Origin of the sequence: Pseudomonas sp. PDM18, assembly GCF_014852585.1 — a bacterium.
In the GTDB taxonomy this organism is placed as follows: domain Bacteria; phylum Pseudomonadota; class Gammaproteobacteria; order Pseudomonadales; family Pseudomonadaceae; genus Pseudomonas.
Window position 1 is genome coordinate 227,309 of record NZ_JACVBX010000010.1, and the last position, 43,295, is coordinate 270,603.

Here is a 43,295-nt window from a genome sequence, read left to right on the forward strand (position 1 = left end):
TTTGTTATAGACGATGAGCGTGACATTGCGTGGACATGGATCAAGGTTCGGCAATCATGTCCCAGTCGTTCTGAATGATCTTGGCTCTGTGGGGTGGGGCATTGCACCACTAGAGTGGCGACATGTCCCAGCCGCCCGATTCGAGGTCCCCATGTGCATGAAAGTCTTCTTCGCCGGAGCCAGCGGTGCCATCGGCCAGCGCCTGCTGCCGATGCTGCTGGAGCGTGGTTATCAGGTGCTGGCAATCAGTCGCTGCGCGCAGCGAGCCGCCGCTCTGGAGGCCGCGGGAGCGCGGGCGCTGGTGCTGGATGTCTATGACGCGCAAGCCCTGAGTGCCGCCATGCGGCAGTTCCAGCCGCGCTGGGTGATCCACCAGCTCACCGACCTGCCCGCCGGCCTCGACCCTGCCCTGATGCCCGCCGCCCAACCGCGCAACGCGCGGGTTCGCCGCGAAGGTACTGCCAACCTCGTGGCAGCAGCTCGCGCCGCTGGCGTCGAGCGCATGGTGGCGCAGAGCATCGCCTGGGCCTACGTGCCGGGCGAGTTGCCGTTGCATGAGGAACAACCGCTGGACCTGGGCGCCGAAGGCCCGCGCGCCATCAGTGTCGGCGGCGTCGCCGCGCTCGAAGAGGCGGTGCTCGGTGCGCGGCCGATGGAGGGCATCGTCTTGCGTTACGGCCGACTCTACGGGCCGGGTACGGGAGCCGATGCGGCAGACCCGAGGCTGGCCGTGCATGTGGACGATGCCGCCCGCGCCGCCCTGCTGGCGCTGGAGTGGGGCGCGCACGGCGCCTACAACATCGCCGAACAGGACATCGAAGTCAGCTCGGCCAAGGCGCGACATCGCCTGGGCTGGCAGCCGGGCTTCCGCCTGGCGGGGGTGCCGGCATGAGCCTCGTCTCGGGGCATGAGGCCCGGGCCGGTCTGGTGCTGGTCATTGCCCTCAGTGCCGGCGCATTGCTCTGGCAGCCCTGGTCGCGGCCGCTGGTGAGCCTGGCGCAAAGCCATGCCGGGGCTTCAGCTGGCGCGCGGCCGAGCACTCAGGTGAAGCGCCTGTCCTGCGAGCCGCTGGCCGACATGCCCGGCAAGGTCGTGACCACGCTGCAGGTGGACTTCCCGCCCAACGGCTACACCCCGGCGCACCGCCATCCCGGCGCGGTGACTGCCATCGTGCTCAGTGGTCAGGTGCGCTCGCAGATGCAGGGCCTGCCGGCGCAGACTTACCGCGCGGGCCAGACCTGGTTCGAGCCCAGCCGCGAGCTGCACCTGTTCGCCGAGAACCCCAGCGCCAGCGAGCCTGCGCGCCTGCTGGCAGTGATTGTCAGCGACGAGCACTGCGGCCCGCTGGTGATCCCCGAACCGACCGCCGCCCACCGCCATTGATGCTTCGCGAAAGGAGATTCGCATGACCCCACTCACCCCCTTCAGCGCTGCCCAGCTCGACGCGACCCTGGCCCGCCTCGGCCTGTCGCCGGAGCGCCCAGCGCCGACGCTGGAAAACCTCGACCGGCTGATCGTCGCCGCGCTGCATCACCTGCCTTTCGAGAACCTCGACGTGCTGCTGGACCAGCCCATCCTGATCGAGCCGGAGGCGGTGTTCGCCAAGGTCGTCGAGCGCCAGCGCGGCGGTTACTGCTTCGAGTTGAACAGCCTGTTCGCCCGCCTGCTGGCCAGCCTGGATTACCGTGTGACCCTGCTGGTGGCGCGGGTGCGCTGGGGCCTTCCGGCGGATGCGCCGCTGACGCCGCAGACGCACCTGCTGCTGCGCATCGATCTGGCCGAAGGGCCGCACCTGGTGGATATCGGCTTCGGCGGCCCTGCTTCGCCCAAAGCCCTGCCGCTGCGGGTGAACGAAGAGCTGCCAGGAGGCTGGCGTGTCAGTGGTTCGGCGGATGAGGAACTGGAGATGGCAACGCGCTCGGCATCCGGCTGGCAGACGCTGTACCGCTTCACCCTCGAGCCGCAGCATTGGGCCGACTACGGCATGCGCAACTGGTACACCTCGACCTACCCGCAGAGCGTGTTCCGCCACTCCCTGCGCGTGGCGCTCAGCGACGGCGGCGCGCGGCTGTCGCTGTTCAACGGGCAATTCAGCCGGCGTGGTGCGGACGGCGAAGTCGAGCAGCGCTCGATCGAGCATGCCGACGAATTGCTGGACGTCCTGCGCGAGCGTTTCCACCTGCAACCGGCGGCGCCGGACCTGCCGGCCCTGCGCCGTCGGCTGGCTCAGTTGCTGGAGTCGGCCGTCAGCGCCTGAGTGCCGCGAGGCTCGGCGGAGGCGGCAATGTCCGGCGCCACGCCGATGGCCAGCCGGACGATGCGGCCGGGCAGTTCGTCGCGCAGTAGTTCGCCGCCGGGCCTGCCGGCGAGCCAGTTGCCGTCGATGTCCGAGGCACGGCACTGCAGCTGGCGTTCGCCGTCGGGTGAGTCCGGCAACAGCCAGCGGCAGCGCCCGTCGAAGATGCGCACGCCCTTTTTCGGCATTCCGGCGCTGCCGGCGGAGAGCTGGCTGCGGACAGCCAGGTTGGCGAAGCTGATATCGGGTTGCACGGCGTCCAGGGGGTGGGTGGCCGATTCGCCGTCCATTTCGATGAGGATGTGCCGGAGCTCGCGCCTGCAACCGTCGCTGCTCAGGCTCAGCGGCACCTGGTAACTGACCCGGTAGGGGCGTTCACCGTGGCCGGGCGTGGCGAAGAGGCGTTGCGTGAGGTCGTCTTGCGCCGGGGAATTGCAGTGGCTGCCCTCGGGTGGCGAATAGCGCGCATTACCCACCAGGCTGAAATCGCCCGGCAGGTCGGCTTCGAAAGTGAATTCGTCGCTCGCGCAGCCGCTCAGGACGAGGGCTGCCAGCGAGGGGAGCCACCGCCACAGTGGGCGGCTGGAGGGGCGGGAAGGCATGGGGAGGTCCTGCGGCAGTCGAAGCTGCGCAGGAGCATCCACGGATCAGCGGAGCGACTGTATCGGATTGCTCGGTACTGGTTGTAGGAAAGCGGCCAGTCAGTCCGGCGGCTCAGCCGATCATCCCAAAACCACGCGCCATCAGGGTCGCCAGCAGCGGCAGGATCAGCAGCGCCAGCAGCTCCACGCGGATGGTCATGATCACCAGCTTCGCCTGGCGCTCGCTGGGCACTGGAACGCGGCCAGCCTTGAGCTCGTTGCGCCAGTTGAGGAAGGTCATGGTCGGCAGGATCGACAGCAGCGCCACCAGCACGAAGAGGCCGATCTTGGCGTGGAACAGACTGTTGTGCAGATAGTAATCCGTGCCCTTGGCGAACCAGACGACACGTGCCGCGCCGGTCAGCAGTACCACGCCGGCACAGGCGCCGTAGGCCAGGTCGACTATCACCAGGCTGCGCGCCCGCGACAGGTCCAGCGGCAGGCGGAACAGCTGGTGCTCCAGCACCAGCAGGGCGAACAGGATGAAGATCGACAGGTAGTGCAGGTACGCGGCGATGGCTTGGGCCATGAGTGGGTCCTCTGCTGGGGCCTTGCTTCTGATCAGGCTGAGGCCGGCGGCGCGCTGAAGTTCACCCGGTTGCGCCCGGCCTGCTTGGCACTGTAAAGCGCGCCGTCGGCGCGTTCCAGCGCCTGGTCGACAGGCTCTTCACCTGCCAGCAGGGTGCAGCCAATGCTCAGGCTGACCGGCAGCGGCCCGCAGGGGAGTTGCACCGGCTCGTGGCCGATCAGCTCGCGCACGCGCTCGGCGACGCGCTGCAGTTCCTCGCCGTCCTTCACCTTGAGCAGGGCGACGAACTCCTCGCCGCCCTGGCGCACCAGCAGGTCGTCCGGCCGTAGCGCGGCGCGCAGGCGGCGGGCGCATTCGCAGAGCACCTGATCGCCGGCGGCGTGGCCGTGCTGGTCGTTGATCGCCTTGAAGTGGTCGAGGTCGGCGTAGATCACGCCCAGCTGCACGTGGTTTTGCCGCGCCAGGCGGCACTCGCGGTCCTGGAAGGCGAGCAGGCCACCGCGGTTCCACAACTGGGTCAGTGGGTCGAGCAGGGCCTTGCGCTGCTCGCGGTCCATTTCCACGCGCAGGTCGCGGTTGCTCTGGATCAGTGTGCGCAATTGCAGGTAGCCCTCGGCGAGGGTGGCAAGGTCGCGGAAGTTGGCCTGCTGCGCCTCGGTCATGCTGCGCGGCCGCGGGTCGACCATGCACAGGGTGCCGATGGCCTGGCCATTGCCGGCGCGCAGCGGGCGACCGGCGTAGAAACGGATGTAGGGCGGGCCGAGCACCAGCGGGTTGTCGGCGAAGCGTTCGTCGAGGGTGGCATCGGGCACCAGCAGGGTGTCCTCGCCGAGGATCGCGTAGCCGCAGAAGGACACGTCGCGCGTGGTCTCGGTGGCGTCCAGGCCGACGCGGGCCTTGAACCACTGGCGATCCTGGTCGATCAGGCTGATCAGCACGGTGTCTACCTTCACCAGGTCCTGGGTCAGCTGGACGAGGGTATCCAGGTAGTGCTCGGCCGGGGTGTCGAGCAGGTTCATCTCATCCAGGGTCTGCTGACGCAGGGTTTCGTCAACGGGAATGGGACAAGCCGGCATGGCGTCTCCTCAACAGGTCAGGGGCTGGCAGGCGCCTGCCAGGCGTCTTGGCGTGTCAGCTTCCACGCGTAGCCGGCTAGGACCAGCGCACGCAGCAACATGAAGCATAGGAAGGTTAGCCACAATCCGTGATTTCCCCAGCCCTGCAGGGCGAATCCCAGCGGCAGACTGGCGGCGCAGGCCAGCAGCATGGCGTTGCGCATCTCGCGGGCGCGGGTGGCGCCGATGAACAGGCCGTCGAGCAGGTAGCTCCACATGCCGATGAGTGGCAGGCAGGCGAGGTAGGGCAGGTACTGGTCGGCGGTGGCGCGCACCTCCGGGATGTCGCTCTGCAGGGCGATGAACAGGTGCCCGAAGAAGGTGAAGAAGACGACGAACAGCAGGCTGGCGATCAGCGACCAGCCGCAGGCGACCACCAGCGAGCGGCGCAGCGCGGTGCGGTCGCGGCCGCCGATGGCATGGCCGCACAGCGCCTCCACGGCGTGGGCGAGGCCGTCGAGGGCGTAGGCAGTGACCATCAGGCCGTTGAGCAGCAGCGCGTTGGCCGCCACCGTGGCGTCGCCCAGGCGCGTGCCCTGCACCGTGAGCAGGAAGAACACGCCCTGCAGCGCCAGGCTGCGGATGAAAATGTCGCGGTTGACCATCAGCAGCGGCCGCCAGCTGGCCCAGGCGCGCAGGCGTGACCAGTCCGGCAGGCCGGGAAAGCGCCTGAGCGCACCACGGGTCAACGCCAGGCCGAGCAGCGCGCCGCCCCATTCCGCGGTTACCGCGGCCTTTGCCGCGCCGGCCACGCCCCAGCCCAGGCCCAGCACGAACCACAGGCTGAGGACGATATTGATGAGGTTGGTGGTCAGCAGGATCGCCAACGGTGCGCGGGCGTTCTGCGTGCCGAGGAACCAGCCGACCAGCGCATAGGTGGCCAGTGCCGCCGGCAGGCCGAACAGGCGGATGTGGAAGAACTCGCGGGCCAGCACATCCAGCTCCGGGGACGGGCGCATCAGCGCAAGCGCGGGGCCGGTCAGCGGCACCGCCAGCAGGCTGAGCAGCAGGGCGAGGCCCAGCGCCAGCAGCAGGCCCTGGCCGAGAATCCGCCGCAAGGCTCCGCCGTCTTCACGCCCGGCCGCCTGGGCGGCGAAGCCGGTGGTGCCCATGCGCAGGAAGCCCAGCACGCCGACCAGCAGGGTATAGAGCCCGCCGCCAACCGCGACGGCGCCCAACTGGTGCGCATGCGGCAGGTGGCCGATGACCGCGCTGTCCACCAGGGTGACCAGCGGCACGGAAACGTTGGAGAGGATCATCGGCGCGGCGAGCGCCCAGACACGACGATGGGTCGGCGAATGTCGCCAGGCTTCGAGCAGGGAATTCATGAGGGGCTCCTGAGCTGGCGCGCAGTATAGCGAGCCGGGAGCCCCGTGCTTTCAGCCGGCCGTGATCAGGCCGTCTTCTTGCGGTAGGCGCAGTAGCCGGGGCGCGGGCCGACCTGCGGGTGGTTGCGGCAGGTGTCCGGGCGCTTGGCGTAGACGCTACAGAGGCGCGTCTTGCGGTCGAGGAAGTAGCAGTCGCCGTTGCTGGTGCGGGTCAGGGTGAAGATGCCGCTCTTCTGGTTGAAACGCTCGACGACGCCTTCCTTGAGCAGTCGCTTGGCGATGTTCTTCGCCGGTTCGTCGCGCTCGAATTCGTCGACCACGCCGATCCGGATCAGGTCGTTGACGTTCACTTCCGCCGGCATGGTGCAGCAGGTGGCGTTGCAGTCCTTGCACAGGCCCGAGGTGTACTTCGCCCAGGTTTCCAGGCGGTCCAGTTCGGCGTTGGCAATCAGCGGTGGTTTTCTCATGGCGGCAAGTCGGTAGCGGTGGCGCGAAGGCGCGCATCATAGTGGTCGGCGCGCAGATTTGCTTGGCCTTTCGACGAACAGAGCGGCGTTCTACAGAGCGTCGATTCCGCCGTTATCGCGCAGATAGTCCCTGAAGGTCGGGTAGCAGATGAGGAACCAGGGCGTGAAACGCTCCGGGTGCGCGGCCATCTCGGCTTCCAGATCGGGCAGGGCGACGTAGCGGAAGTCGTCGGCCTCCTGTGGATCGGGGTGCGGTGGCTGCTCATCGACGGCACCGAACAGGTGGCCGTACTCGTGCTCGGTCATGCCGTTGGCCAACGCCAGGCGATAGCTGAACTCGAACAGCTTGCGCAGCTCGACCTGTACGCCCATCTCCTCGCGCAGCCGGCGTTCGGCAGCGTGCTTCGCGGACTCATCGGGGTAAGGGTGGCCGCAGCAGGTATTGCTCCACAGTCCGCCACAGTGATACTTGCCCGCCGCGCGGCGCTGCAGCAGCAGTTCACCGGCGCGGTTGAACACGTAGACCGAAATGGCACGGTGGCGCAGCCCGAGATGATGGGCCTGGTGTTTTTCCATCGTGCCGGTCGGGTTGTCGTGTTCGTCGACCAGGATCACCTGGATATCGGTCATGGAAATCTCCTGCGGGCGAGCCATCCGTGCTCAGAGTAGACGGATGGTTTTCAGCCCTTGCGGATCATCCAGATGCCCACCGCGATGGCGGCCATGCCGGCGATCTTCAGGGTGCTCACCGGCGCTTCCTTGAAACCGGCCCAGCCGAAGTGGTCCAGCGCCAGTGCCATGCCCAGCTGGCCGGCGAGCACCAGCACCATGAACATCAGCGCGCCGACGCGCGGTGCGGCGAAGGCGGCGATGAAGATGAAGAACATCCCCAGGAAGCCGCCGCACCACTGCCACCAGGGCATCCCGCGCATCGCTGCGAGGCTGGGGAATTCGCGGTTGGCCAGGGTCAGCGCGAGCAGGCCGAGCATGCCGACGAAGAAGGAAATCAGCGCGGCGGCCAGCACGCTGGATACCTGCTTGGCCAGTTGGCCGTTGATGCCGGCCTGAAGGGGCAGGCAGGCGCCGGCGATCAGCGGAAGGACGAACAACCACCAGGGTGGCGTAGGCATGGGAAACTCCGGAAAGGGTCGCAAAGCTGGGCAGCGAAGGGCTGGCCAGCGGTCGATCGAGAATAGTCAGCCGCGTAGTATGCACCAGACTGGAGCATCGCTCCCGCCCCGATGGAGGTCCCGACCATGGCCACCCGTGCTTCCCGCGTGCTGAGCGTCCGCATCGAGCGGCCGCGCGACACCGCCTACGAGTTCCTCGCCGACCCGACGAACTTCCCTTACTGGGCTTCAGGCTTGTGCAGCTCCATCGAGCCGCTGGAAGGTGATCTCTGGCTGGCGCAGACACCCCAGGGCCCCCTGCGCGTGCGCTTCACGCCGCGCAACGCGTTCGGCGTGCTCGACCATGACGTGCTGCCCGAGCAGGCGCCGGCCATCCACATCCCGTTGCGACTGATCGCCAATGCCGAAGGCTGCGAGCTGCAACTCACGCTGTTGCGCCAGCCACAGATGGACGACGCCACCTTCGAGCGCGACGCGCAGTGGGTGGAGCGTGACCTGCAGGCGATCAAGGTGTTGCTGGAGGGGTGATATCGCACTTCTCCTGTAGGAACGGGTCATGGCCGTGATCGCGGGCATACAGGTTTACAGAGGAATCAACCCTGTAGGGCGAGCTCGCGAACCGCCACACACCGAAGCCGCAGGCTGACTCGTTCGCGAGCAAGCTCGCTCCTACAAAAAAGCCTCACAATCGGACGGCGAGTTCGGCGCCCTCGCGGATCGCCCGCTTGGCATCCAGCTCCCGCGCCACGCTGGCGCCGCCGATGATGTGGTAGCGCAGGTTCTGCGCCGCCAGCGTCGGCTGCAGGTCCAGCAGCGGTTCCTGGCCGGCGCAGATCACCACGTTGTCCACCGCCAGGCATTGCTCCTGGCCGTCGATGCGCAGGTGCAGGCCGTCGTCGTCGATGCGCAGGTACTCCACGCCACCGAGCATGCGCACGCCGTGATGCTTGAGGTGCGCGCGGTGTACCCAGCCGCTGGTCTTGCCCAGCCCGGCGCCGGGTTGGCCGGCCTTGCGTTGCAGCAGCCAGAGCTGCCGGCGGGGAGCGGCGTCGACCGGCGGGATCAGCCCGCCGCCGGTGGCGTTGTCCAGGTCGATGCCCCACTGGCCCAGCCACTCGCCCAGCGGCTGCGGGCCGTCGCGTTCGCTCAGCAGGAAGCTGGCGATGTCGAAGCCGATGCCGCCGGCGCCGATCAGCGCGACCTTCTCGCCGACCGCAACGCCGCGCAGTACATCGAGGTAGCTGAGCACCTTGGCGTGGCCGATGCCCGGAATCGACGGCGTGCGCGGCTGGATGCCGGTGGCGACTATCACCTCGTCGTACTCGCCGCTGAGTTCGCCGCGCCGGATGCGCCGGCCCAACTGAACCTCGACGCCCAGTTCGCCCAGGCGCACGGCGAAGTAGCGCAGCGTCTCGTGGAATTCTTCCTTGCCCGGCACGCGCTTGGCCAGGTTGAACTGCCCGCCGATCTCCCCGGCGGCTTCGAACAGCGTCACCCGGTGGCCGCGCTCGGCGGCGACGCAGGCGGCGGACAGCCCGGCCGGCCCGGCACCGATTACCGCGATGCGCTTGTGGACGCGTGCCTTGCGGTAGCGCAGCTCGGTCTCGAACGCCGCACGCGGGTTGACCAGGCAGCTGGCGCGGCGGTTGGCGAAGGCGTGGTCCAGGCAGGCCTGGTTGCAGGCGATGCAGGTATTGATCGAAGCAGCGCGGCCGGCGGCGGCCTTTTCCACGAACTGCGGATCGGCCAGCAGCGGCCGGGCCATGGACACGAGGTCGGCGTGGCCTTCGGCGAGCAATCGCTCGGCGACTTCTGGCGTGTTGATGCGGTTGCTGGCAATCACCGGTACCCGCAGCTCGAGGCGCAGGCGTGCGGTGACGTCGGCGAAGGCGGCGCGCGGCACCGAGGTGACGATGGTCGGCACTCGTGACTCGTGCCAGCCGACGCCGGTGTTGAGCAGGTCGATGCCGGCGCCTTCGAGGGCTCGCGCCACGGTGCGCACCTCGTCCCAGGTGTTGCCGCCTTCCACCAGGTCGAGCAGCGACAGGCGGTAGCTGATGACGAAGCGTTCGCCCAGCGCGCGGCGAGTACGGCGGACGATTTCCAGCGGCAGGCGCATGCGGTTGCCCAGGTCGCCTCCCCAACGGTCTTCGCGCTGGTTGGTGCGCGGGCAGAGGAACTGGTTCAGCAGGTAGCCTTCGCTGCCCATGATCTCCACGCCGTCGTAGCCGGCGGCGTGGGCGAGCTTCGCGCAGCGTACGAAGGCGGCGATGGTGCGCAGGATGCCGCGCTCGGACAGCGCGCGCGGGGCGAACCAGCTGATCGGCGATTTCACCGGCGAGGCCGAGACCACCAGCGGGTGATAGCCGTAGCGCCCGGCGTGGAGAATCTGCAGCAGGATACGCCCGCCCTCGCGGTGCACCGCCTGGGTCAGGCGCCGGTGCGCCGGCACCTGCAGGCCGCTGGTGAGGCTGCTGCCCAGCGGCAGCAGCCAGCCTTCGCGGTTGGGCGCAAAGCCGCCGGTGATGATCAGCCCGACACCGCCGCGCGCCCGCTCGCGGTAATAGGCGGCGAGCTTGCCGAAGTCCCACAGGCGGTCTTCCAGGCCGGTGTGCATCGAGCCCATCACCACGCGGTTGCGCAGTTGAATCGGGCCCAGGTCGAGCGGGGCGAGCAGGTGAGGGTAGGGCGAGGCGGCGGACGACATGGAGGCGCTCTTGGGCTATCAGGTCCTACCACCCTACTGGGCCGGATAGGCGCCGGTTAACGGCCCGGCTGCCGTGCCGTTCGGGCATTTCGGTCAAGCGTTGCGGTTGACAGCTGCGTTACAGGTTCCAGACTGACTCTCATGGCAGGGCCTCGTGCCCCGAACGCTGGCTGAAGTGACGGAGGTCGTCATGAAAGCGATAAGAAAAAGACATGCGCGCCATTACCTGCTCGCTGCCCTCATCGGCGTGGCCCTGCTCGGGCTGCACGAATCCCTCCAGCCAGACCGCGCGCAATCCGCCTGCCGCGCAGACGGCGAAAGTATCTCCTGTGCCTACCCGCCCGTTGCCCATTTGGGGGTACTCGGCGGCACGTTCTGAGTGACGCACTGACGCGCGTCAATGCGCCGCAAATCCGTGGCGTGCATGGTCTGCCCCGCTCAAAGCTGGCGCATTGCGCCCGCTTGGCTATCTTTTAAGCAGCAAGGGTCCGGCCATGCACCGGACGTACGCTGCCTGATCAGGAGACGCACGATGGATATGAACCGTCGGCAATTTTTCAAGGTCTGCGCCGTGGGCCTTGGAGGATCGAGCCTGGCGGCACTCGGGATGGCACCCCCGGATGCATTCGCCGACCAGATCCGCCACTTCAAGCTTGCGCGCACCGTCGAGACCCGCAACACCTGCCCATACTGCTCGGTGGGTTGCGGCATCCTCATGTACAGCCAGGGTGATGCGGCGAAGAACGTCGCGCAGAACATCATCCACATCGAGGGTGATTCCGATCACCCGGTCAACCGCGGCACGCTCTGCCCCAAAGGCGCTGGCCTCTTGGACTTCGTCCACAGCCCCAACCGCCTGAAGTACCCGCAGATTCGCGAAGCGGGCTCTTCCGAGTGGAAGCGCATCGGCTGGGACGAGGCGCTCGATCGCATCGCCAAGCTGGTGAAGGAAGACCGCGACGCCAACTTCATCGAGAAGAACGCCCAGGGCCAGACGGTGAACCGCTGGCTGACCACCGGCTTCCTGGCCGCGTCGGCGTCTTCCAACGAAGCGGGCTACATCACCCACAAGGTGGTTCGTTCTCTCGGCGTACTGGCGTTCGACAACCAAGCGCGTGTCTGACACGGCCCGACGGTGGCAAGTCTTGCCCCGACGTTTGGCCGTGGAGCCATGACCAACCATTGGACCGACATCAAGAATGCCGATCTGATTCTGATCATGGGCGGAAACGCCGCTGAAGCGCATCCGTGCGGCTTCAAGTGGGTAACCGAAGCCAAGGCGCACAACAAGGCGCGCCTGCTGGTGGTCGACCCGCGATTCACCCGTTCCGCTTCGGTCGCCGACTATTACGCGCCCATCCGTACCGGCACGGATATCGCCTTCCTCGGCGGTCTGATCAACTACCTGCTGGAAAACGACAAGTACCAGAAGGAATACGTGCACAACTACACCGACGTCTCCTTCATCGTGAAGGAAGGCTTCGGCTTCGACGACGGGCTGTTCAACGGTTACGACGCGGAGAAGCGCACCTACCCGGACAAGTCCTCCTGGCAGTACGAGCTGGGCGAGGACGGTTTCGCCAAGGTCGACCCGACCCTGACGCACCCGCGCTGCGTGTTCAACCTGATGAGGCAGCACTACAGCCGCTACACGCCGGATGTGGTGAGCAACATCTGCGGCACGCCCAAGGACATGATGCTCAAGGTGTGGGAAGAGATTTCCACCACTGCGGCGCCGACCAAGGTCATGACCATCATGTACGCCCTGGGCTGGACCCAGCACTCGGTGGGCGCGCAGATGATCCGCACCGGCGCGATGGTCCAGCTGCTGCTGGGCAACATCGGCATGCCCGGCGGCGGCATGAACGCCCTGCGCGGCCACTCCAACATCCAGGGCCTGACCGACCTGGGGCTGCTGTCCAACTCGCTGCCCGGCTACCTGACCCTGGGCATGGACGCGGAGCAGGACTACAACGCCTACATCACCAAGCGCACCAGCAAACCGCTGCGCCCAGGGCAGTTGTCCTACTGGCAGAACTACCCGAAATTCCACGTCAGCCTGATGAAGTCCTGGTTCGGCAAATCCGCCACCAAGGACAACAACTGGTGCTACGACTGGCTGCCCAAGCTGGACATGCCCGGCGCCGGCTACGACGTGCTGCGCTACTTCGACATGATGTACCAGGGCAAGGTCAACGGTTACTTCTGCCAGGGCTTCAACCCCATTGCGTCCTTCCCCAACAAGGCCAAGGTCAGCGCCGCGCTGGCCAAGCTGAAGTGGATGGTGGTGATGGACCCGCTGGCTACCGAGACCAGCGAGTTCTGGCGCAATGCCGGCGAGCACAACGACGTCGACACCAAGGCTATCCAGACCACGGTATTCCGCCTGCCGACCAGTTGCTTCGCCGAGGAGGACGGCTCCATCGTCAACTCTGGCCGCTGGCTGCAGTGGCACTGGAAGGGCGCCGAGCCGCCGGGAGAAGCGCGTACCGACATCGCCATCATGAGCGGCCTGCTGCATCGTTTGCAGGCGGCTTATCGCAAGGATGGCGGCGCTTTCCCCGACCCGATCCTCGGGCTCGACTGGCCGTACCTGACGCCCGATGAGCCGACCCCGGAGGAAATCGCCAAGGAGTACAACGGCAAGGCGCTGGCGGATCTCGTCGACCCGAACAACGGTATGGTCCTGGCGAAAGCCGGCGAGCAGCTTCCGGCCTTCGCGCTGCTGCGCGACGACGGCAGTACCGCCAGCGGCTGCTGGATCTTCGCCGGCTCCTGGACGCAACTGGGCAACCAGATGGCCCGCCGCGACAACAGCGACCCGTACGCCATGGGCCAGACGTTGGGCTGGGCCTGGGCGTGGCCGGCCAACCGGCGCATCCTCTACAACCGCGCCTCGGCGGACGTCAGCGGCAAGCCGTGGGACCCGGTGAAGAAACGCCTGGTGTGGTGGAACGGCAAGGCCTGGGGCGGCACCGACGTGCCCGACTACAAGGCCGACGTACCGCCGGAAGCGGGGATGAACCCGTTCATCATGAACCCCGAAGGCGTGGCGCGTTTCTTCGCCGTCGACAAGATGGCCGAAGGCCCGTTCCCCGAGCACTACGAGCCGTTCGAGACGCCGATCGGCGTCAACCCGCTGCACAAGAACCCGCAGGCGATCAGCAGCCCGGCGGCGCGGGTGTTCAAGAACGACATGGAGCTGTTCGGCACAGCGAAAGAGTTCCCCTACGCCGCGACCACCTACCGACTCACCGAGCACTTCCACTTCTGGACCAAGCATTGCCGTCTGAATGCCATCGTCCAGCCGGAACAGTTCGTCGAGATCGGCGAGGCGCTAGCCAAGGAGCTCGGCATCAAGGCCGGCGACCGCGTGAAGGTGTCCTCCAACCGCGGCTTCATCAAGGCGGTGGCGGTGGTGACCAAGCGCATTCGTCCACTGCAGGTCAACGGCCAGACCGTGCACCACGTGGGCATCCCCCTGCACTGGGGCTTCTCCGGGGTTGCGCGCAACGGCTACCTGACCAACACCCTGACCCCCTTCGTGGGCGATGGGAATACGCAGACGCCGGAGTTCAAGTCCTTCCTCGTCAACGTGGAAAAGGCGTGAGGTGACGCATGAGTAGTCAAGACATCTACGCCCGCTCCGCCACGACCTTGCCGTCACCCTCGGTGCGGCACGAGCAGGAAGTGGCCAAGCTGATCGACGTGTCCAAGTGCATCGGCTGCAAGGCCTGCCAGGTCGCCTGCTCGGAATGGAACGAGTTGCGCGACGAGGTGGGCCACAACCATGGCACCTACGACAACCCCATCGACCTCACGGACCAGTCCTGGACGGTCATGCGCTTCACCGAGCATGAGAACCCGGCCGGCAACCTGGAGTGGCTGATCCGCAAGGACGGCTGCATGCACTGCGAGGAGCCCGGCTGCCTGAAGGCCTGCCCGAGCCCCGGCGCCATCGTGAAGTACGCCAACGGCATCGTCGACTTCAATCAGGACCATTGCATCGGCTGCGGCTACTGCATCACCGGCTGCCCGTTCAACATCCCGCGCATCTCGCAGAAGGACCACAAGGCGTACAAGTGCACCCTGTGTTCCGACCGCGTGGCGGTGGGCATGGAGCCGGCCTGCGTGAAGACCTGCCCGACCGGCGCCATCGTCTTCGGCACCAAGGAAGACATGAAGGAGCACGCCGCCGAGCGCATCGAGGACCTGAAGTCCCGCGGGTTCGAGAACGCCGGCCTGTATGACCCCCAAGGCGTGGGCGGCACGCACGTCATGTACGTGCTGCACCACAACGACCAGCCCTCGCTGTACGCCGGCCTGCCCGACAAGCCGGCCATCAGCCCGATGGTCAGCCTGTGGAAAGGCCTCACCAAACCGCTGGGCCTGCTGGCCATGGCGGGCGTGGTGCTGGCCGGGTTCTTCCACTACACCCGCATCGGCCCCAATCGGGTCGAAGAGGACGAGGAAGACGGACCCGACCCGCAGGCACCGGTGCACAAGGTCGACCCTTCGGTGCATGACTATGATCCGCGTACTCCACGCTGAGCCCACACGCCGAACTGCCCCCTCTCCCTTCAGGAAGAGGGTTGGGGAGAGGGTGCTCGCAAGCTCTCCCAGGAGCCCGACGACATGAAAAAAGATATCCAGCGCTACAACGCCAACGAACGGAGTAACCACTGGATGGTGGCCATTCTGTTCTTCCTCGCTGGCCTCTCGGGGCTGGCGCTGTTCCACCCGGCCATGTTCTGGCTGACCAACCTGTTTGGCGGCGGCCCGTGGACTCGCGTCCTGCACCCCTTCCTCGGGGTGGCGATGTTCCTGTTCTTCCTCGGCTTGGTGATCCGCTTCGCCCACCACAACCTGGTGGAGAAGCGCGACGTGCAGTGGCTCAAGCAATGGCGCGACGTGGTCACCAACCGCGAGGAGAACCTCCCGGAAGTCGGCCGCTACAACGCCGGACAGAAGCTGCTGTTCTGGACCCTGCTGTTGTGCATGCTGGTACTGCTGGTGACTGGATTCGTGATGTGGCGTGCCTACTTCAGCCACTTCTTCGGCATCGACATCATCCGCATCGCCTCGCTGCTGCATGCCTTCGCCGCCTTCGTGCTCATCTGCAGCATCCTGGTGCACATCTACGCCGGTATCTGGGTGAAGGGCTCGATGGGCGCCATGCTCTACGGCTGGGTCAGCCGCGGCTGGGCGCGCAAGCACCACGCGGCGTGGCTCAAGGATGTGGACAAGGGCAAGGGGCACTGACGCTCGACGTAATCGCCGGTTGACGCCCGTGCGTCAGCCGGCACGAACCATCCCCTCTCCCTTCAGGGAGAGGGCTAGGGAGAGGGGCTTTTCAGGCCCCGCTCCAAACCCAACAAGGAGTCCTGCGTGTCAGGCCGAATTCTCGAACCCGGGCAGATCGAAGCTGCCGCCAACATCCCCCCTCTGTTCAACCTGCCGTCCACCGACCTGTTCTCCCGCCGCGCCGCGCGCCTGCGTGAGCTGGCGCCGGGCAATCCCCTGCAGGGCTACCTCGAACTTATCGCCGGGGTCTGCGAAACGCAGCAGGCGCTGCTCGACCGCAAGCTGTTCCTGCAATCGCCGGACGCCGCCGCGCTGGCCCGCAGCCGAGAGCACCGCATGCCGCCGCTGGCCTACGAAGTGCTGGTGCGTGAAGGCGCATGGCTGCCGTTGCTGGACGCCTTCCTCGACGCCTATGAAGTCACCGCCAACCCGGCCGTGGTCGAAGCGCTGAAGGTTCTGCGCAGCGCCGATTCCGGCCAGCGCAAGGCCTGGGCGCTAGGCTTGCTCAACGGCCAGTTCGACCTGCTGCCGCCGGCGCTGGTGCCCTTTCTCGGCGCCGTCCTGCAGGTCGCCTTCAGCCAGTGGTTGCTGCAACTGCCCGACGACACCCTGGCGGAAACCGACAGCCAGACCCTTTGCCCGGCCTGCGGCGCGCCGCCGGTGGCGGGGATGATCCGCAGCCAGGGCAAGCATGCCGGGCTGCGCTACCTGTCCTGCTCGTTGTGCTCCTGCGAATGGCACTACGTGCGGGTAAAATGCAGCCACTGCGCCGAGAGCAAGGGGCTGGCCTACTACTCACTGCAGCGCGAAGGCGTGGCCAGCGATCAGGCGCCGCTCAAGGCCGAGACCTGCCCCGGCTGCCAGTCTTACTTAAAGCAGTTCTACCTCGAGCACGACAAGCACGCCGAGGCCCAGGCGGACGACCTGGCCAGTCTCGCACTGGATATCCGCCTCGCCGAGGACGGCTACCTGCGCACCGCACCGAACCTCCTGCTGGCACCCGGTGGCGGCGGCTGAACCCGCCCTTCGTAGGGCGGATAACGCGGCACGCGTTATCCGCCGCCGACTGCACGTCGAGGTAGCCGGCGGATAACCGCAAGCGGTTATTCGCCCTACACTCACTCCAGCCCTCGTTCCCTGCACAAGGTTCGTCCATGACCTCGGTACGTTTGCCCTCCATCGACCGCCTGCTGCGCAGCCCGGCCTGCGAGCCACTGCAGCAACGCTATGGCCGCGAGGCCCTGCTCAAAACCCTGCGCGACCTGCTCGACGAACTGCGTGAGCCCGCGCGCCACGGCCAACTTGCCGCCGTCGAACTGGAAGAGAGCGTGCTCGCCGGCCGCGCTGGCGAGCGTCTCGCCGCGCACCACGCCAGCCGCGTTCGCCGGGTGTTCAACCTCACCGGCACCGTGCTGCACACCAACCTCGGCCGTGCCTTGCTGCCCGAGGAAGCCATCGAAGCGATCACACTGGCCGCGCGCTACCCGCTCAACCTCGAGTTCGACCTGGCCACCGGCAAGCGCGGCGACCGCGACGACCTCATCACCGGGCTGATCCGCGAACTGACCGGCGCTGAAGCCGTCACAGTGGTCAACAACAACGCCGCCGCCGTGCTGCTGGCACTCAATAGCCTCGGCGCGCGCAAGGAAGGCATCATCTCCCGCGGCGAGCTGATCGAGATCGGCGGTGCCTTCCGCATCCCCGACATCATGTCCCGCGCCGGTGTGAAACTGGTCGAGGTTGGCACCACCAACCGCACCCACGCCAAGGACTACGAGGCCGTCATCGGCCCGCGTTCCGGCCTGCTGATGCGCGTGCACACCAGCAACTACAGCGTGCAGGGCTTCACCGCCAGCGTCGCCACCCCGCAGCTGGCGCAGATCGCCCACGTCCATGGCCTGCCGCTGCTGGAGGACCTGGGCAGCGGCACCCTGGTCGACCTCACCCGCTGGGGCCTGCCCAAGGAACCCACCGTGCAGGAAGCCCTGCGCGACGGCGCCGACATCGTCACCTTCAGCGGCGACAAACTGCTCGGCGGCCCGCAGGCCGGGTTGATTCTCGGCAGCAAGGAGCTGATCGGACGGATCAAGAAGAACCCGCTCAAGCGCGCCCTGCGCGTGGACAAGCTCACCCTCGCCGCGCTGGAAGCCGTGCTCAACCTCTACCGCGATCCGGACCGACTCGCCGAACGCCTCACCAGCCTGCGCCTGCTCAGCCGCCCGCAGGCCGACATCCGCGTCCAGGCCCAGCGCCTGGCGCCTGCTTTGGCAGCGCTGCTGGGCGAGCGCTGGAGCGTCAGTGCCGTGGACGCCTTAGGCATGATCGGCAGCGGCGCCCAACCGGTCGCGCGCCTACCCAGCGCTGCGCTGTGCCTACGCCCGCACCAGCCCAAACGCCAGCGCGGCCGCGCCCTCCTGGACCTGGAAGAGCGCCTGCGCTGCCTGCCGATCCCGGTGCTCGGCCGCATCGATGACGACGCGCTGTGGCTCGACCTGCGCCAGCTCGACGACGAACCCGGCTTCGTCGCGCAACTGCCGCTGCTGGTCGAGGACGACGCATGATCGTTGGCACCGCCGGGCACATCGACCACGGCAAGACCTCACTGCTGCGCGCGCTCACCGGCATCGAAGGCGACCGCCGCCCGGCCGAGCGCGAGCGCGGCATCACCATCGACCTCGGCTACGTCTATGCCGACCTCGGCGATGGCGCGCTCACCGGCTTCATCGACGTGCCCGGGCACGAGCGCTTCGTCCACAACATGCTGGCCGGCGCCAGCGGCATCGACCTGGTGCTGCTGGTGGTGGCCGCCGACGACGGCGTGATGCCGCAGACCCGCGAACACCTCGCCATCGTTCAGTTGCTCGGCATCCGTCGCGCCATGGTCGCGCTGACCAAGGCCGACCGCGTTTCGGGCGAACGGGTAGAACAGGCCGCCGCTGAAGTGCGTGAACTGCTGGCGTCCGGACCACTTGCCGGCGCGCCGATCTTCCCAGTCTCCAGCATCAACGGAGCGGGAATCGAAGCGTTGCGCCAAGCCCTCGCCGACGCCGCCCGCGAGACCTTTGAGCGCGCCGCAACCGGTGGCTTTCGCCTGGCCGTGGACCGCGCCTTCAGCGTCAGCGGCGCCGGTGTCGTCGTCACCGGAACAGCTTTTGCCGGCACCCTGAACGTCGGTGATGAATTGCTGCTCGGCAACGCCGGCCGCCGCGTTCGCGTGCGCGGCCTGCACGCACAGAACCGCGAAGCGCAGCAGGCCCACGCCGGCCAGCGCGTGGCGGTGAACATCGCGGGCGAGCGCCTGAACCTCGAACAGATTCACCGGGGCGACTGGCTGATCGCTGGCGAACTGCATGCGCCCACCACGCGCATCGATATCGACCTGAACCTGCTGCCCAGCGAAACCCGCGCCTTTGCCCACTGGACGCCGGTGCATGTACACCTCGGCGCGCAGGACGTCACCGGTCGCGTTGCGTTGCTCGAAGTTGAGCGTCTGCAACCCGGCGAGCGCGCCTTCGCACAGCTGGTGTTGAATGCGCCCAGCCACGCCGTGCATGGCGACCACCTGGTGCTGCGCGACCAATCCGCGCAGCGCACCCTCGGCGGCGGCCGCGTGCTCGACCCCTTTGCCCCTGCGCGCAACCGGCGCAGCCCGGAGCGTCTGGAACAGCTGCGCGCCCTGCTGGGAGACAGCCTCGAAAGCGCCTTGCCAACCCTGCTGGCCCACGCCAGCAACGGCCTCAATCTCGCGCTGCTGGCGCGCCAGTTCAACCGCCCGCGCGAAGGCTGGCAGCTGCCCGGCGAGCTGGTCGAAATCAACACCCGGCTCGGCGCACGGCTCTTCGCCGCAGAACGCTGGTCCGCGCTGCAACAGCAACTACTCGACGCCCTGCAACGCTTCCACGCCGAGGCCCCCGACGAACTCGGTCCCGACCGCGACCGTCTGCGTCGCTACGCCTTCTCGCAGCTCGACCGGCCGGTCTTCATCGCCCTGCTGGATAGCCTGCTGGCGACGGGGAGCGTGGAGAGCAGCGGCCCCTGGCTGCACCTGCCCGATCACCGCGTGCAACTGGGCGAAGCCGACGAGAAACTGCGCGAACGCGTATGGCCACTCCTGCTGGCCGGCGCTTTCGACCCGCCGTGGGTGCGTGACCTCGCCCGCGAGTTGGGCGCGGAGGAGGGCGACGTACGCCTGCTGCTGCGCAAACTCGCCCGCCTTGGACAACTGCATCAGGTGGTGAAGGACCTGTTCTACCCTGAGCAGACCGTCCGCCAGCTTGCCGGCCACGCGCTACACCTGCGTGACGAAGCCGGCATCATCCGCGCCGCCGCCTTTCGCGACCGCATCGGCATCGGCCGCAAGCGCTGCATCCAGTTGCTGGAGTACTTCGACCGCATCGGCTTCACCCGCCGCTTTGGCAATGAGCGACGGATCAGGGAGGATTCTGCTTTGGCCATGACTACCAGCGAGAAGGAATACGACGACTACCTGCGGGCGAAAGTCGAGGCTGCCAGGGCTTCTGTGAGCTCCAAGGATGGGCGGCCCGACGAGGGAGTTGAAGCGGAGTTCGCCGCTCGTCGAGCCGAAGCAAGTCGCAAGCAGTGAGAAAGCTCGGTGGTGCTGAATGGCATCGCCGGCGAAAGCAAATCACTGCCGACGAAAGCAAATCACTCAGCGGGGACGTCGCTGCCTCCCGGCTAGTCGCACCACTCAAGAAACTTTCTGAACTCCCGATCCCCACGCTCCCTCGATACACCTGTTGACTACCGGGGAGTGGGTCCAATGAGTTCCTGGCTGATTCTGCTGTTCATCGCCATCACCGTAATCGCCGTCGTGCTGGATCTGGGCAAGCGCTAGCGCGACGGCAACACCTGATCGACCCGTTGCACGAGGTAGTCGTAGAACGGGTTGGAGGTCACCCGCTGGAACAGGTCCAGCCCGACGATCAGCACGCCGCGTTCACCGCGGGGCGTGAGGGTGCCCAGGTGGATGCCGAAGTCTTCGCTGCGGTCCGGCTGCTGACCGTAAAGCGCGTCAGTGGGCGGGAAGGGCAGCGCCACGTGGGAGAGGGAGAACAGGTCCGGCGGGTAGCTGGCTGCCAGTGGCTGGCTTTCCTGCTGCCGGCTGTGGGCCGGCGTGTGCAGGGCGCTGGTCTGGCTGGTCTGCGGGCTGTTGGAGATCACCGTGAGGTCGTAACTGCGCGCGCGCTGCGGCAGCAGGCGCTCGCCGAGCGTGGCCATTTCCGGGCGCAGCAGCAGGCCGTAGTTCAGCGAGCGGTTGAGGTCGAACAGTACCAGCTCGCTGCCGTTGTCCGGCAGGCGGTCGTAGAGGTTGCTGATCACCGCCGGGGTGCTGACGGTGCTGTCGGCAAGCGACTGGAAGGTGAGGATCGGCGGCAGGCGCGCGAGGCTACCGCTGCGGCTGGCGCTCTCCAGGCTGGCCTGCACGGCATCGGTCAGCTCCACCGTCTGGCGCGCCGCCGCGATGGGGAAGGAGTTGTACTTGAACGGATTGAACTCCGGCAGCACGCTCAGCCAGGCTGCCTTGGCGAAGGCCGGCAGCAGAGCCGGCAAGCCTGCCAAGCCGGCGAACTGCGCATAGCGAGTAACGCCGATCATCGGCGAGATCAGCACCACGTGTTCCGGCATCGTCAGGCTCGGGTCATCCAGCGCATCCAGGCTGTACTTCATCGCCAGCGCGCCGCCGTTGGAGAAGCCCACCATCAGCAGCGGCGCGCCCGTGGGCAATTGCGCAGAGGCCTCGCGCACGGCCAGCCGGGTGGCGGCCATCCAGTCTTCCCAGTCCGCGTCGGTGAGCCCGGCCGGTACGGTGCCGTGGCCCGGCATGCGGATCGCGATCACCACGAAACCCTGTTGCCGCAAGTGCTCGCCCAGGTGGCGCAGGCTGTAGGGCGAATCGGTCAGCCCATGCAGCAGCACCGCCGCGCCGCGCACTTCGCCAGCGGGGCGCATCTCGTAGGAACGATTCCAGTCAGTGACGAAGTGGCCGGGGTAAACCTGGCTCTGGTCGAAGTAGCGGTTGTAGGCGACGCGCTCGAAGGGTTGCAGGCTGGCCGTCATTTCCTTGCGCATGGCCTGCATCAGCTTGTCTTCGGCAGCCAGATAGCCGGCCCAGTCGGAGTGGTCGATCGCGTCGCTGTGCATGTCGTCCGGCACCCAGGTGTGCCAGGGTTCCAGCGGCGGGATGTTGCGCAGCGCGGCGACCCGCAGCCCGAGCGCCAGCACGGCGATGGCGAGGAGGAGGATGACCAGCCAGAGCAGCGCCCTGGTGAGTTTCGCGTTCAGCATGGGGTTCCCTTGTCAGCGTGCAGGGCAAGCATAGGGCCCCTGGCGCTGCAAAGTCCGCTCACGGGTCAAAGGGCCGAAATCGCTTCGACGTAGTCCGGGTTACCGATGCCCACCTGAGCCCAGACCGGGCGCGTCTCGTTGCCTTGGCGGTCGTACTGTTCGTCCGCGTCCCACAGTGTGATGATCTGCCCCGGAAACAGGTATTCGCAGTGGTTGAATTCATGCGCCCCGGAGTCGTCCGCTGAGGCGATCAGCGAGAACAGCTCGCCAGCCGCCAGCGCAAACACATCCATGCCCTGGTAGCGCGCGAGGTACTGCTCGCTCTGGGAGAGGCCGATGAACCAGATGAACCCGTGCTCGTCGCACTCGGTCTGGATCGCAGCCTGACAGAAGTAATCCGTCGGCCCGTTCGAGGATTCCAGCGGGAAACCCACGGCTGCCAGCGCATCCCGCGCCATGGCTCGCGTGTCGCCGAGGCAGACCGGACCAATGCCCAGGCGGGGGGAAATATCGAGGATGGGTAGAGTGGGCTTCATGCCGTGGAGCTCCCTGGGTACTGCTAGCGAGGTTAGAGCACGGGCAGCCAGTTCGCTGCCTTTTTCTGGCCAATAAGTGGCCTTTTGATGTTGATTGGCCAGAATGTCATGACGGACTGCGCCGGACTAACTGGGCGACCCTGTGCCGACTGCGGCATCGCTGCGCTGGCATCGGTCATGGCAATGATGGCAACATCCGGGCTCCCGCTTTCGCCGCAGCCTTCGAGCAGCCGGCTTCTGACCAGGGAAGGCAATCACGCCCGGTGGCGTGGCCGGGCTTCAAACCCGGTGGGGGACGGCAGCCGTTCCTGGGTGAGTTCGACTCTCACTGCCTTCCGCCAATTTCTTTCAGCTCCTTCTTCGGGCTTCGGTTCGTTGCAAGCGCTTGCCGTCTTGGAGCCGAGAACGAACGATTGTGCCAGAACAGTTCCTCGGGAAATTTCGAAGGGGACGAGCAGGTCCATGACGAGAAAGTAGGGATGCTCGATGACGTCGGCAGGGGCGGTGCCATCCCGACGAGTTGCATGCAGTACTGCTCGGGGATTGGTTCGGAGTCGCAGACAGTTTCGACGAGAACAAAGCTGCCAATGAGTTCGGCGGCTCGGGTCAGGTCCAACTCAACCATGCGGTTATCCCGTGCATCGAGGATTCCAACCTCGCGGCTCCGTGACGAATTCACGTCCTTCGCCCGCGATCAGTAAGCCATGCCGCTGTGCTTTTCGTTGTTGGCTCATTCATTCAGTATTCGAGCGATAACACCCGTGGCTAGTGGGCTGGCATTCACTTCTAGTTCAAGTATTACTCCGATTGTCTTTTTGGGGTAAATATTGAACTCTGCATGAAATTTCCGATATGGATGAAATCCTCGGCAGGGCAGTCCAGTTGGTTCGTTTGGCTGGTCCCAAATATCTGAGCTTCCAGGGTGATACGAACCTCCAGCGCTGGAAGAACATCAGCAAAGGCATCATTCGCATGGGCACCGAAGAGGTGAGCATTCTGCTGAGGGTCTATCCGCAGTACGCCGTCTGGCTGCTGACGGGAGACGTCGTACCTCAGGTGGAGCAGCTCAAACCTTACTTCGGGGCTCCTGCCGAAAACGACAGCGACTCTTGAAGCGAGCGCCATGGTCAGACTGGACCAGTTCACCGAAGACCATCTGGAACTGAGCGACCTGTGGCGCTGGCAGGACGGCGTTCGCGAGGATGCGTTCCTGGTGCCGCTGGAGACAGCGGCGGAGGTGGTGCCCGATGTTTCGTTGCTGCTGGTGAGGGCGCTGTTCCGGCTGCCGGCGGGCATCGAATTGCAGGGGCTGCTGGTCTACGACCCGGTCGGGCAGGACGTGTACGCGGTGCAGGTGCTGATTGGCCACGACAGTTATTCCTTCAACAAGTACCTGCCGGAGGCTTCCTTCGAGGAGGTACTGGCATTGGCTGACCGTTTGAAGGTCAGCACCGGCAGTGTGCTGCCGCTGCGCTATAGCGTGGTGCGGCAGGCGCTGGCAGTGCGCGACGGTCAGTTCACGCTGTGGTTGGGTGGTGGCTTGTAGCGCTGCCAACCCTTACATGCGGCACAGCTGGTCTTCGCAGGGAATGCCGTCGTGGTCGCCATCCATCTTCATGCCCGGACAGCTGCGCAGAAACGCCTTGGCCTCCGCGCAGGAAGTCATCTGCGAGCAGTGTTGGCGGCCGTCGCAACGTACGCTGAGCGTGGGTTCCGGCTTGTTTTCCAGCGTTGCGAAGGGTTCTGCGGCGGGGTCGCTGGGTGCAACGGGCGCGCTGGCGGACGATGGGGCCGGGAGGAAGAAGCGCGACTGCCAGTTGGGGTTGTCCATGTACTGCCAGGCGAGCAGCGCAAGAACGGCGAGGAAGATCCCCTTCTTCATGGCGGTGGTCCGAGGTGAGTGCTCTGCGGAGTTTAGCGGGCTGCCCGGCCGCCGCACCATCGGCAGCAAGCGGGGTGTTCAGTCAACGGCGAGGCCTTTCCGGCGGCGCCACTCATCCACTACTGCGCCCATATCCGCTGCCGCGCCGCTGCGTATCCAGGCCATGAAGTCGCGGTCGAAATGGAAGCTGTCGCCGCAGTGCTGGGTCATGAAGCGGCGGACGTTCTGGGTGTTGCGGTAGTGGGCGTCGAGCGGGGTCTGGCGGGTGATCGGGTCGCTGTGCCAGTCGAAGGCCATGGTATCCATTCCTGTGCCTTGGGGGAGCCCCCTTATAGCGCAATCGGCAGCCGCTGGCGCGGTCTGCCGAGGTGTTGCGGCATTACTGGCCCCACATCATCCGCTGCTGCTGCGCCGAATAGTCGTCGCTTTGCAGGCGTACGCGGGTGGGCTGGCGTTCGAGGTTGTCTTCGCCGAAGGATTCGCGCACGGGCGATTCGATGGCGCTGAAGTGACTGAAGTGCGGGGAGTCGGCGCAGCCGACCAAGGCGAAGCAGGCGAAGGTGACCACGGAGAGCTTGAGCATGGGACTTCCTCCTGAGTGGGAGCCCCGAGCTTCGGCCGGCTGGATTAACGGCGGATTAACGCGTGGGGTTCTTCAGCGGCGGTCCGGCCCCTGGATTTCGCCGCCGTGGGCTGCGCCGCCATCGCGGTCGCGGTGGTGCTCGGGTGGGTTGAGCGCACGGCCGAGTATCTGCGCGACGACCTCGTCCTTGCCTTCGGTGTAGGCGTCGCGGTCGGTGGGGAAGCGCTTCGCCAGGTCGTGCTTCACCTGGGTGTAGAGCTGCGCGTCCTCGGGGTGAGTGCGCAGCCAGTCGCGGAACAGCAGGCGGCGCGAGGCGTCGCTCAGGTCCATGACGTGGACGTGATGGGTGCGCCCGTTGCCCAGCGGCGGCATGCCTTTGACGAAGAACATCCGCGAGGTGTCGGGGTTCTCGGCCCAGTACTGGTAGCCCAGCCCTCGCAGCGGTTCGATCAGCTGGTGCGGGTCGCTGCCCGGTGGCGGCAGCAGGAGGATGTCGATGATCGGCTTGGCGTCCAGCCCCGGCACGGCGGTGCTGCCGATGTGTTCGATGCCCAGGCCGGGAAGGTCGGCGGCGTGGGCGATGGCGTCGGCTTCCTCGGCGAAGCGCTGGGGCCACGTCGGATCGTAGGCGACGACTTCGATGCGGTCTTCGTCGGCGTTGCTCCAGCGCTGGCCGTCGAATTCGGGGGCTTGCGGGGTCATGCGGTCACTCCAGCGGTGGGGCGGTGAGGGCGAGGGTTTGAGATTGATCCGGTGGGCTGAGTTCCGGGTCATTCTGGAGGAGCGCCACAGGCAGTTCTGGAAAGCGGCTCGCTTTACAGGTTGGCGATGAACGTCCCGGCAGGCAAGAGTTGGCACACGCGTGCTCGCATTTCGTCGGCAGGCCGCGAACGGCGGGGTCTGCAGTGAGTCATAGAGGTATCTCAACCCCCCGCCCATGGAGGCGATAACAAGATGAAAATGTCCCTGGTTGTTGCAGTAGCCTGTGCAGTCGCACTCGGCACGACAGCCTTGCTGCCTGCCGACTTCTCGCCGATCGGTTCGGCCTATGCCAAGGGCGACGGCGGTGGTCACGGTGGTGGCAACGGCGGCGGAAATGGTGGTGGTAATGGCGGTGGCCACGGTGGTGGCAAGGGTGATGCCGGCGGTAACCACGGCAGCAACAGCAATGGCGCGAACGACGGTGGCGAGCACGCCGGCAAAGCCACCCGCGATCATGGCCTGAGTGGCAACCACTACGGCAGCGAGAAGAACGACAGCAAGGGCCATGGCCAGGCAACGTCCGCCGTGGCGCATTCCAAGGATACCCAGGGCAAGACCAAGGCTGCGGCGATCTCCGCCACCAAGCCGGCCCACAAGAACACCCAGCACGACAACTGATCCACCACGGCCAGGGACGGCCGCTGTTCTTCACTGCACCGGGAAGTCGAAGTAGGTCTTCGGATAGGGCTCAGCCTTCAGAGCGTAGTGCCACCACTCGGCGCTGTAGGGCTCGAAGCCGTGCCTCAGCATGGCTTGGCGCAACGTCTCGCGGTTGCGCGTCTGCTGCACGCTGATCAGCGCAGTGCCGTGATGGGAGATGGGCCCGAAGAAATCGAACGGGCTGCCCATGTCCAGCTCTTCCCCGGTTTTCGAATCCACCAGCGTGAGGTCGACGGTGCTGCCGCGCGAGTGCCCGGAGTGCTTGGCGATGTAGCCCTCGCGGAACAGCGCGGGCTTGTCCAGCTGTGGGTAGTAGCGCGCTTTCTGGCGGATGTCCTGCGGGTTGGCGGCCCAGCGGCGGAAGTCATTCACTGCGCGCTGCGGGCGATAGCCATCGAATATCTTCAGCGCCAGGCCGCTCAGGGCAATGTCCTTTTCCACTGCAGCCAAGGCGGTGGCGGCCTCTTGGGTGAGGATGATCCGCGCCTTCTGGTAACCGTCGATGGGCTCGCCGACGAAGTTGTCGGCGCCGGCGTAGCGCACGTCATAGCGCGCGGATTTCAGTATCTGGTCGAGATAGACGAAGCCGTCCTGGGCTGGTTGATCGGCGCGTAGTGCCGGGCTGACGAGCAGGCAGAGCAGCAGCGTGAGCCGCGCGCCTGCCCGGATCATGGGCGCAGGGCCTGGACCCCATCGTCGTCGGGGTCGAAGTTGTCCAACTGCATGCGCAAGGCGAAGGCTTCCAGTGCTGCATCGCCCTGCAGGAAGCGGCTACGGGCGGCGGTCCAGTCGTCGGGCTTCAGGCGCACCATCCAGCCTTCGCCGTAGCAGTCCAGGTTGATCAGCCCCGGCCTGCGCACTACACCTTCGTTGCTGGCGAGAACGGTGCCGCCCAGCGGGCTGCGTGCAGACGATGCTGCCTTGGCGAATTCCACCACGCCGAAGCTGCGGTCGCAGTCGATGTGCCAGCCGTCGCGCTTGGGGGTGAAGGCGAATATCTGCCCATAGACCGCGCAGCCGTAGGCGGTGAGCCCGAGGGTGATCGCACCGTCTTGCTCCTCGCGCAGCCAGAGATTGTAGTCGGGGGCGTAGAGCAGGTTGCCCGGGAACTCGAGGCCCTGCAGCTTCACAGCGTCAGCACCCGGTCGTATTCGAGGATCATGCGCGCCAGTTCGCCACCGCTGGCGATCTCGTCGACTTCCTCGATCAGCCGGCTTTCGTCGATGGCTACGCCCGGTGCGCGGCACATCAGCAGGCGTGCGCCGGCTTCCTTGGCTTGCTGGATGAAGTGGCTGATGGGCTCGCCATCCTCGGCGGCGTAGAGGGTATCGGCGATGTCCTGGAATGCCAGGCGCGTGCCTTCGCCGCTGAGGAACAGGGTGACCTTGGCATCCATGCACGCCAGCAGCGTGGCGGTGTAGAAGGGCGCAGCGCAGCGCGCCGGGGTGCTCGGGCCGCTGCTGACGATGATCAGCACGCGCTGGGGCTCAGGCGTGGACAAGGGCTTTCTCCAGTTGGACCAGGGCGACACGCCGGCCTTGCGGGTCGGTGCGCTCGACGATGCCCTGCGGCTTGTAGCCCAGGCGTGCGTAGAGCAGCAGGCCGGCTGCGTTGGCGTTGAAGCAGGACACTTTCATGACCTGCGCCTTGTACTGGTCGCGGGCGAGACTCTCCATGACCTCGATCAGGTACTGCGCCACTCCATGCCGCCGCGCCCAGGGCGCGACCATCATGTTGCCCAGCGCGCAGAATTCGTTCGGTTGCCATTGGTAGAAATTGGCGAAGCCAGCGACCTGGCCATCAAGCAGCGCCACGGTGCTGTCGCGCCGTTCGGCGATAGCGGCGGCGAGCTGGCCGATGGTCAGCGGCCAGCTCGCCTTGGGGTAGCAGTAGAAGAGTTCGTCGGCGTCCTGGGGAAAGCCGACCACCTCGCCGAGGTCGTCGGCAAGGGCGGGGCGGTGTTGCAGGGCGGGAAAGTTCACGCGTTCTCCGATGTCTTGGTGAAGGTCAGTGTGGCGGGTACTGAGCGATGATCTTCTGCACCGTCTCGCGGATCGCTGCTTCGCGCTCGGCGGGCGTCGGCGGACTGCTGCGCATGATCTGTTCGCCGCTGCCACGCCAGACCAGCTTGCCGTCCTTGCCGTCGAACATGTCGACCTGGATGGTGGCGACCTTGTAGGTCACGGTGCGGCTCTCGGCCATGGGCGGCGGGCCCCAGTAGCCTCCCCAGTAACCGCCCCAGTAGCCGCCTGTGTAGGTGGTGACCTGGTCCTGGCGCTGGTCGACGATCAGGTAGGCGCGCAGCTTCACGTCGCCGGGGTTGCCGCCCTGGGCCTGGCGCAGGCCGTGCTGGTCGAACTGGTCGGCGATGGCGTCGCTGATGCGTTGCTCGGTGAGGTCGCTCTTGATGCGCGGGTCGTCCGGGCGGTACTCGAAGGCCGGCTGTGCCCAGCTCCAGGTCAGGTAGCGGGAAAAGTCGCGGGTGGTGTCGTAGTCGCGGCTGACGCTGGTGGTTTCGCAGGCGGCGAGGCCGAGCATCAGGCTCAGCAGCAGTGAACGGGACAGCAAACGGCGGATCATGATCGCAATACTCCTGTCAGAGAATTCCATCCAAGCGCAGAGTCCGCGCAAAGGCAAGCGGCAGACGGGCTGCGCGTGGTCGCAGGAGATGTCTGGCCGGCAGGATTTCCGGCCAGTGGCAGTCAGCCCGGTGGGTATCCGTCCATGGCCTTGCGCGCTGCTTCGCGCAGCGCGCGGGCCTGGTCGGTCTGGCTGCTGGCGTTTTCGAATTCGGCGCTGCCACTCCAGATTTCCTGGTGGCTAAGGGCGTCGAACAAGGCGATGCGCACCACGCTGACGGTGACCACGTAGGTGCGGGTGACGGGGTAGGAAGCGCCGCCATACCAGGGGTCGTTCCAGCCGCCGTAGTAGCCGCCGCCGTAATAGTCGGTGGTCTGCCGAGTGCGCTGCTCGCTGGAAAGGTGCGCGCTGACGGTCAGGTCCGCAGAGACATTCGAGCGCGCCGGTCGCAGGCCGCGCTGGTCGAGGGCTTCGCTGACCGCGTCCTGAAGCGGGCCGCCGAAGCCGCTGCCGTCCGCCCAGCTCCACGAGCGGTAGCGCCCGTAGTCCAGCGGCGGGGCCGGATAGCTGCCGGGGTCGAGGCCGGGGTTGGCGGCCTGCGCGGGCGCGGGCGGGATCGGCAGCGAAGTGTTGCTGTAGGGGTTCTGGCCCTGGCAGGCAGCCAGGGCGCTGAGCAGCGGCAGGATCAACAGGTAACGCGGCATGACAGACTCCCGCACGCCGGTTTGGTGAGGCGTGCGCAGTGGCAACTATGCACCTAATCCTGCGGCCGGCACAGCCAGTGCAGGTAGCGGCCGAGGCCGGCGAAGGCGGGATGGCGGCGGTATTGCAGTTCCATCTCCACCAGGTCCAGCGGCTCGGCCTTGTGCTGGAACTCCACCGGCATGTAGTCGTGGAACACCCGCACGCCGCTGCGCGCCTCGATGGTCCAGTGCCCGGCCATGGCAGCCTCGAGCACGCGCGGGTCGAGCGGTTCCTGCGGGGTCAGGCTCTGGCCCTCGCCGGAGAAGCGGTTCTTGCGCAGCTTGCGGAAGTGGCCCTTGAGCAGGTTGCGGTAGATCAGCGCGTCGCGGTTGTAGAAGGCCAGGGACAGCCAGCCATCGGCGCGGGTCAGCTGGTGCAACACGGGCAGGATCGCCAGCGGTTCGGCCAGCCATTCCAGCACGGCGTGGCAGATCACCAGGTCATAGGGTTCGTTGAGCTGGCCGAGCAGGTCCTGCCAGGGTGCGGCAATGAAGGTGGCTTGCAGGCCGGTTTCCGCGAAACGCTGGCGTGCGCCTTCGAGCATCGGCGCGGCGGGTTCGGCGAGGGTGACGTCGTGGCCGCGCCCGGCCAGCCACAGTGACATGTGGCCCAGCCCCGCACCGATATCCAGCACCCGCAGCGGACGGTCGGGCAGCGCCTCGGCGAGGTCGGCCTGGAGCACGGCAAGGCGAATGGCACCCTTGGCGCCGCCATAGATCTTCTCGGCGAAGCGCGTGGCCAGTTCGTCGAAATGGCGGTCGCCGGTCTTCGGGGAATCGCTCACTTGGCGCCCCCTTCGATGAAGCGCCGTTCGCTGTCGGCCAGCTTGGCGAGCACCGCCTGGTCCATGTCGATCCCCAGTTCAGCGCACATCAGCAGCAGGTACAGGACAATGTCGCCGACTTCCTGCCCGGCGTGGGCGAGTTTCTCCGGCGGCAGTTGGCGCGATTCGTCCTCGCGCAGCCACTGGAAGATTTCCACCAGCTCGGCCATTTCCACGCTGGCCGCCATGGCCAGGTTCTTCGGGCTGTGGAAGCGACTCCAGTCGTTGTGGTCGCGGATGGCGTGCAGGCGCGCGGTGATGGCTTCGAGGTTCATGCAGATGGGGCTCCAACGTGAGCCCCATAGCTTCAAGCCTGGCGCGTCAAACGTCCAGCGGGCTCCAGCTGCCGGCCATGTGCGGCAGGCCGTCCTTGCCGCGCAGGCTGAACTGCCCGGAAGGCGCCGGCTCGCTGGCCAGCAGGTTGACCTGGGACGGCAGCAGCACCGGCTTCTGGAAGCGCACGTCGACCCGATAGCCGGCCATCGGCAGGCGCTCGCCCAGGGCGGCCAGGCTGCGCGCCTTGTTCCACAGACCATGGGCGATGGCGCGGGGGAAGCCGAACAGCTTGGCGCTGGCGGCCGACAGGTGGATCGGGTTGTAGTCGCCAGCCACGCGGGCGTAGCGCCGGCCGATGTCCGCCGGGCAGTTCCAGGCGTCGATCTGTTCCAGCGGCAGCTCGGCCACTTCATCGCGGGCGGGCGGCGTGCCGTCCAGGCGCATGCCGCGGAACAGGATGCGGCTGTCGCCTTCCCAGAGCAGCCCGAGCTGGTCGTGAAGCTGGGTGATGATGCTGAAGGTCACACCTTTTTCGTGGGGCTGCAGGTCATCCACCCGCACGCTGACGTTGAACGGGCCTAGGCCGCCGAGCGGGCGCAACACGCTGATACGGTTTTCCAGGTGCACCAGGCCCAGCAGCGGGAAGGGAAAACGCGCGTCGGTCAGCAGGCCCATCTGCAGGCCGAAGGCGAGGATGTGCGGGTAGGTGGGCGGCAGCAGGTGGTTGTCGGCGAAACCGCAGACTTTGCGGTAGCGCTCCAGGTGCTTCGGATCGACCGTGACCGGGCAGCGCAGGCCGCGTGTCGGCAGGCTGCGGCCACGCACGCCGCGGCGCACGGCGGCGCGGGCGAACAGGCCGGTAAGGGCGGGTGGGGCGGACAGGTCAAGCCAATCGCGGGGCATCGGGTATCTCCTGGCGGGTCATTCAATCAGCTTAGCCAGTGCTGGAGCGCGGGCATTGGCCGTGGCAACGCGGCGCGCGGCAGGCAAGTCAATAGGACCGTCCGATCGCTCAGATATTTCCCGCACGCTTGTTCCTGATTCTCTTGAGGGGCGATAGGAAAGCTGCCTAAGATGGGCCCGCCTCATGGATAACTAGAAAAAACACCATGCGTGATCTGACCGACGATGTGGCGCTGATGCGCCCGGTGATCGACGCCCTGCGCGCCAGCGGTACCGACCCCGACCGCGTGCTGGCTCGCGTCGGCCTGCCTGCCGGCAGTCTGCCTGCCGGACGATTCCCTCACAGCGCACAGAACCTGTTCTGGAAGGCCGCCGCCGAAGAATGCGGCGAAGAGCACGTTGGCCTCTATCTGGCCGGCCACCTGCCCGCGTTCCACGGCCTGCTGCTGGAATACCTGTTCCTCTCCAGCGCCACCTTCGGCGAAGGCCTGCGCCACGCTCTGCGCTACGTGCGCCTGCTCTCCGATACCTTGAACGCCCGCCTGGAAGTGGAAGGCGAGAAGGCCGTGCTGCTGCTCGGCCACACCGCCGGGACCAACCGGCACTTCCCCGAAATGCTCGCCGGAGCGGTGGTGCGCCTGTTCCATGCTCTCACCGAGGGCGACTTCAAGCCCCAGCAAGTGCAACTGATGCACGAGGAAGGCGCGCCCGCCGAGCGTTATCGCGAGGTCTACGGCTGCCCGGCAGTGCTGGGCGCCAATCGTTATGCGCTGGTATTCGACGCCCAGGTGCTGGAGAAACCCTCGCGCCACGCCGCGCCTGAGTTGCTGCGCATGCACGAGTCCCTGGCGCGCCGGCAATTGGCGGAAGTGGAGCGGCTGGACTTGGTGCGTAAAGTGCGCGAGCTGATCGGCGTGCTGCTGGTGGATGGCGGCGCGACGCTGGAGCAGGTCGCCGCCCGTCTCGACATGCCCGCCCGCCGTTTGCGCGAGCGCCTGGCCATGGCCGGGGTGCGCTTCAACGACCTGGTCACCGACTACCGCTGCCGCTTGGCCAAGGAGCTGCTGCTCAAGACCGACGAGCGCATCGAGGTGATCGTCGAACGCACCGGCTTCTCCGAGCCGAGCACCTTCTACCGCGCCTTCAAGCGGTGGGTCGGCGAGACCCCGGTGGAGTTCCGCCGACGTGGCCGCCCGCAACCGCCGGCGGAGTGATCGAACCGTTTCGAGTCCGCCTCTGGCTAGGCTTTGCCGGTCAATTCCCGCCAAGGTATGCCCGATGCAAAGCCGAATCCGCCAGACCCTGCTGCTGTCCACCGTCCTGCTGATGAGCGCTGAGCACGCCGTGGCGGGGGAAATGGAGCAGACGGCGTTCGCCCGCCTGGACCGCGACGGCAGCGGCTTCATCGAGGCCGATGATCTGTCGGCCATGCGCGTGCGCATGTTCCACCGGCTGGACCGCAATCAGGATGGCTTGCTCACCCGCGAAGAAGTGACCCCGCCCAACCCCAGCGTGAACGTCTCGCCCAACGCCATTGCCTGGCCGGACCGGGATGGTGACGGCAAGGTCAGCCAAGCAGAGTTCATGACCCAGGAGCCGGCGCTGATCGTGCGCGCGGACCGCGATGGCGATCATCGGGTGAGTGCGGCGGAGTTTCGTGAGCTGGTGGCGGCGCGGGGGTAATTGAGCGCTGGCATCCGTAGGGCGAATAACCCGGAACGGGTTATTCGCCAAGACGGCGGATAACGCCGCAGGCGTTATGCGCCCTACACGGATGATCGAGGCACGGAGCTGTTGTACAAGCTGGCCGCGCCCAGAATCAGGCCCCCAGCAAACTCTGCCCGCAAACCCGCAGCACCTGCCCGCTCACCGCGCCCGAGCCCGGCTGGGCGAACCAGGCCACGGCTTCGGCGACGTCCTGCGGCAGGCCGCCCTGGCCCATGGAGTTCATGCGTCGGCCGGCTTCGCGGATGGTCAGCGGGATGGCGGCGGTCATCTGGGTTTCGATGAAGCCCGGCGCCACTGCGTTGATGCTGATTCCCTTCTTGCCCAGCGCCGGGGCCCAGGCCTGCGCCAGGCCGATCAGGCCGGCCTTGCTCACCGCATAGTTGGTCTGGCCCATGTTGCCGGCGATGCCGCTGATGGAAGCGAGCAGCACCACGCGGCCGTCGTCGTGCAGCTTGCCGGCGTCCAGCAGCGCTTGGGTCAGCACCTGCGGGGCCTTGAGGTTCACGTCGATCACTGAGTTCCAGAAGGCTTCGCTCATCTTGGCGACCGTCTTGTCCCGGGTGATGCCGGCATTGTGCACCACGATGTCCACGCCCTCGGGCAGTGCTGCCACCAGCTGAGCACCGGCGTCGGCGGCGCAGATGTCCAGTGCCACACCACGGCCCCCCAGGCGCGCGGCCAGCGCATCGAGGGCTTCCTTGGCCGGCGGTACGTCCAGCAGCACCACATCGGCGCCGTCGCGGGCGAGGGTTTCGGCGATGGCCGCGCCGATGCCGCGGGCGGCGCCTGTCACCAGCGCGCGCTTGCCCACCAGCGGGCGGCTCCAGTCCTGTACCTGCTTGTCATAGGCGGAGAGGCGCACGACCTGCCCGGACACATAGGCGCTCTTGGGCGAGAGGAAGAAGCGCAGCGCGCCTTCGAGCTGATCCTCGGCGCCTTTGCCGACGTACACCAGTTGCACGTTGCCGCCCCGGCGGATTTCCTTGCCCAGCGAGCGGCTGAAGCCCTCCAGGCTGCGCTGCACGCTGGCTGCGATGGGGTCTTTCACGGATTCCGGCGCGCGGCCGAGAATCACAACGTGCGGGCATTTATCCAGCCCCTTGAGGGCGCCCTGGAAGAAGGTGCGCAGCTCGATGGTCTGTTCGAAACGGGTCAGGCCGCTGGCATCGAAGACGATGGCCTTGAGCTTGGGCCCATGCTCGGCAGTCCAGCGTGGCAGCCCGTACTGGCCGTCGCTGAAGGAGAACAGCGCATCGGTCAGACGCTCGGCGAAAGGCAGCACCGCCTCGTTCAGGTTGCCCTCGCCGCCGAGCAGCAGCGCCCCGTCCACCGGCCGCGTGCGCCCGGCGCTCCAGCGCTCCAGGCGGACCGGCGCGGGCAGGCCGAGGGCTCCGACCAGGCGGCGGCCGACGTTGGAGTTGGCGAAGGCGATGTAGCGATCGGTCATGGAACGGGCTCCTGCACAGGGTCTCTAAAGTGCTGACCACTCTACGCAGCGGCGGGTTCGGCGCAATTGACCGCGCTGACCTGCGCAACGGCGGGGCGGCCAATGCGACACAAGCGGCTAAGGTTAGCCTTGACCGCACTTCAACGCTCACCCTTGTAGGAGTTCTGCATGACCCAACTGCGCCGGGTCGCCATCGTCGGCGGCAACCGTATTCCCTTCGCCCGCTCCAACACCGTGTATGCCACGGCGAGCAACCAGGAGATGCTGACCTCCGCGCTGGATGGGCTGATCGAGCGCTACAAGCTGCACGGCGAGCGCCTGGGCGAAGTGGTCGCCGGCGCCGTGCTCAAGCATTCGCGCGACTTCAACCTGACCCGCGAGTGCGTGCTGGGCACGCGCCTGGCGCCGGAAACCCCGGCCTATGACATCCAGCAGGCCTGCGGCACCGGCCTGGAAGCGGCGATCCTGGTGGCCAACAAGATCGCCCTCGGGCAGATCGACTGCGGCATCGCCGGCGGCGTGGACACCACCTCCGACGCGCCCATCGGCGTTAACGAAGGGCTGCGCAAGATCCTGCTGGAAGCCAACCGTGGCAAGTCCAACGGCGAGAAGATCAAGAGCCTGCTGAAGATTCGCCCGCGCCACCTGATGCCGCACATCCCGAAAAACGGCGAGCCGCGTACCGGGCTGTCGATGGGCGAGCACTGCGAGCTGATGGCGCAGACCTGGGCCATCCCGCGCGACGAACAGGACAGGCTGGCCTACGAGAGTCATCACAAGCTGGCTGCCGCCTACGACGAGGGATGGCAGAACGACCTGATGACGCCGTTCCGCGGCCTGGTGCGCGACCAGAACCTGCGCCCGGACATCAACCTGGAGAAGATCGGCACCCTCAAGCCGGTATTCGAGCGCGGCTCGCGGGGCACTCTGACGGCGGCCAACTCCACGCCGCTGACCGATGGCGCGTCTGTGGTGCTGTTGGCCAGCGAGGAATGGGCGAAAGAGCGCGGCCTGCCGATCCTGGCGTACTTCAAGGACGGCGAAGCGGCGGCGGTGGATTTCGTCGGCGGTCACGAGGGCCTGCTGATGGCGCCGGTCTACGCGGTACCGCGCCTGCTGGCGCGCAACGGCCTGACCCTGCAGGACTTCGACTTCTACGAAATCCACGAAGCCTTCGCCGCTCAGGTGCTGTGCACCCTCAAGGCCTGGGAGGACGCGGACTACTGCAAGACCCGCCTCGGCCTCGACGCACCACTGGGCTCCATCGACCGCAGCAAGCTCAACGTGAAGGGCAGCTCGCTGGCCGCGGGCCACCCGTTCGCCGCTACCGGCGGGCGCATCGTCGCCAACCTGGCGAAGCTGCTGGATGGCGCCGGCAAGGGGCGCGGACTGATCTCGATCTGCGCGGCAGGCGGCCAAGGTGTGACCGCGATCGTCGAAAGGTAATCCAATACAGCGGGACGGATGTTTTCCTCCCCGATGTAAGCAACTCCGTGACTTCAGGCGGCACCGCGCAAGCGGCGCCGCCTTTTTTTGTCCGCCGGATATGTAGGAGCGAGCAACGCGTAGGGCGGATAACCTGGGACAGGTTATCCGCCCTGCGAGGCTTGCTTCGGAGCCGTCCGGTGTTCGCGAGCAAGAACCAGGCGTCCCTCCTCGCTCCTACAGGCTGCGGCCGTCGTTTGGCGGGGAGCGCAATTTCCTTCTAGATAGGCGGCTCAACCTCCCTGCAACATCCCCGGATGGATTCGCCGCGCGAATGGCGTCGAGAGCACCAGCGATGTCCTGCTGGTGCCGAACTGGGCGAGGCGGTCGATCAACTCTTCCAGTTCCTGAGTGCAACTGACCGCCACCTTGAGCATCACGCAGGCTTCGCCGGTGATGCGGTAGCAGTCGATGATCTGCGGGATTTCCAGCAGTGGGTCGAGCATGCTCTTGCTGCGATGGTCGTTCAGGCGCATCTCGATCAGGCACTGGATCGAGCGGCCCATCTTCGACAGGTCTACGCTGGCGTGGTACCCGGTGATCACCCCTTCGGCCTCCAGGCGCGCCACGCGATCGGCCACGGCGGGAGGGGAGAGGTTGATCCGGCGGGCCAGTTCGGCGAAGGACAGGCGGCCGTCTTCCAGCAGGGCGGCGAGCAGGGCGCGGTCGTACTTGTCCATGCGATTACTCCGGTTTTGATTCGACGGCAAGTCTTGAAAAAATCCATCGAATGAAAAGTGTTATGCCCGTAATGGCGTTGTCTGTGCCTTATAAGGGGCGGTTGGCCTGCATAAAATGAAGCGCCTTGCCTGCCTTGTCGAGTCCCACCCATGACCACGATGCCCATGCCCAGAGCCCGCGTCTCACTGACCCTGATTGCTGCCTTCTTCGCCCTCTACTTCATCTGGGGCTCGACCTACCTGGTGATCCGCATCGGCGTCGAATCCTGGCCGCCGATGCTGATGGCCGGCTGCCGCTTCATCATCGCCGGGGCGATCCTGTTCATCTGGATGCTCTCGCGCGGCGCGCCAATGCCGACGCTGAAACAGTGCCTGTCGGCGGGCGCCATCGGCATCCTCCTGCTCAGCTGCGGCAACGGCGGGGTGACGGTGGCCGAGCACTGGGGCGTGGCCTCGGGGGTAGCGGCGCTGGCGGTGGCGACCGTGCCGCTGTTCACCCTGGTATTCGGGCGCTTCTTCGGCAACCGCACCACGGCGCTGGAATGGGCCGGCATCGCCCTGGGCCTGTTCGGCATCGTGCTGCTCAATCTCGGTTCCAACCTGCAGGGCAGCCCGGCGGGCGCGGCGCTGATCCTCTTCGCGGCGGCGACCTGGGCCTTCGGTTCGGTGTGGAGCCGGCGCCTGGACCTGCCCGGTGGCGCCATGGCCAGCGCGGTGGAAATGCTGGTGGGTGGTGGCGTGCTGCTACTGGGCAGCTTCCTTAGTGGCGAGCGCCTGGAGCAGATGCCTACCGCCGCCGGCTGGGGTGCGCTGGCCTACTTGGTGGTGTTCGGCTCGATCATCGCCTTCAGCGCCTACATGTACCTGCTGGCCAACGTGCGCCCGGCGGCAGCTACCAGCTACGCCTATGTCAACCCGGCGGTTGCGGTGCTGCTTGGCGTGGTGTTCGCCGGCGAGCACATCGGCCTCGCGGAATCCCTGGCAATGGCGGTGATTATCAGTGCGGTGGTGCTGATCGGCCTGCCGCAGTGGCGGCGCAAGGAAGCCGTCTGACTCGCGGCATGAGCTAAGCCCGAAAGGTTATTTCGCGCGTCTCGTGCGATTCGCTAGGGTATGAAACGGCCTCCATTCGGAGGCCGTTCTTTTCCTCCCTTTCAGTACACCCGCGCGCCATACGCCCAGGCCACTGATCCACCCCTTCGAGCCGAGGTGTGCATGAGTCTGGTGGTACCGTTTTCCTCGCTTTCCGAATTGCCTCCCATCCAGCGCTGGAGCGACGCTCTACGTGCGTCCAGCCTGCTGGCCCTGTCCGTTCCGCGCGAGTACGGCGGCCGAGGTGCCGGCTGGGACGAGGTACTGCAGACCCTGCGCGATCTCTCCGAGCGCGACGGCACCCTGGCCCGGTTGTTTGCCCTGCATCACCTGCAACTGGCCAGCGTGTTGCTGCTGGGCAGCGCCGAGCAGCGCGAGCGCCTGCTGCCGCTCAGCATTGAGCGCGAATGGCTGTGGGGCGAGGCGGTGGATCACCAGGAAAGCCGCCTGCTGGCGAGGGAGCATCGGCGCGGCGGTTTCCTGCTGCAGGGCGGGCGCCACGACTGCTTCGGCGCGGAGTCGGTGGACTGGCTGCTGATCTCGGCGCGCCATGCGCCCAGCGAAGGATTGCTGATCGCCGCGCTGCCGGCGGATCGCAACGGGCTGGATCGATTCGAGCCCAGCGGCGGCGGCCTGTTGCATTGCCATGAGGTGCGCCTGCATCCCGAGGACATCCTGCTGCCGCCCGGCCTGCCGTGGACGCCCCGTGCGCAACTGCGCGGCAGCCTCTCCGCGCTGCTGCAGGCGAATATTGCCCTGGGCCTTGCCGTGCAGGCGTTCGAGAACTTGCCGGTGCGGGCGGCGGCGGGCGAGTTGCAGCGGCTGCTGGCGCTGGGGCTGCGTCTGTCCGAACAGTCGGCGGTGGCCTTCGAATCCGCCCAGGCGGCGGGCAACGGCCTGAGCTTCAGCCGCAGCGCGGCATTGGCGACCCTGGTGGCGGAAACCGCCGCCGTGGCGCAGCACGCGGTCCAGGTAGGCTTGCGCCAGGAAGGCACCCGCGCCCGTGTGCTCTCCGGTGCTACCTGAGGCGCCGTAACACGGGGCCTGTAGCCGAATCGAGACAAGCGCTGGCGCTCATAAGTTAAGAACTAAAAAGTATTTATTCGAAGTTTTTTATATCGGTAATCTAGCTCTACCGGACCGCCGGACACCCGTTTCGCCCATCGAATCCCGTCCCGTGGTCCGTCCCCTCTGTGAGGCCGGCACCGCCGTTACCTTCAGAGGAAACACCATGAACAAACCTCGTTTCGTACGCCGTGCCGTGGCCGGCGTCGCTGTTGCGGCTGCCCTGACCTTCCAGAGCGCCGCGTTCGCCGACATCGTCCTGGGCTACCAGACCGGCATCGACCCGACCAAGGTTCCGCAAGCCGATGGCACCTATGAAAAGGTCATCGGCGAGAAGCTCGACTGGCGCCGCTTCAACAGCGGTCCGGAAGTGGTCGCCGCCATCGCCTCCGGCGACGTACAGCTGGGTAATCTCGGCTCCAGCCCGCTGGCCGCCGCTACCTCGCGCGGTCTGCCGATCATTGCCTTCATCGTTTCCGCGCAGATCAACGCCGCCGAGGCCCTGGTCGTACGCAACGGCAGCAAGATCGAGAAGCCCGAAGATCTGGTCGGCAAGACGATCGCCACCCCCTTTGTTTCCACCTCGCACTACAGCCTGCTGGGCGCACTCAAGCACTGGAAGATCGACCCGACCAAGGTGAAGATCGTCAACCTCAATCCCACCGAGATCGCCGCCGCCTGGCGCCGTGGCGACATCGACGGCGCCTTCGTCTGGTCGCCCGCCCTGGGCGAGATCAAGAAGTCCGGCAAGGTGCTGACCGACGCAGCCGAAGTCGGCCAGTGGGGCGCGCCGACCTTCGAGGTCTGGGTAGCCCGCAAGGACTTCGCCGAGAAGCACCCGGAAATCATCGCCAAGTTCGCCAAGGTGAGCCTGGATTCCTTCGCCGACTACAACGCCCACAAGGCGCAGTGGACCGCCGACTCCGAGCAGGTGAAGAAGATCGCCAAGCTGACCGGCGCCGATCCGCAGGACGTGCCTGAACTGCTGGCCGGCTCCGCCTTCCCCGAATCCCAGGCGCAGCTGTCCTCCGCCCTGCTGGGTGGCGGCACCGCCAAGGACATCGCCGGCACCGCCGCCTTCCTGAAAGAACAGAAGCGCGTGCCGTCGGTGCTCAAGGATTACTCGCCCTATGTCAGCGCCGAGTACGTGCGCCAGGCGGAGAGCGTGCAGGTCGGGCAGCGCTGATCCGTTGCTCTTCGTTCTTCGTAGGAGCGAGCTTGCTCGCGAACACCGGACGGCACTGAAGTTCGGGCTGGTTCGCGAGCAATAACGATGGCGTCCCCCTCGCTCCTACAAGGCCCCACGCATTTCTTCTCACCCTACGGAGGGCAGAACATGAGCCGTCTGACGGCCGAGGCAGTCAGCCTCACTTTCCAGCAGCGCGGCCGCGAGCGCGTCGTGCTGCAGGACCTCACTCTCAGCCTGGCCAAGGGCGAATCCCTGGTGGTGCTCGGCCCGTCTGGCTGCGGCAAGTCCAGCCTGCTCAACGTGCTGGCGGGCTTCCAGGCGCCGGACAGCGGCCGCGTGCAGATCGACGGCCGCACCCTGAGCGGCCCCGGTGGCGAGCGCGGCGTGGTGTTTCAGGACGATGCGCTGATGCCCTGGCTGAATGCGCTGGACAACGTTGCACTGGGCTTGCGCATCCGTGGCGTTGGTGCCGTCGAGCGCAACGCCCGCGCCCATGACGTCCTCAAGCTGGTTGGCCTGGGCGAGCACGCGGACTACCGCATTTCGCAACTGTCCGGTGGCCAGCGGCAGCGCCTGGGCCTGGCCCGTGCGCTGGCGGTGGAGCCGGATTTCCTGCTGCTTGACGAACCCTTCGGCGCCCTCGACGCGCTGACCCGCGAGCGCATGCAGGTACTGACCCTCGACCTGTGGCGCAAGACCGGCAAGGGCCTGTTCCTGATTACCCACAGCGTCGATGAAGCGCTGTTCCTCGCCACCGACCTGGTGGTGATGGAAGGCCCGCCGGCGCGCATCGTCAAGCGCCTGCCGCTGGACTTCGCTCGCCGCTACGCCGCTGGCGAACCGGTGCGCTCGATCAAGGCCGACCCGGAATTCGCGCGCTTGCGCCAACTGCTTCTCGATCTTTTTTTGGAAGAGACGCTTGAGGAACCGGAGGTCGAGCATGCCCACTGAAACCCTCGCCGCCAAACTCCCGGCCGCCGCGCCGACTGCCCGCAGCGTGCCGCGCGACTACCGCCGTTGGGCCGCCGCTGGCAGCGTCGGTGCCATCTTCGTGCTCTGGTGGCTGGCCACGCACCTGGGCTGGGTCGACACCCTGTTCCTGCCCGCGCCGGAGCAACTGGTGGAAGCCTTCCAGCGCCTGCTGGCCGAGGGCTACGTCGATGCCTCGCTGTGGCAACACGTCGGCACCAGCCTGCTGCGCGTGCTGCTGGCGCTGGGCGCGGCGGTGCTGACGGCGATTCCGCTGGGCATCCTGATGGGCCTCAACCCGCTGGTGGGCGCGGCCTTCGACCCGCTGGTGGAGTTCTACCGCCCGGTACCGCCGCTGGCCTACCTGCCGCTGATCGTCATCTGGTTCGGAATCGGCGAGTTGTCCAAGGTGCTGCTGATCTACCTCGCGCTGTTCGCGCCGCTGCTGATCGCCACCGCCGCCGGCGTGCGTCGCGTGGACAAGTCTCGTATCCAGGCCGTGTGCTGCCTGGGCGCTAGCCGTTTGCAGGTGGTGCGCCACGTGATCCTGCCCAGTGCGCTGCCGGACGTCCTCACCGGCCTGCGCATCGCCCTGGGCGTGGGCTGGTCGACCCTGGTCGCCGCCGAACTGATCGCCGCCAACCGCGGCCTGGGCTTCATGGTGCAGTCCGCCGCGCAGTTCCTCGCCACCGATGTCGTGGTGCTGGGAATCCTGTTTATCGCCGCCATCGCGCTGAGCTTCGAACTGGGGTTGCGCTGGCTGCAGAAGCGGTTTGCTTCCTGGGAGTAGAGCAGTCGGGGCAGGAGCCCCTCACCCTAGCCCTCTCCCAGAGGGAGAGGGGACTGTTCCGAGCGGCGTTTCGTTCGCTGCCTCACTGCCATTCCTCCGTTGTTGAAGGACTGTCTCGTCCTTCCCGAGCACACCGAACAACTCCCTCTCCCTCTGGGAGAGGGCTGGGGTGAGGGCTACGACGCCCAGCCCGAACTAGATGAGTGAATTGAAATGACCCTGAGCATCGAACCCATCAGCCCGGCCCTGGGCGCCATCGTTTCCGGCGTGCGTCTGGCCGACCCGCTGGACGACGCGGCGCAGCGCCAGATCGAGCAGGCCCTGCTCGATCATCACGTGCTGTTTTTCCGCGACCAGCCGCTGACGCCGACCCAGCAGGCGAACTTCGCCGCGCGCTTCGGCGACCTGCACATCCACCCGATCTACCCCAGCTCGCCCGAGCAGCGCGAAGTCATTGTCCTCGACACTGCCGTCACCGACGTGCGCGACAACGCCATCTGGCACACCGACGTGACCTTCCTGGAAACCCCGGCTCTGGGCGCCGTGCTGGCCGCCAAACAGCTGCCGCCCTACGGTGGCGACACCCTGTGGGCCAGCGGCATCGCGGCGTTCGAAGCGCTGTCCAAGCCGCTGCAGCAGTTGCTCGACGGCCTCACCGCGACTCATGACATCAGCAAGTCCTTCCCCCAGGAGCGCTTCGGCGCCACCGACGCGGACCTCGCGCGCCTGGAAGAAGCGCGCAAGAAGAACCCGCCGCGCAGCCATCCGGTGATCCGCACGCATCCGGTCACCGGGCGCAAGGCGTTGTTCGTCAGCGATGGCTTCACCACCCGCATCAACGAGCTGGAACCGGCGGAAAGTCGCGCGATCCTCGACCTGCTGTTCGCCCATTTCGCCCGGCCAGAGTTCACCGTGCGCTGGCGCTGGAAGGAGAACGACGTGGCCTTCTGGGACAACCGCGTGACCCAGCATTACGCGGTGGATGACTACCGCCCGCAGCGCCGGGTGATGCACCGCGCGACCATCCTTGGCGACAAGCCGTTCTGACGGTTTTTCGCTCTGGTATGGCGAATAGCCTGGAGCGGGTTATCCGCCGCATTGGCGGATAACGCCCCAGGCGTTATGCGCCCTACGGGCCCGAGGATGGGTATGTAGGAGATTCTATGTCTACCCCACCGTATCGGCCGCAGTCCGATACGGTTGCTGAGTCGTCATCAGGGCAAAGGCAATCCGGGCCAATTTGCGGGCGAGGACGGTCAGCGCCTCGATCTTTTGCAG

General features: G+C 66.6%; 49 protein-coding genes and 1 tRNA gene. 24 read left to right on the top strand and 26 right to left on the bottom strand.

The annotated features are described in order from the left end of the window. Positions 1-151 precede the first annotated feature (151 nt). Genes IB274_RS20670 through IB274_RS20680 form a run of 3 tightly spaced genes read left to right on the top strand, consistent with a single transcriptional unit; the run spans position 152 to position 2,257 of the window. Positions 152-892, top strand: coding sequence for an NAD-dependent epimerase/dehydratase family protein (locus tag IB274_RS20670; RefSeq protein WP_192383770.1), 741 nt, complete (start codon positions 152-154; stop codon positions 890-892). Beyond that, complete coding sequence (locus IB274_RS20675) at positions 889-1,383, top strand: cupin domain-containing protein (RefSeq protein ID WP_081515631.1); 495 nt, start codon at positions 889-891, stop codon at positions 1,381-1,383. The genes IB274_RS20670 and IB274_RS20675 overlap by 4 nt, the downstream gene beginning before the upstream one ends. 22 nt (positions 1,384-1,405) lie before the next feature. Continuing rightward, a complete protein-coding gene (locus tag IB274_RS20680; protein WP_192434303.1) occupies positions 1,406-2,257 on the top strand; it encodes an arylamine N-acetyltransferase family protein in 852 nt (283 codons plus the stop codon). Here IB274_RS20680 and IB274_RS20685 read toward each other — a convergent pair. From IB274_RS20685 to IB274_RS20715, 7 genes are all read right to left on the bottom strand, one after another. Further along, positions 2,227-2,898: a hypothetical protein gene (locus IB274_RS20685; protein WP_192434305.1), complete on the bottom strand. Its 672-nt coding sequence runs from the start codon at positions 2,896-2,898 to the stop codon at positions 2,227-2,229. The genes IB274_RS20680 and IB274_RS20685 overlap by 31 nt on opposite strands. A gap of 112 nt (positions 2,899-3,010) precedes the next feature. After that, a complete protein-coding gene (locus IB274_RS20690; RefSeq protein WP_081515636.1) occupies positions 3,011-3,466 on the bottom strand; it encodes a DUF2214 family protein in 456 nt (151 codons plus the stop codon). 32 nt (positions 3,467-3,498) lie between these two features. After that, positions 3,499-4,542, bottom strand: coding sequence for a sensor domain-containing diguanylate cyclase (locus tag IB274_RS20695; RefSeq protein WP_081515638.1), 1,044 nt, complete (start codon positions 4,540-4,542; stop codon positions 3,499-3,501). A 17-nt stretch (positions 4,543-4,559) separates the two neighbouring features. Beyond that, a complete protein-coding gene (locus IB274_RS20700) occupies positions 4,560-5,909 on the bottom strand; it encodes an MATE family efflux transporter (RefSeq protein WP_192225281.1) in 1,350 nt (449 codons plus the stop codon). A 65-nt stretch (positions 5,910-5,974) separates the two neighbouring features. Continuing rightward, positions 5,975-6,376 (bottom strand): YkgJ family cysteine cluster protein, encoded by a 402-nt coding sequence (locus tag IB274_RS20705; RefSeq protein ID WP_081515642.1) that lies wholly within the window; start codon positions 6,374-6,376, stop codon positions 5,975-5,977. Positions 6,377-6,466: 90 nt separating this feature from the next. Beyond that, positions 6,467-7,006 carry an isopentenyl-diphosphate Delta-isomerase gene (gene idi, locus IB274_RS20710; RefSeq protein WP_081515644.1) on the bottom strand — a complete coding sequence of 180 codons (540 nt, stop codon included), beginning with the start codon at positions 7,004-7,006 and terminating at the stop codon, positions 6,467-6,469. 50 nt (positions 7,007-7,056) lie between these two features. Next, the gene (locus IB274_RS20715; RefSeq protein ID WP_081515646.1) at positions 7,057-7,506 is read right to left on the bottom strand and encodes a DMT family transporter; all 450 of its coding nucleotides are present in this window, start codon (positions 7,504-7,506) and stop codon (positions 7,057-7,059) included. A gap of 126 nt (positions 7,507-7,632) precedes the next feature. Between IB274_RS20715 and IB274_RS20720 the strand changes: the two genes are divergently transcribed. Next, entirely contained in the window at positions 7,633-8,034 is a 402-nt protein-coding gene (locus IB274_RS20720; RefSeq protein ID WP_151188440.1) for an SRPBCC family protein, read from the top strand. A gap of 154 nt (positions 8,035-8,188) precedes the next feature. Here the strand turns inward: IB274_RS20720 and IB274_RS20725 are convergent, their stop codons facing one another. Further along, entirely contained in the window at positions 8,189-10,213 is a 2,025-nt protein-coding gene (locus IB274_RS20725; protein ID WP_192434307.1) for an NADPH-dependent 2,4-dienoyl-CoA reductase, read from the bottom strand. 190 nt (positions 10,214-10,403) lie between these two features. Between IB274_RS20725 and IB274_RS20730 the strand changes: the two genes are divergently transcribed. The 7 genes from IB274_RS20730 to selB all read left to right on the top strand — a co-directional run bounded on the left by IB274_RS20730 (position 10,404) and on the right by selB (position 20,120). Beyond that, positions 10,404-10,592: a hypothetical protein gene (locus IB274_RS20730; RefSeq protein WP_192434309.1), complete on the top strand. Its 189-nt coding sequence runs from the start codon at positions 10,404-10,406 to the stop codon at positions 10,590-10,592. A gap of 153 nt (positions 10,593-10,745) precedes the next feature. Further along, positions 10,746-13,823 (top strand): formate dehydrogenase-N subunit alpha, encoded by a 3,078-nt coding sequence (fdnG, locus tag IB274_RS20735; RefSeq protein ID WP_192434311.1) that lies wholly within the window; start codon positions 10,746-10,748, stop codon positions 13,821-13,823. An 8-nt stretch (positions 13,824-13,831) separates the two neighbouring features. Further along, positions 13,832-14,764 carry a formate dehydrogenase subunit beta gene (gene fdxH / locus IB274_RS20740; RefSeq protein ID WP_192434313.1) on the top strand — a complete coding sequence of 311 codons (933 nt, stop codon included), beginning with the start codon at positions 13,832-13,834 and terminating at the stop codon, positions 14,762-14,764. A gap of 84 nt (positions 14,765-14,848) precedes the next feature. Next, positions 14,849-15,475 (top strand): formate dehydrogenase subunit gamma, encoded by a 627-nt coding sequence (locus IB274_RS20745; RefSeq protein ID WP_192434315.1) that lies wholly within the window; start codon positions 14,849-14,851, stop codon positions 15,473-15,475. Between the two features lie 126 nt (positions 15,476-15,601). Continuing rightward, the gene (gene fdhE / locus IB274_RS20750; protein ID WP_192434317.1) at positions 15,602-16,534 is read left to right on the top strand and encodes a formate dehydrogenase accessory protein FdhE; all 933 of its coding nucleotides are present in this window, start codon (positions 15,602-15,604) and stop codon (positions 16,532-16,534) included. A gap of 137 nt (positions 16,535-16,671) precedes the next feature. After that, positions 16,672-18,078 carry an L-seryl-tRNA(Sec) selenium transferase gene (gene selA, locus IB274_RS20755; RefSeq protein ID WP_192434319.1) on the top strand — a complete coding sequence of 469 codons (1,407 nt, stop codon included), beginning with the start codon at positions 16,672-16,674 and terminating at the stop codon, positions 18,076-18,078. Next, positions 18,075-20,120 (top strand): selenocysteine-specific translation elongation factor, encoded by a 2,046-nt coding sequence (gene selB / locus IB274_RS20760; protein ID WP_192434322.1) that lies wholly within the window; start codon positions 18,075-18,077, stop codon positions 20,118-20,120. Before selA ends, selB begins: the two co-directional genes overlap by 4 nt. Before the next feature lie 248 nt (positions 20,121-20,368). Here the strand turns inward: selB and IB274_RS20765 are convergent, their stop codons facing one another. Both IB274_RS20765 and IB274_RS20770 read right to left on the bottom strand, forming a co-directional pair. Further along, complete coding sequence (locus IB274_RS20765; protein ID WP_192434324.1) at positions 20,369-21,823, bottom strand: alpha/beta hydrolase; 1,455 nt, start codon at positions 21,821-21,823, stop codon at positions 20,369-20,371. Between the two features lie 65 nt (positions 21,824-21,888). After that, on the bottom strand, positions 21,889-22,359 hold the full coding sequence (locus IB274_RS20770) for a hypothetical protein (RefSeq protein WP_192434326.1): 471 nt from the start codon (positions 22,357-22,359) through the stop codon (positions 21,889-21,891). A 245-nt stretch (positions 22,360-22,604) separates the two neighbouring features. Here IB274_RS20770 and IB274_RS20775 point away from each other — a divergent pair. Continuing rightward, positions 22,605-22,700, top strand: a tRNA-Sec gene (locus IB274_RS20775). Here the strand turns inward: IB274_RS20775 and IB274_RS20780 are convergent. Beyond that, positions 22,685-22,984 carry a hypothetical protein gene (locus tag IB274_RS20780; RefSeq protein ID WP_192434328.1) on the bottom strand — a complete coding sequence of 100 codons (300 nt, stop codon included), beginning with the start codon at positions 22,982-22,984 and terminating at the stop codon, positions 22,685-22,687. The two genes, IB274_RS20775 and IB274_RS20780, sit on opposite strands and share 16 nt — an antisense overlap. Before the next feature lie 227 nt (positions 22,985-23,211). On the opposite strand from IB274_RS20780, the gene IB274_RS20785 reads away from it, so the two are divergent. Both IB274_RS20785 and IB274_RS20790 read left to right on the top strand, forming a co-directional pair. Continuing rightward, the gene (locus tag IB274_RS20785) at positions 23,212-23,472 is read left to right on the top strand and encodes a DNA-binding protein (protein ID WP_192434330.1); all 261 of its coding nucleotides are present in this window, start codon (positions 23,212-23,214) and stop codon (positions 23,470-23,472) included. Positions 23,473-23,482: 10 nt separating this feature from the next. After that, the gene (locus IB274_RS20790) at positions 23,483-23,905 is read left to right on the top strand and encodes a hypothetical protein (protein ID WP_192434332.1); all 423 of its coding nucleotides are present in this window, start codon (positions 23,483-23,485) and stop codon (positions 23,903-23,905) included. A 12-nt stretch (positions 23,906-23,917) separates the two neighbouring features. On the opposite strand, the gene IB274_RS20795 is transcribed toward IB274_RS20790, so the two are convergent. The 4 genes from IB274_RS20795 to IB274_RS20810 form a co-directional block, all read right to left on the bottom strand. Then, positions 23,918-24,241, bottom strand: a complete 324-nt coding sequence (locus tag IB274_RS20795) for an excalibur calcium-binding domain-containing protein (RefSeq protein ID WP_192434334.1) — start codon at positions 24,239-24,241, stop codon at positions 23,918-23,920. Positions 24,242-24,319: 78 nt separating this feature from the next. Continuing rightward, the gene (locus IB274_RS20800; protein WP_192434336.1) at positions 24,320-24,538 is read right to left on the bottom strand and encodes a DUF6434 domain-containing protein; all 219 of its coding nucleotides are present in this window, start codon (positions 24,536-24,538) and stop codon (positions 24,320-24,322) included. An 82-nt stretch (positions 24,539-24,620) separates the two neighbouring features. Further along, on the bottom strand, positions 24,621-24,824 hold the full coding sequence (locus tag IB274_RS20805; RefSeq protein WP_192434338.1) for a hypothetical protein: 204 nt from the start codon (positions 24,822-24,824) through the stop codon (positions 24,621-24,623). Positions 24,825-24,896: 72 nt separating this feature from the next. Next, positions 24,897-25,526, bottom strand: coding sequence for a GrpB family protein (locus tag IB274_RS20810; RefSeq protein WP_192434341.1), 630 nt, complete (start codon positions 25,524-25,526; stop codon positions 24,897-24,899). A 252-nt stretch (positions 25,527-25,778) separates the two neighbouring features. Between IB274_RS20810 and IB274_RS20815 the strand changes: the two genes are divergently transcribed. Continuing rightward, entirely contained in the window at positions 25,779-26,204 is a 426-nt protein-coding gene (locus IB274_RS20815) for a hypothetical protein (protein ID WP_192434343.1), read from the top strand. 30 nt (positions 26,205-26,234) lie between these two features. On the opposite strand, the gene IB274_RS20820 is transcribed toward IB274_RS20815, so the two are convergent. The 9 genes from IB274_RS20820 to IB274_RS20860 form a co-directional block, all read right to left on the bottom strand. Then, the gene (locus tag IB274_RS20820) at positions 26,235-26,918 is read right to left on the bottom strand and encodes a M15 family metallopeptidase (protein WP_192434345.1); all 684 of its coding nucleotides are present in this window, start codon (positions 26,916-26,918) and stop codon (positions 26,235-26,237) included. Then, a complete protein-coding gene (locus tag IB274_RS20825; protein WP_401090346.1) occupies positions 26,915-27,397 on the bottom strand; it encodes a glycine cleavage system protein H in 483 nt (160 codons plus the stop codon). The genes IB274_RS20820 and IB274_RS20825 overlap by 4 nt, the downstream gene beginning before the upstream one ends. After that, positions 27,373-27,747, bottom strand: coding sequence for a DsrE family protein (locus IB274_RS20830; protein ID WP_081515751.1), 375 nt, complete (start codon positions 27,745-27,747; stop codon positions 27,373-27,375). Before IB274_RS20830 ends, IB274_RS20825 begins: the two co-directional genes overlap by 25 nt. Beyond that, complete coding sequence (locus tag IB274_RS20835; RefSeq protein WP_192434349.1) at positions 27,734-28,228, bottom strand: GNAT family N-acetyltransferase; 495 nt, start codon at positions 28,226-28,228, stop codon at positions 27,734-27,736. The genes IB274_RS20830 and IB274_RS20835 overlap by 14 nt, the downstream gene beginning before the upstream one ends. 25 nt (positions 28,229-28,253) lie before the next feature. Next, positions 28,254-28,814 carry a DUF4136 domain-containing protein gene (locus IB274_RS20840; RefSeq protein WP_401090348.1) on the bottom strand — a complete coding sequence of 187 codons (561 nt, stop codon included), beginning with the start codon at positions 28,812-28,814 and terminating at the stop codon, positions 28,254-28,256. 134 nt (positions 28,815-28,948) lie between these two features. Then, positions 28,949-29,530, bottom strand: coding sequence for a DUF4136 domain-containing protein (locus tag IB274_RS20845; protein WP_192434353.1), 582 nt, complete (start codon positions 29,528-29,530; stop codon positions 28,949-28,951). Between the two features lie 53 nt (positions 29,531-29,583). Continuing rightward, positions 29,584-30,354 carry a methyltransferase domain-containing protein gene (locus IB274_RS20850; RefSeq protein ID WP_192434359.1) on the bottom strand — a complete coding sequence of 257 codons (771 nt, stop codon included), beginning with the start codon at positions 30,352-30,354 and terminating at the stop codon, positions 29,584-29,586. Beyond that, entirely contained in the window at positions 30,351-30,668 is a 318-nt protein-coding gene (locus tag IB274_RS20855; protein WP_017520638.1) for a nucleotide pyrophosphohydrolase, read from the bottom strand. The genes IB274_RS20850 and IB274_RS20855 overlap by 4 nt, the downstream gene beginning before the upstream one ends. Positions 30,669-30,714: 46 nt before the next feature. Beyond that, positions 30,715-31,572, bottom strand: a complete 858-nt coding sequence (locus tag IB274_RS20860) for a MaoC family dehydratase (protein ID WP_192434361.1) — start codon at positions 31,570-31,572, stop codon at positions 30,715-30,717. A gap of 206 nt (positions 31,573-31,778) precedes the next feature. Between IB274_RS20860 and IB274_RS20865 the strand changes: the two genes are divergently transcribed. Both IB274_RS20865 and IB274_RS20870 read left to right on the top strand, forming a co-directional pair. Next, the gene (locus IB274_RS20865; protein ID WP_192434363.1) at positions 31,779-32,786 is read left to right on the top strand and encodes an AraC family transcriptional regulator; all 1,008 of its coding nucleotides are present in this window, start codon (positions 31,779-31,781) and stop codon (positions 32,784-32,786) included. A gap of 64 nt (positions 32,787-32,850) precedes the next feature. After that, positions 32,851-33,255: an EF-hand domain-containing protein gene (locus tag IB274_RS20870; RefSeq protein ID WP_192434365.1), complete on the top strand. Its 405-nt coding sequence runs from the start codon at positions 32,851-32,853 to the stop codon at positions 33,253-33,255. A 136-nt stretch (positions 33,256-33,391) separates the two neighbouring features. On the opposite strand, the gene IB274_RS20875 is transcribed toward IB274_RS20870, so the two are convergent. After that, the gene (locus IB274_RS20875; RefSeq protein ID WP_192434367.1) at positions 33,392-34,747 is read right to left on the bottom strand and encodes a 3-oxoacyl-ACP reductase; all 1,356 of its coding nucleotides are present in this window, start codon (positions 34,745-34,747) and stop codon (positions 33,392-33,394) included. Between the two features lie 168 nt (positions 34,748-34,915). Here IB274_RS20875 and IB274_RS20880 point away from each other — a divergent pair, with 168 nt between their 5' ends. After that, positions 34,916-36,193 (top strand): acetyl-CoA C-acetyltransferase, encoded by a 1,278-nt coding sequence (locus IB274_RS20880; RefSeq protein WP_192434369.1) that lies wholly within the window; start codon positions 34,916-34,918, stop codon positions 36,191-36,193. A gap of 272 nt (positions 36,194-36,465) precedes the next feature. Here the strand turns inward: IB274_RS20880 and IB274_RS20885 are convergent, their stop codons facing one another. Then, positions 36,466-36,912 (bottom strand): Lrp/AsnC family transcriptional regulator, encoded by a 447-nt coding sequence (locus IB274_RS20885; RefSeq protein ID WP_192434372.1) that lies wholly within the window; start codon positions 36,910-36,912, stop codon positions 36,466-36,468. 165 nt (positions 36,913-37,077) lie between these two features. On the opposite strand from IB274_RS20885, the gene yedA reads away from it, so the two are divergent. The 6 genes from yedA (at position 37,078) to tauD (ending at position 43,064) form a co-directional block, all read left to right on the top strand. Beyond that, positions 37,078-37,965, top strand: a complete 888-nt coding sequence (gene yedA, locus IB274_RS20890) for a drug/metabolite exporter YedA (protein ID WP_192434402.1) — start codon at positions 37,078-37,080, stop codon at positions 37,963-37,965. Positions 37,966-38,127: 162 nt separating this feature from the next. Then, positions 38,128-39,030: an acyl-CoA dehydrogenase family protein gene (locus tag IB274_RS20895; protein WP_192434374.1), complete on the top strand. Its 903-nt coding sequence runs from the start codon at positions 38,128-38,130 to the stop codon at positions 39,028-39,030. Between the two features lie 205 nt (positions 39,031-39,235). Beyond that, on the top strand, positions 39,236-40,255 hold the full coding sequence (gene tauA, locus IB274_RS20900; RefSeq protein ID WP_192434376.1) for a taurine ABC transporter substrate-binding protein: 1,020 nt from the start codon (positions 39,236-39,238) through the stop codon (positions 40,253-40,255). Between the two features lie 150 nt (positions 40,256-40,405). Then, complete coding sequence (locus tag IB274_RS20905; RefSeq protein WP_192434378.1) at positions 40,406-41,209, top strand: taurine ABC transporter ATP-binding protein; 804 nt, start codon at positions 40,406-40,408, stop codon at positions 41,207-41,209. Then, complete coding sequence (locus IB274_RS20910; RefSeq protein WP_192434381.1) at positions 41,199-42,017, top strand: ABC transporter permease subunit; 819 nt, start codon at positions 41,199-41,201, stop codon at positions 42,015-42,017. The genes IB274_RS20905 and IB274_RS20910 overlap by 11 nt, the downstream gene beginning before the upstream one ends. A gap of 213 nt (positions 42,018-42,230) precedes the next feature. Next, positions 42,231-43,064, top strand: a complete 834-nt coding sequence (gene tauD / locus IB274_RS20915; RefSeq protein WP_192434383.1) for a taurine dioxygenase — start codon at positions 42,231-42,233, stop codon at positions 43,062-43,064. The last annotated feature ends 231 nt before the right edge of the window (positions 43,065-43,295 follow it).

Coding starts and splice junctions, on each gene's coding strand:
- IB274_RS20670 (WP_192383770.1), top strand. CDS start 152: ATGTGCATGAAAGTCTTCTTCGCCGGAGCCAGCGGTGCCATCGGCCAG.
- IB274_RS20675 (WP_081515631.1), top strand. CDS start 889: ATGAGCCTCGTCTCGGGGCATGAGGCCCGGGCCGGTCTGGTGCTGGTC.
- IB274_RS20680 (WP_192434303.1), top strand. CDS start 1,406: ATGACCCCACTCACCCCCTTCAGCGCTGCCCAGCTCGACGCGACCCTG.
- IB274_RS20685 (WP_192434305.1), bottom strand. CDS start 2,898: ATGCCTTCCCGCCCCTCCAGCCGCCCACTGTGGCGGTGGCTCCCCTCG.
- IB274_RS20690 (WP_081515636.1), bottom strand. CDS start 3,466: ATGGCCCAAGCCATCGCCGCGTACCTGCACTACCTGTCGATCTTCATC.
- IB274_RS20695 (WP_081515638.1), bottom strand. CDS start 4,542: ATGCCGGCTTGTCCCATTCCCGTTGACGAAACCCTGCGTCAGCAGACC.
- IB274_RS20700 (WP_192225281.1), bottom strand. CDS start 5,909: ATGAATTCCCTGCTCGAAGCCTGGCGACATTCGCCGACCCATCGTCGT.
- IB274_RS20705 (WP_081515642.1), bottom strand. CDS start 6,376: ATGAGAAAACCACCGCTGATTGCCAACGCCGAACTGGACCGCCTGGAA.
- idi (WP_081515644.1), bottom strand. CDS start 7,006: ATGACCGATATCCAGGTGATCCTGGTCGACGAACACGACAACCCGACC.
- IB274_RS20715 (WP_081515646.1), bottom strand. CDS start 7,506: ATGCCTACGCCACCCTGGTGGTTGTTCGTCCTTCCGCTGATCGCCGGC.
- IB274_RS20720 (WP_151188440.1), top strand. CDS start 7,633: ATGGCCACCCGTGCTTCCCGCGTGCTGAGCGTCCGCATCGAGCGGCCG.
- IB274_RS20725 (WP_192434307.1), bottom strand. CDS start 10,213: ATGTCGTCCGCCGCCTCGCCCTACCCTCACCTGCTCGCCCCGCTCGAC.
- IB274_RS20730 (WP_192434309.1), top strand. CDS start 10,404: ATGAAAGCGATAAGAAAAAGACATGCGCGCCATTACCTGCTCGCTGCC.
- fdxH (WP_192434313.1), top strand. CDS start 13,832: ATGAGTAGTCAAGACATCTACGCCCGCTCCGCCACGACCTTGCCGTCA.
- IB274_RS20745 (WP_192434315.1), top strand. CDS start 14,849: ATGAAAAAAGATATCCAGCGCTACAACGCCAACGAACGGAGTAACCAC.
- selA (WP_192434319.1), top strand. CDS start 16,672: ATGACCTCGGTACGTTTGCCCTCCATCGACCGCCTGCTGCGCAGCCCG.
- selB (WP_192434322.1), top strand. CDS start 18,075: ATGATCGTTGGCACCGCCGGGCACATCGACCACGGCAAGACCTCACTG.
- IB274_RS20765 (WP_192434324.1), bottom strand. CDS start 21,823: ATGCTGAACGCGAAACTCACCAGGGCGCTGCTCTGGCTGGTCATCCTC.
- IB274_RS20770 (WP_192434326.1), bottom strand. CDS start 22,359: ATGAAGCCCACTCTACCCATCCTCGATATTTCCCCCCGCCTGGGCATT.
- IB274_RS20780 (WP_192434328.1), bottom strand. CDS start 22,984: ATGGTTGAGTTGGACCTGACCCGAGCCGCCGAACTCATTGGCAGCTTT.
- IB274_RS20785 (WP_192434330.1), top strand. CDS start 23,212: ATGGATGAAATCCTCGGCAGGGCAGTCCAGTTGGTTCGTTTGGCTGGT.
- IB274_RS20790 (WP_192434332.1), top strand. CDS start 23,483: ATGGTCAGACTGGACCAGTTCACCGAAGACCATCTGGAACTGAGCGAC.
- IB274_RS20795 (WP_192434334.1), bottom strand. CDS start 24,241: ATGAAGAAGGGGATCTTCCTCGCCGTTCTTGCGCTGCTCGCCTGGCAG.
- IB274_RS20800 (WP_192434336.1), bottom strand. CDS start 24,538: ATGGCCTTCGACTGGCACAGCGACCCGATCACCCGCCAGACCCCGCTC.
- IB274_RS20805 (WP_192434338.1), bottom strand. CDS start 24,824: ATGCTCAAGCTCTCCGTGGTCACCTTCGCCTGCTTCGCCTTGGTCGGC.
- IB274_RS20810 (WP_192434341.1), bottom strand. CDS start 25,526: ATGACCCCGCAAGCCCCCGAATTCGACGGCCAGCGCTGGAGCAACGCC.
- IB274_RS20815 (WP_192434343.1), top strand. CDS start 25,779: ATGAAAATGTCCCTGGTTGTTGCAGTAGCCTGTGCAGTCGCACTCGGC.
- IB274_RS20820 (WP_192434345.1), bottom strand. CDS start 26,918: ATGATCCGGGCAGGCGCGCGGCTCACGCTGCTGCTCTGCCTGCTCGTC.
- IB274_RS20845 (WP_192434353.1), bottom strand. CDS start 29,530: ATGCCGCGTTACCTGTTGATCCTGCCGCTGCTCAGCGCCCTGGCTGCC.
- IB274_RS20855 (WP_017520638.1), bottom strand. CDS start 30,668: ATGAACCTCGAAGCCATCACCGCGCGCCTGCACGCCATCCGCGACCAC.
- IB274_RS20860 (WP_192434361.1), bottom strand. CDS start 31,572: ATGCCCCGCGATTGGCTTGACCTGTCCGCCCCACCCGCCCTTACCGGC.
- IB274_RS20865 (WP_192434363.1), top strand. CDS start 31,779: ATGCGTGATCTGACCGACGATGTGGCGCTGATGCGCCCGGTGATCGAC.
- IB274_RS20870 (WP_192434365.1), top strand. CDS start 32,851: ATGCAAAGCCGAATCCGCCAGACCCTGCTGCTGTCCACCGTCCTGCTG.
- IB274_RS20875 (WP_192434367.1), bottom strand. CDS start 34,747: ATGACCGATCGCTACATCGCCTTCGCCAACTCCAACGTCGGCCGCCGC.
- IB274_RS20880 (WP_192434369.1), top strand. CDS start 34,916: ATGACCCAACTGCGCCGGGTCGCCATCGTCGGCGGCAACCGTATTCCC.
- IB274_RS20885 (WP_192434372.1), bottom strand. CDS start 36,912: ATGGACAAGTACGACCGCGCCCTGCTCGCCGCCCTGCTGGAAGACGGC.
- yedA (WP_192434402.1), top strand. CDS start 37,078: ATGCCCAGAGCCCGCGTCTCACTGACCCTGATTGCTGCCTTCTTCGCC.
- IB274_RS20895 (WP_192434374.1), top strand. CDS start 38,128: ATGAGTCTGGTGGTACCGTTTTCCTCGCTTTCCGAATTGCCTCCCATC.
- tauA (WP_192434376.1), top strand. CDS start 39,236: ATGAACAAACCTCGTTTCGTACGCCGTGCCGTGGCCGGCGTCGCTGTT.
- IB274_RS20905 (WP_192434378.1), top strand. CDS start 40,406: ATGAGCCGTCTGACGGCCGAGGCAGTCAGCCTCACTTTCCAGCAGCGC.
- IB274_RS20910 (WP_192434381.1), top strand. CDS start 41,199: ATGCCCACTGAAACCCTCGCCGCCAAACTCCCGGCCGCCGCGCCGACT.
- tauD (WP_192434383.1), top strand. CDS start 42,231: ATGACCCTGAGCATCGAACCCATCAGCCCGGCCCTGGGCGCCATCGTT.